This is a genomic window from Dolomitihabitans soli, from assembly GCF_022213955.1.
Classification (GTDB): Bacteria; Actinomycetota; Actinomycetes; order Streptosporangiales; family Streptosporangiaceae; genus Streptosporangium_A; species Streptosporangium_A soli.
Genome location: NZ_JAKNTW010000015.1, coordinates 1 through 54,825 on the forward strand (window position 1 = coordinate 1; position 54,825 = coordinate 54,825).

54 protein-coding genes and 1 tRNA gene (1 of these 55 only partly in view) are annotated in these 54,825 nt (G+C 68.6%); 32 read left to right on the forward strand and 23 right to left on the reverse strand.

Features of this window, described 5'->3' with window-relative positions:
• Nucleotides 1–88: 88 nt before the first annotated feature.
• Nucleotides 89–3,037, reverse strand: a complete 2,949-nt coding sequence (locus MBA17_RS27305; RefSeq protein WP_238499456.1) for a glycoside hydrolase family 48 protein — start codon at nucleotides 3,035–3,037, stop codon at nucleotides 89–91.
• A gap of 894 nt (nucleotides 3,038–3,931) precedes the next feature.
• Entirely contained in the window at nucleotides 3,932–4,384 is a 453-nt protein-coding gene (locus MBA17_RS27310) for an ATP-binding protein (RefSeq protein WP_238499457.1), read from the reverse strand.
• Between the two features lie 193 nt (nucleotides 4,385–4,577).
• On the opposite strand from MBA17_RS27310, the gene MBA17_RS27315 reads away from it, so the two are divergent.
• From MBA17_RS27315 to MBA17_RS27335, 5 genes are all read left to right on the forward strand, one after another.
• Nucleotides 4,578–5,396 carry a helix-turn-helix domain-containing protein gene (locus tag MBA17_RS27315; RefSeq protein WP_238499458.1) on the forward strand — a complete coding sequence of 273 codons (819 nt, stop codon included), beginning with the start codon at nucleotides 4,578–4,580 and terminating at the stop codon, nucleotides 5,394–5,396.
• On the forward strand, nucleotides 5,387–5,584 hold the full coding sequence (locus MBA17_RS27320) for a DUF397 domain-containing protein (protein ID WP_238499459.1): 198 nt from the start codon (nucleotides 5,387–5,389) through the stop codon (nucleotides 5,582–5,584). The genes MBA17_RS27315 and MBA17_RS27320 overlap by 10 nt, the downstream gene beginning before the upstream one ends.
• Nucleotides 5,585–5,733: 149 nt before the next feature.
• Nucleotides 5,734–5,931: a DUF397 domain-containing protein gene (locus tag MBA17_RS27325; RefSeq protein ID WP_238499460.1), complete on the forward strand. Its 198-nt coding sequence runs from the start codon at nucleotides 5,734–5,736 to the stop codon at nucleotides 5,929–5,931.
• 488 nt (nucleotides 5,932–6,419) lie between these two features.
• A complete protein-coding gene (locus tag MBA17_RS27330) occupies nucleotides 6,420–7,370 on the forward strand; it encodes a hypothetical protein (RefSeq protein ID WP_238499461.1) in 951 nt (316 codons plus the stop codon).
• Between the two features lie 642 nt (nucleotides 7,371–8,012).
• Nucleotides 8,013–8,372 carry a hypothetical protein gene (locus MBA17_RS27335; protein WP_238499462.1) on the forward strand — a complete coding sequence of 120 codons (360 nt, stop codon included), beginning with the start codon at nucleotides 8,013–8,015 and terminating at the stop codon, nucleotides 8,370–8,372.
• Between the two features lie 229 nt (nucleotides 8,373–8,601).
• Here MBA17_RS27335 and MBA17_RS27340 read toward each other — a convergent pair whose 3' ends face one another.
• The 5 genes from MBA17_RS27340 to MBA17_RS27360 form a co-directional block, all read right to left on the reverse strand.
• Entirely contained in the window at nucleotides 8,602–10,179 is a 1,578-nt protein-coding gene (locus MBA17_RS27340; protein ID WP_238499463.1) for a cellulase family glycosylhydrolase, read from the reverse strand.
• Nucleotides 10,180–10,472: 293 nt separating this feature from the next.
• Nucleotides 10,473–11,954 carry a serine/threonine-protein kinase gene (locus tag MBA17_RS27345; RefSeq protein WP_238499464.1) on the reverse strand — a complete coding sequence of 494 codons (1,482 nt, stop codon included), beginning with the start codon at nucleotides 11,952–11,954 and terminating at the stop codon, nucleotides 10,473–10,475.
• A gap of 25 nt (nucleotides 11,955–11,979) precedes the next feature.
• The gene (locus MBA17_RS27350; protein WP_238499465.1) at nucleotides 11,980–12,984 is read right to left on the reverse strand and encodes a LacI family DNA-binding transcriptional regulator; all 1,005 of its coding nucleotides are present in this window, start codon (nucleotides 12,982–12,984) and stop codon (nucleotides 11,980–11,982) included.
• A 150-nt stretch (nucleotides 12,985–13,134) separates the two neighbouring features.
• A complete protein-coding gene (locus MBA17_RS27355; RefSeq protein WP_238499466.1) occupies nucleotides 13,135–13,461 on the reverse strand; it encodes a DUF2516 family protein in 327 nt (108 codons plus the stop codon).
• An 82-nt stretch (nucleotides 13,462–13,543) separates the two neighbouring features.
• On the reverse strand, nucleotides 13,544–13,954 hold the full coding sequence (locus MBA17_RS27360) for a winged helix-turn-helix transcriptional regulator (RefSeq protein WP_238499467.1): 411 nt from the start codon (nucleotides 13,952–13,954) through the stop codon (nucleotides 13,544–13,546).
• 72 nt (nucleotides 13,955–14,026) lie between these two features.
• Between MBA17_RS27360 and MBA17_RS27365 the strand changes: the two genes are divergently transcribed.
• Nucleotides 14,027–14,854: an NAD(P)H-binding protein gene (locus MBA17_RS27365; RefSeq protein WP_238499468.1), complete on the forward strand. Its 828-nt coding sequence runs from the start codon at nucleotides 14,027–14,029 to the stop codon at nucleotides 14,852–14,854.
• A gap of 101 nt (nucleotides 14,855–14,955) precedes the next feature.
• Here the strand turns inward: MBA17_RS27365 and MBA17_RS27370 are convergent, their stop codons facing one another.
• The 6 genes from MBA17_RS27370 to MBA17_RS27395 all read right to left on the reverse strand — a co-directional run bounded on the left by MBA17_RS27370 (nucleotide 14,956) and on the right by MBA17_RS27395 (nucleotide 18,995).
• Nucleotides 14,956–15,405, reverse strand: a complete 450-nt coding sequence (locus MBA17_RS27370) for a hypothetical protein (protein ID WP_238499469.1) — start codon at nucleotides 15,403–15,405, stop codon at nucleotides 14,956–14,958.
• A gap of 3 nt (nucleotides 15,406–15,408) precedes the next feature.
• Nucleotides 15,409–15,924, reverse strand: coding sequence for a helix-turn-helix domain-containing protein (locus tag MBA17_RS27375; RefSeq protein WP_274386073.1), 516 nt, complete (start codon nucleotides 15,922–15,924; stop codon nucleotides 15,409–15,411).
• Nucleotides 15,925–15,992: 68 nt separating this feature from the next.
• Nucleotides 15,993–16,913 carry a M56 family metallopeptidase gene (locus MBA17_RS27380; protein WP_238499470.1) on the reverse strand — a complete coding sequence of 307 codons (921 nt, stop codon included), beginning with the start codon at nucleotides 16,911–16,913 and terminating at the stop codon, nucleotides 15,993–15,995.
• Complete coding sequence (locus MBA17_RS27385; RefSeq protein ID WP_455432868.1) at nucleotides 16,910–17,266, reverse strand: BlaI/MecI/CopY family transcriptional regulator; 357 nt, start codon at nucleotides 17,264–17,266, stop codon at nucleotides 16,910–16,912. The genes MBA17_RS27380 and MBA17_RS27385 overlap by 4 nt, the downstream gene beginning before the upstream one ends.
• A 124-nt stretch (nucleotides 17,267–17,390) precedes the next feature.
• Complete coding sequence (locus MBA17_RS27390) at nucleotides 17,391–18,209, reverse strand: class I SAM-dependent methyltransferase (RefSeq protein ID WP_238499471.1); 819 nt, start codon at nucleotides 18,207–18,209, stop codon at nucleotides 17,391–17,393.
• A gap of 33 nt (nucleotides 18,210–18,242) precedes the next feature.
• A complete protein-coding gene (locus tag MBA17_RS27395; protein ID WP_238499472.1) occupies nucleotides 18,243–18,995 on the reverse strand; it encodes an SDR family NAD(P)-dependent oxidoreductase in 753 nt (250 codons plus the stop codon).
• A 114-nt stretch (nucleotides 18,996–19,109) separates the two neighbouring features.
• Between MBA17_RS27395 and mshA the strand changes: the two genes are divergently transcribed.
• Genes mshA through MBA17_RS27410 form a run of 3 tightly spaced genes read left to right on the forward strand, consistent with a single transcriptional unit; the run spans nucleotide 19,110 to nucleotide 21,640 of the window.
• On the forward strand, nucleotides 19,110–20,387 hold the full coding sequence (gene mshA / locus MBA17_RS27400; RefSeq protein ID WP_455432869.1) for a D-inositol-3-phosphate glycosyltransferase: 1,278 nt from the start codon (nucleotides 19,110–19,112) through the stop codon (nucleotides 20,385–20,387).
• Between the two features lie 10 nt (nucleotides 20,388–20,397).
• Nucleotides 20,398–20,886 (forward strand): type III secretion system chaperone family protein, encoded by a 489-nt coding sequence (locus MBA17_RS27405; RefSeq protein ID WP_238499473.1) that lies wholly within the window; start codon nucleotides 20,398–20,400, stop codon nucleotides 20,884–20,886.
• A 10-nt stretch (nucleotides 20,887–20,896) separates the two neighbouring features.
• Nucleotides 20,897–21,640: a phosphoglyceromutase gene (locus tag MBA17_RS27410; protein WP_238499474.1), complete on the forward strand. Its 744-nt coding sequence runs from the start codon at nucleotides 20,897–20,899 to the stop codon at nucleotides 21,638–21,640.
• Nucleotides 21,641–21,906: 266 nt separating this feature from the next.
• On the opposite strand, the gene MBA17_RS27415 is transcribed toward MBA17_RS27410, so the two are convergent.
• Both MBA17_RS27415 and MBA17_RS27420 read right to left on the reverse strand, forming a co-directional pair.
• Nucleotides 21,907–23,046 (reverse strand): sensor histidine kinase, encoded by a 1,140-nt coding sequence (locus MBA17_RS27415; protein WP_238499475.1) that lies wholly within the window; start codon nucleotides 23,044–23,046, stop codon nucleotides 21,907–21,909.
• Nucleotides 23,043–23,699 (reverse strand): response regulator transcription factor, encoded by a 657-nt coding sequence (locus MBA17_RS27420; RefSeq protein ID WP_238499476.1) that lies wholly within the window; start codon nucleotides 23,697–23,699, stop codon nucleotides 23,043–23,045. The genes MBA17_RS27415 and MBA17_RS27420 overlap by 4 nt, the downstream gene beginning before the upstream one ends.
• A gap of 206 nt (nucleotides 23,700–23,905) precedes the next feature.
• On the opposite strand from MBA17_RS27420, the gene MBA17_RS27425 reads away from it, so the two are divergent.
• Together MBA17_RS27425 and MBA17_RS27430 are read left to right on the forward strand one after the other, a co-directional pair.
• Complete coding sequence (locus MBA17_RS27425) at nucleotides 23,906–25,345, forward strand: MBOAT family O-acyltransferase (protein WP_238499477.1); 1,440 nt, start codon at nucleotides 23,906–23,908, stop codon at nucleotides 25,343–25,345.
• 92 nt (nucleotides 25,346–25,437) lie between these two features.
• On the forward strand, nucleotides 25,438–26,598 hold the full coding sequence (locus tag MBA17_RS27430) for an alginate O-acetyltransferase AlgX-related protein (protein WP_238499478.1): 1,161 nt from the start codon (nucleotides 25,438–25,440) through the stop codon (nucleotides 26,596–26,598).
• On the opposite strand, the gene phoU is transcribed toward MBA17_RS27430, so the two are convergent.
• Entirely contained in the window at nucleotides 26,570–27,220 is a 651-nt protein-coding gene (gene phoU, locus MBA17_RS27435) for a phosphate signaling complex protein PhoU (protein ID WP_238499479.1), read from the reverse strand. The two genes, MBA17_RS27430 and phoU, sit on opposite strands and share 29 nt — an antisense overlap.
• Before the next feature lie 124 nt (nucleotides 27,221–27,344).
• On the opposite strand from phoU, the gene MBA17_RS27440 reads away from it, so the two are divergent.
• Complete coding sequence (locus MBA17_RS27440; protein ID WP_238499480.1) at nucleotides 27,345–28,532, forward strand: sensor histidine kinase; 1,188 nt, start codon at nucleotides 27,345–27,347, stop codon at nucleotides 28,530–28,532.
• Nucleotides 28,529–29,218: a response regulator gene (locus MBA17_RS27445; RefSeq protein ID WP_238499481.1), complete on the forward strand. Its 690-nt coding sequence runs from the start codon at nucleotides 28,529–28,531 to the stop codon at nucleotides 29,216–29,218. Before MBA17_RS27440 ends, MBA17_RS27445 begins: the two co-directional genes overlap by 4 nt.
• Before the next feature lie 138 nt (nucleotides 29,219–29,356).
• On the opposite strand, the gene MBA17_RS27450 is transcribed toward MBA17_RS27445, so the two are convergent.
• Entirely contained in the window at nucleotides 29,357–29,923 is a 567-nt protein-coding gene (locus MBA17_RS27450) for a copper chaperone PCu(A)C (protein WP_238499482.1), read from the reverse strand.
• A gap of 327 nt (nucleotides 29,924–30,250) precedes the next feature.
• On the opposite strand from MBA17_RS27450, the gene MBA17_RS27455 reads away from it, so the two are divergent.
• The 4 genes from MBA17_RS27455 to MBA17_RS27470 all read left to right on the forward strand — a co-directional run bounded on the left by MBA17_RS27455 (nucleotide 30,251) and on the right by MBA17_RS27470 (nucleotide 32,095).
• A complete protein-coding gene (locus MBA17_RS27455) occupies nucleotides 30,251–30,733 on the forward strand; it encodes a CarD family transcriptional regulator (protein ID WP_238499483.1) in 483 nt (160 codons plus the stop codon).
• Between the two features lie 17 nt (nucleotides 30,734–30,750).
• A complete protein-coding gene (gene ispF / locus MBA17_RS27460) occupies nucleotides 30,751–31,215 on the forward strand; it encodes a 2-C-methyl-D-erythritol 2,4-cyclodiphosphate synthase (protein WP_238499484.1) in 465 nt (154 codons plus the stop codon).
• A 242-nt stretch (nucleotides 31,216–31,457) separates the two neighbouring features.
• A complete protein-coding gene (locus MBA17_RS27465; RefSeq protein WP_238499485.1) occupies nucleotides 31,458–31,727 on the forward strand; it encodes a GlsB/YeaQ/YmgE family stress response membrane protein in 270 nt (89 codons plus the stop codon).
• Nucleotides 31,728–31,828: 101 nt separating this feature from the next.
• The gene (locus tag MBA17_RS27470; RefSeq protein WP_238499486.1) at nucleotides 31,829–32,095 is read left to right on the forward strand and encodes a GlsB/YeaQ/YmgE family stress response membrane protein; all 267 of its coding nucleotides are present in this window, start codon (nucleotides 31,829–31,831) and stop codon (nucleotides 32,093–32,095) included.
• A 449-nt stretch (nucleotides 32,096–32,544) separates the two neighbouring features.
• Here MBA17_RS27470 and MBA17_RS27475 read toward each other — a convergent pair whose 3' ends face one another.
• A complete protein-coding gene (locus tag MBA17_RS27475) occupies nucleotides 32,545–33,996 on the reverse strand; it encodes a DUF2637 domain-containing protein (RefSeq protein ID WP_238499487.1) in 1,452 nt (483 codons plus the stop codon).
• A 63-nt stretch (nucleotides 33,997–34,059) separates the two neighbouring features.
• Between MBA17_RS27475 and MBA17_RS27480 the strand changes: the two genes are divergently transcribed.
• From MBA17_RS27480 to MBA17_RS27495, 4 genes are all read left to right on the forward strand, one after another.
• On the forward strand, nucleotides 34,060–34,449 hold the full coding sequence (locus MBA17_RS27480; RefSeq protein ID WP_238499488.1) for a PPOX class F420-dependent oxidoreductase: 390 nt from the start codon (nucleotides 34,060–34,062) through the stop codon (nucleotides 34,447–34,449).
• Between the two features lie 57 nt (nucleotides 34,450–34,506).
• A complete protein-coding gene (cysS, locus tag MBA17_RS27485) occupies nucleotides 34,507–35,904 on the forward strand; it encodes a cysteine--tRNA ligase (protein ID WP_238499489.1) in 1,398 nt (465 codons plus the stop codon).
• 19 nt (nucleotides 35,905–35,923) lie between these two features.
• Nucleotides 35,924–36,865 (forward strand): 23S rRNA (guanosine(2251)-2'-O)-methyltransferase RlmB, encoded by a 942-nt coding sequence (rlmB, locus tag MBA17_RS27490; protein ID WP_238499490.1) that lies wholly within the window; start codon nucleotides 35,924–35,926, stop codon nucleotides 36,863–36,865.
• Nucleotides 36,866–36,918: 53 nt separating this feature from the next.
• A tRNA-Thr gene (locus MBA17_RS27495) sits at nucleotides 36,919–36,991 on the forward strand.
• Between the two features lie 74 nt (nucleotides 36,992–37,065).
• On the opposite strand, the gene MBA17_RS27500 is transcribed toward MBA17_RS27495, so the two are convergent.
• Nucleotides 37,066–37,422 (reverse strand): tyrosine-type recombinase/integrase, encoded by a 357-nt coding sequence (locus MBA17_RS27500; RefSeq protein WP_238499491.1) that lies wholly within the window; start codon nucleotides 37,420–37,422, stop codon nucleotides 37,066–37,068.
• A 90-nt stretch (nucleotides 37,423–37,512) separates the two neighbouring features.
• Between MBA17_RS27500 and MBA17_RS27505 the strand changes: the two genes are divergently transcribed.
• Nucleotides 37,513–38,013 carry a hypothetical protein gene (locus MBA17_RS27505; protein ID WP_238499492.1) on the forward strand — a complete coding sequence of 167 codons (501 nt, stop codon included), beginning with the start codon at nucleotides 37,513–37,515 and terminating at the stop codon, nucleotides 38,011–38,013.
• Nucleotides 38,014–38,983: 970 nt separating this feature from the next.
• Here the strand turns inward: MBA17_RS27505 and MBA17_RS27510 are convergent.
• On the reverse strand, nucleotides 38,984–39,427 hold the full coding sequence (locus MBA17_RS27510; protein WP_238499493.1) for a hypothetical protein: 444 nt from the start codon (nucleotides 39,425–39,427) through the stop codon (nucleotides 38,984–38,986).
• Between the two features lie 279 nt (nucleotides 39,428–39,706).
• Between MBA17_RS27510 and MBA17_RS27515 the strand changes: the two genes are divergently transcribed.
• The 4 genes from MBA17_RS27515 to MBA17_RS27530 all read left to right on the forward strand — a co-directional run bounded on the left by MBA17_RS27515 (nucleotide 39,707) and on the right by MBA17_RS27530 (nucleotide 44,142).
• On the forward strand, nucleotides 39,707–40,675 hold the full coding sequence (locus MBA17_RS27515; protein WP_238499494.1) for an AraC-like ligand-binding domain-containing protein: 969 nt from the start codon (nucleotides 39,707–39,709) through the stop codon (nucleotides 40,673–40,675).
• Nucleotides 40,676–41,463: 788 nt separating this feature from the next.
• The gene (locus tag MBA17_RS27520) at nucleotides 41,464–42,033 is read left to right on the forward strand and encodes a hypothetical protein (protein ID WP_238499495.1); all 570 of its coding nucleotides are present in this window, start codon (nucleotides 41,464–41,466) and stop codon (nucleotides 42,031–42,033) included.
• Between the two features lie 85 nt (nucleotides 42,034–42,118).
• Nucleotides 42,119–43,543, forward strand: coding sequence for a sensor histidine kinase (locus tag MBA17_RS27525; protein WP_238499496.1), 1,425 nt, complete (start codon nucleotides 42,119–42,121; stop codon nucleotides 43,541–43,543).
• Complete coding sequence (locus MBA17_RS27530; RefSeq protein WP_238499497.1) at nucleotides 43,540–44,142, forward strand: response regulator transcription factor; 603 nt, start codon at nucleotides 43,540–43,542, stop codon at nucleotides 44,140–44,142. The genes MBA17_RS27525 and MBA17_RS27530 overlap by 4 nt, the downstream gene beginning before the upstream one ends.
• A 273-nt stretch (nucleotides 44,143–44,415) precedes the next feature.
• On the opposite strand, the gene MBA17_RS27535 is transcribed toward MBA17_RS27530, so the two are convergent.
• The gene (locus MBA17_RS27535; RefSeq protein ID WP_238499498.1) at nucleotides 44,416–45,009 is read right to left on the reverse strand and encodes a MarR family winged helix-turn-helix transcriptional regulator; all 594 of its coding nucleotides are present in this window, start codon (nucleotides 45,007–45,009) and stop codon (nucleotides 44,416–44,418) included.
• A gap of 18 nt (nucleotides 45,010–45,027) precedes the next feature.
• Here MBA17_RS27535 and MBA17_RS27540 point away from each other — a divergent pair, with 18 nt between their 5' ends.
• The 3 genes from MBA17_RS27540 to MBA17_RS27550 all read left to right on the forward strand — a co-directional run bounded on the left by MBA17_RS27540 (nucleotide 45,028) and on the right by MBA17_RS27550 (nucleotide 48,084).
• The gene (locus MBA17_RS27540) at nucleotides 45,028–46,482 is read left to right on the forward strand and encodes an MFS transporter (protein WP_238499499.1); all 1,455 of its coding nucleotides are present in this window, start codon (nucleotides 45,028–45,030) and stop codon (nucleotides 46,480–46,482) included.
• Between the two features lie 151 nt (nucleotides 46,483–46,633).
• Nucleotides 46,634–47,851, forward strand: coding sequence for a cytochrome P450 (locus MBA17_RS27545; protein ID WP_238499500.1), 1,218 nt, complete (start codon nucleotides 46,634–46,636; stop codon nucleotides 47,849–47,851).
• 32 nt (nucleotides 47,852–47,883) lie between these two features.
• A complete protein-coding gene (locus tag MBA17_RS27550) occupies nucleotides 47,884–48,084 on the forward strand; it encodes a ferredoxin (protein ID WP_238499501.1) in 201 nt (66 codons plus the stop codon).
• Nucleotides 48,085–48,443: 359 nt separating this feature from the next.
• On the opposite strand, the gene MBA17_RS27555 is transcribed toward MBA17_RS27550, so the two are convergent.
• On the reverse strand, nucleotides 48,444–49,706 hold the full coding sequence (locus MBA17_RS27555) for a serine hydrolase domain-containing protein (RefSeq protein ID WP_238499502.1): 1,263 nt from the start codon (nucleotides 49,704–49,706) through the stop codon (nucleotides 48,444–48,446).
• A gap of 197 nt (nucleotides 49,707–49,903) precedes the next feature.
• Here MBA17_RS27555 and MBA17_RS27560 point away from each other — a divergent pair, with 197 nt between their 5' ends.
• The 3 genes from MBA17_RS27560 to MBA17_RS27570 all read left to right on the forward strand — a co-directional run bounded on the left by MBA17_RS27560 (nucleotide 49,904) and on the right by MBA17_RS27570 (nucleotide 54,138).
• Complete coding sequence (locus tag MBA17_RS27560) at nucleotides 49,904–50,563, forward strand: MarR family transcriptional regulator (protein ID WP_238499503.1); 660 nt, start codon at nucleotides 49,904–49,906, stop codon at nucleotides 50,561–50,563.
• 367 nt (nucleotides 50,564–50,930) lie between these two features.
• Nucleotides 50,931–52,019, forward strand: a complete 1,089-nt coding sequence (locus MBA17_RS27565; RefSeq protein ID WP_238499504.1) for a serine hydrolase domain-containing protein — start codon at nucleotides 50,931–50,933, stop codon at nucleotides 52,017–52,019.
• A gap of 679 nt (nucleotides 52,020–52,698) precedes the next feature.
• Nucleotides 52,699–54,138: a hypothetical protein gene (locus MBA17_RS27570; RefSeq protein ID WP_238499505.1), complete on the forward strand. Its 1,440-nt coding sequence runs from the start codon at nucleotides 52,699–52,701 to the stop codon at nucleotides 54,136–54,138.
• A 173-nt stretch (nucleotides 54,139–54,311) separates the two neighbouring features.
• On the opposite strand, the gene MBA17_RS27575 is transcribed toward MBA17_RS27570, so the two are convergent.
• On the reverse strand, nucleotides 54,312–54,825 hold the 3' portion of the coding sequence (locus MBA17_RS27575; RefSeq protein WP_238499506.1) for a TetR family transcriptional regulator. The gene runs 71 nt beyond the window's last position; the window shows 514 of its 585 coding nt (coding positions 72–585); its start codon lies beyond the right edge, outside the window — the gene reads right to left on this strand; it ends in the stop codon at nucleotides 54,312–54,314.

A 54,825-nucleotide genomic window follows, 5' to 3' on the forward strand; every position in this document is an offset into this window, starting at 1 on the left:
CGTGGGCCCGGGGGGGGGCGTGGGGGGGGGGGGGGCGGGGGCGGGGGGGGGGGGGGGCGGCCCCCCCCCCCCCCCGCCCCGGGGTCATTCAGGGGGTGGGGAAGAGCCGGCCGTACTCGGCCAGGGCGACGGCGACGTCGACCTGGGCCCAGAACCGGTGGTAGTTGAAGGTCGGCGCCGGGCCGGTGCCGTCCAGGTAGTTCTGGACCTTCGGCCAGTCAGGGTCGTTCTTGTAGAAGGACCTGATGGACAGGAAGGTCGAGTTGGAGTTGATCGCGTCGCCGTTCGGCATCTCGCCGGTCCAGCCGGCCGGGATGTAGATCGGGTCGTCGAGGCGGTTGTAGTCGCCCTTCGTCTCCGGGACCGAGACGCCCTTGGCGTCCTGGTTGTTCGCCCACATGCCGTCGAGCAGGCCCTTGGCCACGGCCTTGGCGTTGGCGTCGCCGGACTTGGCCGCGTAGTACATCAGGACCTTGGCGTACGAACCCGCCACGCCGACGTCGGTGGTGTAGTCCTTGATCGAGACGTGCAGGCCGGAGTTGCTGCCGGGGTTGGCGGCGTTCCAGGTGTCGGGCTGCCCGGTCCACACCAGCGTCGAGGGGATCTGGTACGTCCCGTTGGCGTTGATGGTGGTGTTGTCGGTGGCCCACTTGACCCACTTGTCCAGCACGGTCTTGGCGGCGGCGTTGCCGGTGGCGTAGTACAGCTCCGCCACCCGCTCCATCGACCACGCCTGGAACCCGAACCACTGGTTCGACGGCGGGTCGTGGTAGACCGGCTGCCAGTCGTAGGTCATGCCGTAGAACTTCGGCAGGTTCGACGGCGGGCTGGCGTAGTGCCCCTGCCAGCTGTTGGTCGCGCCGCCGGCGATCGCGCCCTCGGACGACTGCAGCCAGCGGTAGAACTCAAGCTGCCGGGTGAGGCTGGTGCTCCAGTCCTGTACGGCGGTCGCGCCCTTGGGCTTGAGCACGTCGACGTTCGACAGCGCCCAGGCGGCCATCGGGTTCTGGTAGCCGGAGTGGTTGTGGCTGGAGCCGATCCGCCAGGCCCAGCCCGCGGAGGTGTCGTTGGCGCCGCCCCACGCGTAGTACCAGCTCATCAGGTAGGCGGAGCTGTCCTTGCCGGTGCCCGCCGCACACGTGGTGCTGGTGCAGCCCTGCTTCTTGAAGTACTTGTCGTACATCGAGTAGCGCAGGTAGTCGCCCATCTTGGCGGCCTTGCCGACGGTCGCCGAGATCTGGCCCTCCTTGCCCTGCTCCTTGGCCCAGGTGTGCGCCCAGTAGGCGACCTGGACGGCGCGGGCGTCGGCGTCGGGGGCGTTGGTGTACTTCCACTGCTTGGCGTACGAGGCGTCCTTGGTGAAAAGGTCGAGGAAGCCGTTCGTGCCGCCGTGCGCGAAGGTGTCGCAGGACGGCTGCGGAACGGTCTCGAAGACCGACTCCTCGGGGCCGCGCTGGTAGGTGTTGATGTAGGCGGGCTTGGTCGTGCCGTCGCCGCAGCGGCCGAAGCCGTAGGTGTTGTCCACGTCGAGCAGCCAGTGCATGCCGTACACGTCGCTGGTGCCGTAGGCGGTCTTCAGCTCGTTCGCGATCGGGTCGGTGCCGACGCTGATGCCGGTGTCGAGGGTGGACGGGTACTGCTTGATGTCGTCCCACTCGCCGGCGTAGGTGGCGGGCTTGGCCGGGTTGTAGAAGGAGTTGGTCGGCTGGTCGGCGGTGGCCGGGATGATGTATTTCTCCATCGAGGCCCAGGCGTTGTTGAACCTGGTCCAGTCGCCGGTCGCCTTGCCGTACGCGGCCTCCAGCCACAGGTAGTAGCTGTACGCCTCGGAGGTGGTCTCGTGGCCGTGGTCAGGCGCCTCGACCAGCAGGGTCTCGACCGAGTGGTACGGCACGCCTTCGGGCGAGAAGTACCCGTTGGCCGGGTCCTTGAGCTTGTTGTACATCGTGAGGAAGCGCGCGGTGTACTCGTTGTCGCCGCCGCCGATGTCGTTGTCGCCCTCGGTGAGGGTGATCGTGGCCGGTGTGTGCCCCGTCGCGCTGAGGGTGATCGTGGCGGTGCCCGCGGTCTGGTCGGTGTCCTCCGCCGCGGTGACCGTCACGTTCTGCGCGGTGTTCCAGTTGGCGGTGGTGAAGGTCATGGTGGCGGAGCCGCCGGGCACGAGGTCGGCGTCACCCGTCTTCGTCCTGGTCACCGTGACGCTGCCGCTCGGCTGCCGGGAGAGCCGCACGCCGAAGCTGGCGGAGGAGCCCTCCGGGACGGTGAGGCTGGTGGGCGTGGCGACCACGGCGGCCTGCGTGGTGCCCGTGACCGTGATCCCGACGGGGGCGGAGGTCGTCGTCGCGCCCTTGTCGTCGGTGGCCCTGGCCGCGACGGAGTAGCTGCCCGCGGCCACGCCGGTCCAGCTGTAGGTGTAGGGGGCGCTGGTGTCGGTGCCCACCACGGTCGTGCCGTTGAGGAAGTCGACCTTGGCGACGGTGCCGTCGCTGTCGGTCGCGTTGGCGGCCATCGCCACCGTGGCCGGCGCGGTGAAGGTGGCGCCCGCGGTCGGCGCGGTGAGCTGCGCGGTCGGCGGCTGGTTGACGGGCCCGCCGCCGTTGCAGGCGGTCCCGTTGATGGTGAACGCCGTCGGCTTGGCGTTCGTCCCGGTGTAGGTGCCGTTGAAGCCGATGCTGGTCGACTGCCCGGTGGGGAGGTTGCCGTTCCAGGCCAAGCTGGCGGCGGTCACATTCGCGCCCGACTGGGACCAGGTGGCGCTCCAGCCCTGGGTGACCTTCTGGTTCCCGGGGAAGGTGAAACCGAGCGTCCAGCTGCTGATGGGGTCGCCGGTGTTGGTGATCTTCACATTGCCGGTGAAGCCGCTGCCCCAGTCGTTCGTCTGGTAGTCGACCGTGCAGGCCACTGCGGCCTGGGCCGCCGTGGGGGCCAGCGCGGTCATCGTGCCCGCTGCCAACGCGGCGATCGCCGCCAGGGCGACTCGCCGCCGTCTCGGGCGTGAGCGTGGGAGCGCTCCCGCTTTCAGAGATGCTCTGAACATGTGGAAGATCCTCCATGGGGGGGTTTCGACATAAAAGGGGGATATGTCGGTTAAGTGGGGGAGTAGGAAGTTATGGGAGCGCTCCCATCGAGAGTCGGGTCGCCGTTGCCGTCATGTCAATGGACGGTTACGCCCAGATGTCGATGGCTGCGGCTTTGCCCCCACGGCCCTGAAACTTTCAGCCGACTCCCCTGGGGGAGTTCCTGGGCGTGCTCTCGCACAGCGGCGCTCGGGGCCCTGCCGAGCCCCATGCCGAGCCTCATGTCGAGCCCTATACCGAGCCTCGTGCCGAGTCCTATGCCGAGTCCTATGCCGAGTCCTATGCCGAGCCCCATGCCGAGCCCCATGCCGAGCCTTGTGGCGAGCCTTGGACCGCATCCCGTACGGCTAGCCCCGTGGGCGCCGGCCGCCGTGGGTGGTCGCGGTCCGTGGGGCGGCGGTGCTCCAGCGCTCCGGCCGGGCGCCCCGACGCTTCGAAGGTCGGCGGAGTTCTCCGGTTTCACAGTTCTCCGGTTTCACGCCCGCCGGGTGGCGGGATGGGTTCGAAAACGAAGATGATCGTCAAGCAGCATGACGAATGCGGACGAAGCCCCTGGCGGAGTCGGGGGGACTCCGCCAGGGGCGGCCACCGCCACCTGGGGGAAGGTGGCAGAGGCGGCGCTCCACGACGTAAGCCGTGGGGCGGGCCTCCGGGCCGGCGCGGGGGACGCCGCCCAGAGGGATCGGACTCCTGGTGACTGACGGTTCCGCCTGTTCGTCAGCCGTCAGAAGGGCTCAGGTCGTCAGCTGTCAGGAGGGCTCAGGTCGTCGGTCGTCAGGAGGGGCTGAGGTCGTCGGTCGGAGGACCGGATTCGCTTTCGTGATCTGTTCTGACCGCTTCAATGGGTGCCGAAGTCACTGGGGTTTCCGCTCCACGAGTTCGAACCACACCGTTCGGCCGAGAGGCGCGGCCCCGAGGGGATATCGGCCCCACTGGTCGGCGAGTCGGTCGATCAAGCGGATCCCACGGCCGCTCAAGTCCCAAATCTCTCCCGGCATGGACAGCAGCGCTTCCATGTCTGGCCAAGAGGGGGAGCCGTCGTCGGTCACCTCGCATCGGACGCCTCCGTGCCCCGCGCTCACCCGCAACGTTATTATGCCGCCTTTTCTGGAATTGGAGTGCTTTATTCCGTTGGTTACTACCTCGGAGAGCAGCAGGAGTGCGTCATTCAGGCAGGGGTGATCGCTACCGATGATTCGCCTGGCGAAGTCTCGTGCCCTAGGAACAGATTCCGATATGCCCAGGAGGTCCATGCTGGCGGTTCTGGGCATTGTTCCGTGTTTTACGGTTTGCCGCTTCGTGGTCATAGGATTCGCCTTGCTCGCCGCGAGAAGGGGCCGTCCCTTCTCACTGTGCCGAGGGCGAGCCGATGAGTGGTGGAAGATGGGTCGCCAGTCCCGATACAGAACACCAATTTCCTTGTGCTGACTTGTGAAATGGTGTGTCATGGTCGAGTCGATCAGATGCAATACTCAAGGTGTTGATCAAAGGTGTTGATCAATGGCAGAGACCACTGGACGGGCAAGGACTCCCATCGAGCGCTTCGGTGCCGAGCTATTGAAATACCGCAAAGATGCGGGTTTGTCGCAAACGCGACTGGGTGATCGCCTGCTTCGTTCGGCGAGTCTCGTTTCGGGAATCGAGCGCGGCATCCGCACACCGCAACCCGACTTCGCCGAGGCGGTCGACCAGACCTTCGGACTGACCGATCGGCACTTCGCACGATTGGCCGAACGCATCCACCAGTCTCCGGGCGGTCCACGCTGGTATGCGCGCTGGGTCGAAGAAATCGAGCCCGCGGCCACCGTGCTGCGCTCATGGGACCCACTGCTCGTCCCCGGCCTACTCCAGACCGAGGCATACGCCCGCGCGGTCTTCAGCCAGGCACCACGAATCACTCCTCAGGGGGTAGAGGAGCGTGTGCAGGCTCGTCTGCTGAGACAGCACATCCTGGAGAGGCGTGATCCGCCCTGCTTCATGGTTCTGATCGACGCCGGAGTGCTGCGGCGCAAAGTCGGTGGCGCTGAGGTGATGCGCGACCAACTCGACTACCTCATCAACGTCGCATCCAGGCCGGCCATGTCACTGCAAGTGGTCGATCCGGAGTGTCTGACCGGGCTCATGGGCCCATTCATGATCGCTGAGCTGCCTGACGCGCCCGACACCGTCCACATCGAATCATCAGCGGAAGGGCGCATCTCGACGGACAGCGACACTGTGTCCTCCCTTTGGAGGCGGTATGACGCCATACGGTCCTGGGCCTATCCTGACCGTGCATCGCTTGAAATGATTAAGGAAGTGAGGCAGGAATGGACTTGAGTGGCGCTGTATGGCGCAAGTCGTCGCGTTCCGGGGACAGTGGCGGGCAGTGTGTTGAGGTCGCGTCTAATCTTCCTGGTCTGGTTGCTGTGCGTGACAGTAAGAATCCTCAGGGTCCTGCGTTGGTCTTCGGTCCGGGTGAATGGCAGGCGTTCGTCGACGGCATCAAGGACGGTCAATTCGATTAGCCGGCGGTCAGCCATGTCGAAGGGTGCGGCCCGTCACCGGTGAGGGCGTTGTGTCATGTGGGCTTGATCGGTATGGACGTGGGCGCCGCACGGTACTGGGCCGATCCTGGTCGCATATCGCTTAAGATGATCAAGGAAGCGAGGCAGGAATGGACCTGAGCGGCGCTGTATGGCGCAAGTCGTCGCGCTCCGGCGACAACGGCGGGCAGTGTGTCGAGGTCGCGTCTAATCTTCCTGGTCTGGTCGCTGTCCGTGACAGTAAGAATCCTCAGGGTCCTGCGTTGGTCTTCGGTCCGGGTGAATGGCGGGCGTTCGTCGACGGCATCAAAGACGGTCAATTCGATTAGCCGGCGGTCCGCCGGGTCGAAGGGTACGGTCCGTCACGGCTGAGGGCGTCGTGTCACGCCGGGGTGTGAAACCGAAGGGGATCGTGCACGGGCGGTGTGACGGCGACCCGCCCCGCGCGCTGGAGTGCCATGGGTCCACGGACCGTGAGCACCTGCGGCGGGTGGCGTGAACTGGGCTTGCCGTATTGGGGCACCTGCTAGCCCGTGACGACCAGGGGCTTCATCTGGACGTTGATGCGTCATGGCCTGGTATTGGTTCCCCGACAACACGGTGCTGTGCAACTTCGCATCTGTGTCCAGGCGGACCAGTCCTGCGCCACTCCGACAACTGCACGCTCTGTCACCGAGATCATCGCGGGTGCGTTGAGAGTCACCGTCTGTGACAGCGAAGGAGTCGTCTCCCCTTGACGGGGGAGGATTGTGGCTCCTCAGGGGGAGGTGGGGACTCGGTCCGCGCCGGAACACTCGTGATCATTATGCGAATCCAGATGCCTGTCCATCCACGGTGGAGCGCGGTTAGGAAAGTCGCGGGGTACGGCGCCGCCTCGACCTTGTCCCTGTACCTCATCGTCAAGGTCGCCTTGGTCGCTGCCGCCCTACTCGGTATCGTGCCCGCGCAAAGCGGCATGGATACCACGGAGTGGGTGACGCTCAACGCGATCACTGTGGTGATGTCGTTGGTCGGAGTGGCACTGGGACTGGCTCTAGCTCAGCGGTGGGGTCGGCTGATCCCTGGCCCGCCGCTGCTCTTCTTCGCATGGGTGGGCGCGGGATTCCTGGTTCCGATGATCCCGTACGGGATCGTGAGCGTCTTGCTCGGCGCGGGCGGCGCCCAGGCCGGCGATGACGCGGCGATGCCGGGATGGGAGACGATCGGCATCGGCGTTGGATTCACGGGGATGGCGGTGGGCCTGGCCGTCGCTCTGCCGATCTATCTGCGAGAACGCTGGCCGCAAGCCTTCCTGGGGAGACTGGGCGAGCTCCCCGGCACCAGTCGGCGGGCACGGTTGTTCCTCCTGATCGGGCTGATGATGAGCGCCGGGCTGGGGCTGCTCTGGGGGTATTGGGCACTCGGCGGGAGGCTGGGACTGGACCCCACGCACATCGGCCGCGAGACTCTGGACAGCCTGCTGATGCGCGGCAACTGGGGGGCGTGGGCGCTCCTCGGCGCCGGGTGCGGCTGGTCTCTCATCGCAGCCCGGCCTTCCCGGTTGCCACTGCGGGTCCCGATGGCGCTGGTGTTCCTCGCGTCGGGTTCGCTGTTCGCCTGGGGGGGCTGGAAGCTTCTCTGGGCCGTCGTCCGGCCCGGCGACTTCGCGACGTCGGAGTATCCGGTCGTCGCCGTGGTGGAGCATGCCCTGAGCGTCTGCGCCGGCCTCGTGCTTATGGCCGTCGTCCTGCGAACATATCGCGCCCAGACCGCGGACTCGGCTGAGTAGGGCACCAGGACCGGCGGACCGAGACCACCCAGCTGTACTTCGCCGGAGGGTCTTGATCTCGGCGTGGAGTTGGAGGGCGTTGGTGCACCCCTCGTTCCACCTGCGGGTGAGCCCACACGCCGTGCACGAAGCCTCGGCCACCACGTCGGGGTCATGAGCCGGTGCCTCGCCACGGGTGACGGCGTCGTGTCACGTCGGGGTGTGAAACCGAAGGGGATCGTGCACGGGCGGTGTGACGGCGACCCGCCCCGCGCGCTGGAGTGCCATGGGTCCACGGACCGTGAGCACCTGCGGCGGGTGGCGTGAACTGGGCTTGCCGTACGTCTTGGGCTAGGCGGCCGAGATCCCGTTGTTAGCTACCCTGGCCAGCTCAGCGGGTCCTGTGCCCGATTCCACGACTTCCGGCGCCGCTCTCTGCCGCGCCTTCCTGTCCGGGCGTTGCCCCTGGTGTTTCAGCCGATGCGCGAAGCGCGGATGGGGCGCGGGAAGCACAACATACCCGAGACATACCGCCGTCTACTAGAACAGTAGTGGAACCGACTCTGGAGTAACTCGATACCCGTTTCAGCGGCGGGGCCAGCTTCGCGGTCGTCCGAAGCACAACAACACTCATCTTTGCACCACAAAAACTGGAGGCTTCCTATGCGTTTTCTGAGCATGGCTTTCGTGTGCGCCGCCCTGGTGACCGGATTCGCCGTCCCGGCCCAGGCTGCCGGCACCGCCCAGGCTGCCGGTACCGCCAAGGCCGCCGGTACCGCCCCGTCCTGCGTCGACCGCTACGTGTCCAGCCAGTACACGGGCAAGCGGAACAGCCTCGGCGAGGTGATGAAAAAGACCACCGTCAAGCTCACCAACAACTGCGGGAAGTCCGTGAAGGTCAAGGTGGCGTGGTCGTGGGCCTCTGACTCGGACTGCCGCAAGATCTCCAAGGGAAACAAGGCCTACGAGTCCATCGTGACGACCCAGGACCGGAAGCCCTACCAGAAGACCAAGAGCTGCTGAGCGCTCAACCAGCGTAGTTGGCTCGACGTCGCGTCTGGGTGCCCGATGTTGGCGAACAGGGTCGGTTCTCTCTTCGGCTCAAGTGGTGGGTACAGAAGCCTCCGGCCAATGGAGTCGGGGGCTTGTTTGTGTTCGTTTAAGTTCTTCGGCGGCTAGATCTGGTACGGCGGGGCAGCACCGAGCCAACCAGCACGGCCCGCGTCGCTTTGGGGCGCAGGCCGTACGGGTGTCAGGAGCAGGAGACGCCGGTGGGTTGGGTGGTGGACGGGCCGTTGGCGGTGAAGCCGATGGTCGCCGACTGGCCGGCGGTGAGGTTCTTCGCGTGGTCGGGGCCCTTGGCGGTCCAGGTGGTGCCGCTGGCCGTGACGGTGCCGCCCCATGCGTTGGTCAGGCTCACGCCGGACGCCATCGTCCAGGCCGCGGTCCAGTTGTTCCAGGTCGAGGTGCCGGTGTTCTTGATCGTCGCTTCGCCCTGGAAGCCGCCCTGCCACGAGCTGACGACGCGGTAGGACAGGTCGCAACTGACCGGGCCGACCGTCGGCGTCGGCGTCGGTGTGCCCGGTCCGCCGCCGTCACCCCCGGCCGGGGGGATCAGGTAGGGCTGCAGGATGCTCTGCTTGGCCTGGTCGACCGTGATCCAGTCGTCCTTGAGGATGCCGCCGGTGTCACCCGAGTTGGGGTTCCACGACCAGTAGGTGAAGGACATCCCGTTGACGCCGGTACCGAGGTATTTCATGAGTTCCTGCAGCCACACCTTGTCCACGTTGGCCGCCAGTGTGGTGCCGAACTCGCCGACCATGATCGGGGCGATGTTCTGCCGGTGCAGGTAGCCCCAGTACTTGTCCCAGATGGCGGGCAGGTTCGCCGGGTAGTTCGGTGCGTCGAACCAGCTCTGGTGGTAGACCGAGGTCGCATAGTCGTGGGGGGAGTAGACGAGCCGGTTGGCCACGCTCAGCCGTACCGGGAACGCTCCGGCCTTGGAGAGGTTGCCGCCCCACCAGCCGCAGTCCTCGTCGTTGCTGGGATCGCCGTCCCAGACGTTGGACAGACCGCCGCTCGGGCAGCTCACACCCTCGACGAAGATCAGCCAGTTGGGGTTGACGGACAGGACCGCGTTGCCGGCCCGCTCCGCCGCGAGCCGCCAGTCGCGCGCCGTGTCGCCGCAGCCCCAGCACGCGCCGGTCGCGTTCGGGTTGGTGCCCTCCGCGTGCGGCTCGTTGTGCAGGTCGGCCCCGATGACCGTGGTGTTGCCCGCGTAGCGCTGGGCGAGCGCCTTCCAGTCGTTGATCCAGGTGCTCTCCGGGGTGGCCGCCACCTGCCAGAGCGCCGACTGCCCGGCGGAGGTCGGCCGGTGCCGGTCGAGGATGACGCGCATCCCCTTGTCCCCGGCGTACCCGATGACCCTGTCGAGGATCTGCAGCGGGCTCAGCCCGATCAGGTCGGGGTTGACGAAGTCGTTGATCCCGGTCGCCTGCGCGCCTGACTTGAGGGCGTCGTTGGAGTAGGGGATCCGGATCGTGTTGTATCCGAGCCGGGCCATCAGATCGAGCTGGCCGCGCCACGGGTTGGTCGACCACAGGCCGTGGAAGGTCTTGTTGTCGGTCTCCATGCCGAACCAGTTGATCCCGGTCAGGCGGACCGTCGCGCCGGTGCTGTCTACGATCTTGTTGCCGGCGGTGTGGAGGTAGCCGACGCCGGTGCCGGCCGCCGCTCCGGCCGGCGCGGAGGCCATGACCACCGCGACCACCGTGGTGGCCGCGGCGGTCGCGACCGCGGTCAGCGCGGCCTGCCACCTCCGGCTGCGCATCAGGACTGTCATTTGTGCCCTTTCGCGAGGGATGTCGTGGGCATGGTTCGGCCCTCGCCTCGCGGGCGTCAACGGCGGTCAGTACGGCCGGCCGCCTGACCTGCCGATTCAACTGAAACTTTCAGGGAGGCGCGTGCCGATGTGAACCGAAGGAGATGGTCAAGGGTGGCCGTGACGGCGCGCGGCCACGCGCGCTGGAGTGCCATGGGTCCACGGACGGTGACCAACGGCGGTGAGGGGCGCTGATGGGGCGGGCCGTATGAAATGAATATGCGCTTCGGGTTGGGCGGGGTTCAGGCTTGGCCGGTCGGGCGGATGAGGGCGCTGTCGATGCCGCTCAGCCGTACGTCGAGGGACTGGAGGAGGGGCTGGGGGAGCAGACCCTCGCGGTAGCGGTCCAGGACCTTGGTGCGGAGGCCGGCCAGGGCGCGGCCGGGGTCGGCGTCGTTGAGCAGGTTGCGGGCGACCTGATTGAGGTCCAGTGCGACGTGCTGCACGATCAGTTCGTCCTCCTCGGCCAGGGAGACGGTCATGGTGAACGCCTCGACCGCGTCGGGCAGCGAGGGCGCGGGCCGGCGCGACACGTCGAGCGTCTTGGTCCGGTCGGGGGCCGGTGTCGTCCTAACGCCTGGCTTGTTCGAGCGGTACGGCTTGGCCGTCATGTCCGGCGAGGCGGCCGCCGACGGCCCCACCACCGACACCCCGGACGGCCCGATTCCGGACGGCTCAAGCTCGGCCGACCCGTTCTGGGAAGACCCGTTCTGGGAAGGCCCGGTGTCGGACAGCCTGGTGGAGGGATCGGTGGGGGGTTTCGTGATGGAGGGTGTCGTGGGCGGCCGGGTGCTGGTCGCCGGAGCCGCGAACGACTCGGGCGCGCCGGTGCCCTCGGTCCACGCGGCCACCCCCAGGGAGGCGGCCAGCGTCACCGCCACGGAGACGGCGGCCACCAGCCCCCGGGAGCGGACCGGCGCCGGCGAGACGAGCACCCGGCCGAGCCGCTCCGCGACGTGCTGCGCCTGCGGGCGAAGCTCGGGATCGGGATCCAGGCACCACTGGCACAGCGCCGCCACCTCGTTCGGCAGCCCCGGCACCTCGGGTACGGGCGGACGCCGGTCCCGCCGCGCCAGCTCGATCTCCTCCCAGGTCGTCTCCGGGTACGGCGTGCGCCCGGTGAGCATCTCGAAGAGCAGCACGCCGAGGGAGTAGACGTCGACGGCCGGATCGATCGCCGCGCCCTCCAGGCGTTCCGGCGCGACGTACGGCGGCGTGCCGTACTCGGCCAGGCTCTCGTCGATCTGCTCGCCGACGAAGGCCGCGATGCCGAAGTCGAGCAGTTTGGCCCCGTCGCAGGTCAGCAGCACGTTCTCGGCCGTGACGTCGCGGTGCACGATGCCGCGCTCGTGGGCCGCCGCGAGCACGGTGGCCATCCGCACCGCGATCGGCACGGCTTCGCGCCAGGGCAGCGGGCCCTCGGTGATCCGCTCGGACAGCGGTCTGCCGTCGAGGAGGCGCATCACCACGTATGCGGCCATTCTGCCGCCCGAGGTGATCGTCTCACCGTAGTCGTAGACCTCGATCGCGTCGGGGTGGATCAGGCGTGCGGTGGCCCTGGCCTCGCGGCGGATGAGGTCGCGCTCGCCGTGGTCGGCTCCGAGTGGGCCGTCGAGCACCTTGACGGCCACCATTCGGTGCAACGACTGGTCGAACGCCCGCCAGATCGCGCTCATCCCCCCGGAGGCGATGCGTTCGAGCAGGCGGTACCGCCTCGTTAACACGTCCCCCTCGTGTAATCCGCCCAGTTCATGCTGATTCACGAATCACCAGTTCTGTGGGAAGGATCGGATTGCTCGGTGGAGTCTCACCCGTGGCGGTGGCCATCAGGAGCAGACGGACGGCGATGGCGGTCAGGTCCTCGACGGGCTGCCGCACGGTGGTCAGGGTCGGGCTGGTGTGTCTGGCGATGGGAGCGTCGTCGTAGCCGATCAGGGCGACGTCGTCGGGTATCCGGCGGCCCGCCCGCCGCAGGGCCTGGATCGCGCCGGCCGCCATCGAGTCGGAGGCCGCGAAGACCGCGTCGAGCTGCGGCATCCTGCTGAGCAGCCACTGCATGGCGTGCGCGCCCGAGGCGTGGGTGAAGTCGCCGTAGGCGACCGGCACGTTGGCCACCCCGGCCCGTTCGAGCGTCTGCAGGAAGCCGCCGAGCCGGTCGGCCGCGCCGGGCAGGCCGGGTGGCCCGCCGATCGCGGCGATCGCCCGCCGCCCGCTGAGCAGCAGGTGCTCGGCGGCCTGCCGCCCGCCGTCACGGTTGTCCATGTCGACGTACGGCAGGTCGAGGCCGTCGGGAGGCCGGCCGATGCTGCGGATGGGCACTCCGGAGGCGGCGAGTGTGACCATCAGGGGATGCCGGTCGCGGGCGCCGATGAGCAGGATCCCGTCGACCGCGCCCGCGACGAGCGGCGGTGCCGTGATCGTCGACGTGCTGGCGGTCGCGGTCATCATCATCATCGGCACGCCGTGCCCGGTGAGCGTGTCGTCGGCGGCGGCGAGCACCCGGGCGTAGAAGGGTTCGGTGAACAGGCGTTGCGGGGGTTCGCAGACCACCGCCGCGATGAGCTGGTCGCACCGGCGCGAGGAAACTCCGCGCGGGGCACGCCGCCGGACGTAGCCCAGCCGGGACATCGCGTCGTGGACCTGGCGTCGGGTCGAGGTGCTCACCCGCACCGAGCCTGTCAGTACACGTGACGCCGTTGCTGGGGAAACGCCGGCTGCGGCGGCGACCTGAGCGAGCGTGGGCAGATCGTCCATAGTCTCCTCCGCACCGATCAAACGCGCAGGTGGGAGCGCTCCCAGAAACGTATCATTGTTTCTTAAGTGTCAACAGATGTTTCCGCAAAATCACCACGAAGCTCGTCAAATCGGCCGATGCGAAACTGTTTCTGCAGGTGACAGCCGTTATTACCAGGGACCGTAGGGGCCGGAGTTGCCGCCCTTACCGATCTCCTTGACAGCGGGTCGTACGTCTGCGAGATAAACACCCGCGGCGATGACCGAGGCGATCGTGAAGATGCTGAGCGCCAGAAGGTACTGCACGGCGGCCGCGAAGGAGAAGAGCGTCGCGAAGCCCAGGATGATCAACCAGAGCTTCTTCGACTGCTTGCCGGTGACCGCGAAGGCGCGCGCGGGCGTGCGGACGGCGTGCACGAGCGCGAAGACCGACATGGCGAAAGCCGCGACGCCGAGGACCCAGAAGATCAGGTCGAGCACGCTGTGAATCTCGGGCATTAACCTCTCCCCGCCTAGTCTCGGGCCATCGGACATCCCTACCCTAGTGCGCTTCGCGCCGTCTGTGCTCTACCGATCTTCCCTACTTGTCCGCGGCGGCGTGTTCGGCGTCGAAAGCGCGGCGGCTGGCGGCCACCGAGTCGCGGTGCGCGGCCGACCAGTCGGCGACGGTCTTGACCAACGAGGCCAGATCGCGGCCCATTCCGGTCAGGTCGTACTCGACCTGGGCCGGCACGGTCGGATAGACGGTCCGGCGGACCATCCCGTCACGTTCGAGGCGGCGCACGGTCAGGGTCAGCATCCGCTGGGAGATACCGGGGACGGCCCGCTGCAACTCCCGGAACCTGCGCGTTCCCTGCGACAACTCCACGACGACCAGGACGGACCACTTGTCGCCGATCCGATCGAGCACGTCACGAATGCCGCAGTCTTCATGGCCGTACTCCCCGGAGCGTGCGCAGGGGGTGGTTACCTCCGTGTTCGCGACCGACATGAAAGTGCCTCCTTATGCAGTAACTCAGCCGTTCATCATGATTGTCCCCGTTGACCAGGGGAGCTGAATTCAATGATTCTCATCACCGGCGCCGCCGGCGGGCTGGGCCGTCTCGTCGTCGATCGTCTCACCACCCGAGGCGACGCCTTCGTGGCGGGCAGCCGGACACCCGGCGAGCACGTCCGGAAGATCGACTTCGACGACCCGGCGGGACTCGCCGAGGGCTTCGCGGGAGCGGAGACCGTCCTGCTGATCTCGGCGGGCTACGGCGAGGACGACGTGGTCATCGCCAGGCACGGGGCGGCGATCGACGCGGCGGAGAAGGCCGGGGTGAGACACATCGTCTACACCAGCCTCATGGGGGCCGGCGACCACCTGACCTTCGCGCTGCCCCACCGCTGGACCGAACGCCGTCTCATCGAGGGCACGGCCGACTGGACCATCCTGCGCAACGGGCTCTACGCCGAACTCCTCGTCCAGGATGCCGCCACGGCCGTCGCCTCGGGCACGCTCACCGCGCCGATCGGCACGTACGGCCTGGCCGCGGTGGCCCGCGAGGATCTCGCCGACGCGGCGGTCCGGGTGCTCGCCGATCCCGCCGCGCACCGGCACCAGATCTACGAGCTGGTGGGCGACCGCCCGATCGGCGGTGACCACCTCGCCGCCGCCCTCTCCACTCCCGACCGGCCCGTCGCCTACCGTCCGGGGACGCTGGCGGAGGTCCGCGAGGTGCTGACCGCGTTCGGCGCGGCGTCGTTCCAGGTGCCGATGCTCGTGTCGATCTACTCCGCCATCGCGGGCGGTTTCCTGGCGGACACCGGCGGCGACCTGCCCCACCTGCTGGGTACGGCGCCGCGCCCCGCGCTCGACGTGATCCTCGCCGGCGCATCCGGGTCGTGAAGGCGCATCCGGGTCGTGACCGGGTCGGCGCCCGGCCGTGACTCCCGCGGGCGCGGAGAACGGGGCCCGCCGTGGCACGGCGGGCCCCGTCTCAGCTGTGGCTAGCCGCCGGCCTTGGGCGTGCGGTTGGCGGTCTTCTTGGCGGCCGGCTTGGCGGCGGGCTTCACCACCGGCTCGGCGACGGCGGGCTCGGCCGACTCGGAGAGCTCCTCCAGCTCCAGGGCGGCCTCGCCGCTGACCCGGCTGACGGCCTGGCGGCCACGGGAGGCGAACTCCTCGTAGATCTCGGTGGCCCGGCTGCCGACGACGCCGGCGTAGCCCTTGGCCCGCTCGGGCAGGTCCTTGGCGTAGACCTCGGCCTTGGACGCGTAGTCGCGGGCCATGACCGGCAGGTCCTTGGCGCTCAGGCGCAGCTCGCCGCGGCGCGCCTGGAGCTTCTCCAGCTGTACGGGCAGCTCGCGCAGCTTCTCGATGGCGTAGTCGCCCACGCCGGCGGCGGCGTAGAACGGCTTCGACTCGGTGAGCTTCTTGACCTCGGTGGCAAGCGTCATGGGTTAACCTTCCTTGGTTTCCTGTGTGGCGTCGCCGTTGCCATTCGGAGAGTGCCTGATCGCGAAGGGCTCAAGCGCGGTCAGCAGCTCTTCGGGCAGCGACTCCTCGTCACGCCCGTGGGGCTCCGGCCGGGGATGCGCGTTCTGGGAGGTCTGCGCGTCCTCGTCCGGGGCTCCGGCGTGGTTCTCCTTGCGGAACGACTCATAGATGTCGATCAACACCTGGCGTTGCCGCACGGTGATGAACTTGTCGGCCCTGATGGCGGTCAGCACGTCGCTGTCGGGCTCGCGCTCCTCGATGAGCCCGGCCTGTACGTAGAGCGCCTGGGCGGAGATGTGCAGCCCCTTGGCGATCTGGTTCAGGATCTCCGCGCTGGGCTTGCGCAGCCCACGCTCGATCTGGCTGAGATAGGGGTTGGAGACCCCCGCCGTGGCGGCGAGCTGGCGAAGTGAGATCTTCGCCTGCGTGCGCTGGTCACGGATGTATTCGCCGATCGAGCCGACCTTCGGTAGTGCCATGCCTTCAGTATGCCCCGCGGTGCTTGCTATTGCAAACGCGTTGGCTAACACCAGCAAGCACTGGGCGGTTAGAGCGGGACGAGCCAGAGGAAGGGGGCGGACACGGTCAGGGTGGCCGCGAGGACGACACCGGCGGCACGCAGCGTCTGCGGTACGGCGGGGCCGGGAGTGATCAGGCGCTCGACGCGCAGCATCACGCCGTTGTGGGCGCCCATGCCCAGGGCTCCCTGCGGAGTGGGCACCGACGCGGCGGTGCCGAACCTGAGCAGCGCGGTGGCGAGCCGCCGGGGCGAGCAGAAACGCCTGGCACGGTCGTCGGCGGCCATCTCGATGAGCAGCTCGACCGTCTCCTGGGCGTCCCGCACCACCTGCGACCAGGGCAGCGCTCTGCGCAGCGCGGCGAACGGCAGCAGCACCAGATCGTGCCGCTCCCGGACGTGCGCGGACTCGTGAGCGAGCACGGCGGCCAGCTCGGCGGGCGAGAGCAGCTGCAGGGTGCCGGCGCTGACCACCACCTGGGAACGGAGACCGGGCAGGCAGTAGGCGGCGGCGCCCGGGTGGTCGACCACCCGCACACCGGGCATGCCCGGGTCGTCCCTGGCGATCAGCGCGAGCAGGGCCCGGTGCCGGCGACGGGCGCTCAGCACGTTCACCCCCGCCGCGATCAGCACGCTGACCAGCACGGAGAGCAGGCTGAGCCCGGTGACCAGGGCGAGTGTGTGGGGCAGGTCGAACGCGCTCGGCGGGCCGTACCCGCCGCTGGCGGCGGAGGCGGCGAAGGCGCCGAGACCGCCGAGCACGCCCCGGCCGTACGGCTGGAGGGCGTAGGAGAGCAGCGCCCCGGTGCTGGCCAGGCCCCAGGTCAGGCCCAGCGCCTGCCACAGGAGTATCGCGACGCGCGGCGCGCGGTAGGTCCACCGTGCGGCGGTGAACCTCCAGGCCGCGACTCCGCAGACCAGCGCGAGCGCCCCGAGGGCCGCCGCGGTCACTCGTCCTCCAGCTCCGTGAGAGCCTGCCGCAGGATGTCGGCCTCCGAGCCGGAGACGGCCTGCGCGAATCGGGTGAGCGCGGCCGAGCGGTCACCCGTCATGTCGAGGGCGTCCAGCATCAGCTCGGCGACGTAGGCGTCGCGGGTCGCCTCGGGCTGGTAGCGCCACGCCCTGCCGTCGCGGGTGCGAAGCAGGAAACCCTTGCGGGTGAGCCGGTCGAGGACGGTCATGACGGTGGTGGGCGCGAGGTCCCTGTCCGCGATGTGCTTGCCCACCTCGCGGGCGGTCAGCGGGGTGTTCTGCGCCCAGAGGATGTCCATGATGCTGCGTTCGAGCTCGCCGAGACCCTTCACGCCATTCAGACTAGCGCGGCCATTACGACCCGTAGTACTACGGGTCGTCGAGTTGGCCGTATCGGCCTCCAGAAGCGCGCTCATCTCCCTGTCCCCCCGATCGGCGTCTTCTTGGGCACACAGCCTACGCGCACTTCGAGGGGGCCACCGGCGCCCACGGCAGGGTCAGCTCCCCGAGCCGCCAGCGGGACCGGCCGCCCAGCGGCGGGCGGGCGCAGACGGGCCACGACCCCGCGAGCGTCTCCACCGTGGCGAGCCACCGCTGCCGCCTCCCGAACGACGCGTACGGCGAGCAGATCGCCCAGGCGCGGTCGAGCTCGGTGAGCAGGGCGTGCACGGGCTCGCCGGGCACGTTCCGGTGGATCAGCGTCTTCGGCAGCCGCTCGGCCAGGTCGGAGGGCCGCTCGAACCCGGTGAACCGGGCGGAGAGGGTCAGCGTGCGCGGCCCCTCCCCGCCGATCGCCGCCCAGGCCGCCCGGTGCCCGACCTCCGAGCACGTGCCCTCCACGATCACCCCGGCCGGGTCGATCCGCGAACGCATCAGCTCCCACGCCTCCCACGCCTCCGCCTCGCCGTACTGGCGGAGCACGTTGAAGGCGCGGACGAGCAGCGGCGGGCGGGTGACGGGCAACTCGAAGCCGCCGAGCGCGAAGGTCAGGCCGGGCCGTTCGTACGGCAGCGCGGCGGCGACCCGGCCCGGGTCGATCTCGATGCCGGTGACCTCGACGCCGGGGCAGATCCGGCGGAGCCGCAGGAAGAGCTCGACGGTGGTGGCGGGCGACGCGCCGTACCCGAGATCGACGACCAGCGGGCGGGACGCCGAGCGGAGGAGCCCGCCGTACACGGCGGCGATCCAGCGGTCGGCGCGGCGCAGCCGGTTGTGGCCGGTGGTGCCGCGGGTGACCGCCCCGACCAGGCCGGCCGGGCGGTGCCGCGCGCTCACCCGCGCCGGCCGGTCACGGGGAGTTCACAAGGGTCACGAAGGGGTCGCCGTCACGCGGTGGACCTTGTGCTGGGCGGCCTGGGCGCGGGGCTTGATGACCAGGCGGTCGACGTTGACGTGGGCGGGGCGGGTGACGCACCAGGCGATCGCGTCGGCCACGTCGTCGGCGGTGAGGGGATCGGGCACGCCCGCGTAGACGCGGGCGGCGGCGGCGGCGTCGCCGCGGAACCGGTTCACCGCGAACTCGTCGGTGCGCACCATGCCGGGTGCGATCTCCACGATCCGGACCGGCTCGCCGACCAGCTCCAGCCGCAGGGTCTCGGTCATCGCGGTCTGCGCGTGCTTGGCGGCGCAGTAACCGCCGCCGCCCTCGTAGGAGATCAGCCCGGCCGTCGAGGTGAGCATCAGCAGCACGCCGTCGCCCGACTCGACCAGTTTGGGGAGCAACGCCTTGGTCACCCGCAACGTGCCGAGCACGTTCGTGTCGTACATCCGCTGCCAGTCGGCGGGGTCGGCCGCGGCGACGGTATCCAGGCCGAACGCGCCGCCGGCGTTGTTGACCAGCACGTCGCACCGGTCGAGCCCGGCGAGCAGCGCGTCGACCGACTCCTGCGAGGTGACGTCGAGCGTCACCGGCGTCACCCCGGGCACCTCGGCGGCCAGCTCGTCGAGCCGGTCACGCCGCCGCGCCGCGGCGACGACCCGGTAGCCCTCGGCCGCCAGCCGCCGCGCGGTCGCCGCCCCGATGCCGCTGCTCGCCCCGGTCACCACAGCCGTCTTCGTCATGGCTCCTCATCCTGCCAGCACCCCGCCGCGCGGCGGACCCGGCCCTGTTTAGTCGCATGCCGGGGAATCACGGATGGTTCGGGGTGGTTGATACCCCTCTGGAGGTGGTGTCAGGTGAGGCGACGACGGGTCAACCGGGTCGCGACGATCAGCATGCACACGTCCCCGCTGGACCAGCCGGGCACCGGCGACGCGGGCGGCATGAACGTGTACATCGTGGAGGCGGCCAAACGCCTCGCGGAGCTGAACGTCGAGGTAGAGATCTTCACCCGGCAGACCGCGCGCGGCCTGCCGCCGTCGGTCGAACTGGTTCCCGGCGTGACCGTGCGCCACGTCACCGCCGGCCCCTACGAGGAACTGGACAAGGGCGATCTGCCCGGCCAGCTCTGCGCCTTCCTCTCGGGCGTGCTGCGCACCGAGGCGACGTACGACCCGGGCCGCTACGACGTCATCCACTCCCACTACTGGCTGTCCGGCCAGGTCGGCTGGCTGGCCAAGGAACGCTGGGGCGTGCCGCTCGTGCACACCATGCACACCATGGCGAAGGTCAAGAACCTGCTGCTCGCCGACGACGACCGGCCCGAGCCAACCGCCCGCGTGCTCGGCGAGGAACAGGTCGTCGAGATCGCCGACCGCCTCGTCGCCAACACCGCCGCCGAGGCCCAGGAGCTCATCGACCTGTACGGCGCGCCGCCCGGAAAGGTGGCGGTGGTCAACCCCGGCGTCAACCTCTCGGTCTTCCAGCCCGCCTCCCAGGGCGCGGCGCGGCACCGGCTCGACCTGCCGCAGGACGCGCACGTGCTGCTGTTCGTCGGCCGCATCCAGCCGCTCAAGGCCCCCGACGTGCTGCTCCGCGCCGCCGCCAGGATGCTGATCGAGGACCCCGCCCTTCGTTCCCGCCTGATCCTCGCCTTCGTCGGCGGCCCGAGCGGCAACGGCCTGTCCCGCCCGTCCCTGCTGGCCGACCTGGCGGAGTCGCTGGGCATCAGCGACGTCGTACGGCTGGTGCCGCCCGCCCCGCAGGACGAACTCGCCGACTGGTACCGCGCGGCCGACGTGACCGTGGTCCCCTCGCACAGCGAGTCCTTCGGCCTGGTCGCCCTGGAGTCGCAGGCGTGCGGCACGCCGGTGGTGGCCGCCGCCGTGGGCGGGCTGCGCACCGCCGTACGGGGCGGGGTCTCCGGGGTGCTCGTCGACGGGCACGATCCGGACGACTGGGCGCGGGTGCTGACCAGGTTCGTGCGCAGTCCCGACTGGGTGGCGACCCTGTCCGCCGGCGCCGTCGGGCACGCGGCGGCCTTCGGCTGGTCGGCGACCGCGTCCCGGCTGGCCGAGGTCTACGCGGGAGCCATGGCGCACCTGCACCACATGCCCGTGGCGGTCAACTCGTAAGGTGGCCCGCATGAGCGTTGCGAGTGTGGTGGAGTCGGCGCTGCAGGCCGCCGAGGCGTCGTACGAGCAGCCCCGGCCCGGCGCGTTCCTGGTCAAACTGCCGGGCCAGCACAAACTGGCCACGATGGCCTGGCTCATCGTCGGCGACCAGGTGCTGCACGTGGAGGCGTTCTTCTGCCGGCAGCCCGACGAGAACCACGCCCAGTTCTACCGCTGGCTGCTGTCCAAGAACGGCTCCATGTACGGCGTGCACTTCTCGCTCGACGAGGTGGGCGACGTCTACCTGGTCGGCAGGCTGCCGCTGGGCGCGGTCTCCGACGAGGAGGTCGACCGGCTGCTCGGCTGCGTGCTGACCTACTCCGACGAGTCCTTCGACCGGGCCCTGGAGATCGGGTTCGCCTCCTCGATCAGGCGGGAGTGGGAGTGGCGGGCCAAACGCGGCGAGTCGCTCGCCAACCTGCGGGCGTTCGCGAGGTTCGCGGATCCCGAGCGTCGATAAGCTGGTGCCCATGGCGACTTTGGTGCTGTTGCGGCATGGCGAAAGTGACTGGAACGCGAAGGGGCTGTTCACCGGTTGGGTGGATGTCAGCCTCTCGGCCACCGGCGAGACCGAGGCGAGGCGGGGCGGGCAATTGCTGCTCGACGCGGGCGTCCGGCCCGATGTGGTGCACACGAGCCTGCTGACGCGGGCGATTCAGACCGCCGACCTCGCGCTCGGCGCCGCAGACCTGTTGTGGCTGCCGGTGCGGCGGTCCTGGCGGCTCAACGAGCGGCACTACGGCGCGCTGCAGGGCAAGGACAAGGCGCAGACCCGCGCGGAGTTCGGCGACGAGCAGTTCATGCTCTGGCGCAGGTCCTACGACACCCCGCCGCCGCCGATCGCCGACGACGACGAGTACAGCCAGGCCGGCGACGCCCGCTACGCGCTGCTGCCGCCGGAGCTGATGCCCCGCACGGAGTGCCTCAAGGACGTCGTGGACCGCATGCTGCCGTACTGGTACGACGAGATCGTGCCCGACCTCGCGGCCGGCCGCACGGTGCTCGTGGCCGCGCACGGCAACTCGCTGCGGGCGCTGGTCAAGCACCTCGACGGGGTCAGCGACGAGAAGATCGCGGGGCTCAACATCCCGACCGGCATCCCGCTGAGCTACGAGCTCGACGAGAGCTTCAAGCCGGTCGCCCCCGGCGGCAGATATCTCGACCCGGAGGCCGCCAAGGCCGCCATCGAGGCCGTCGCCAACCAGGGCAGGTAGCCCCAGGACGAGCACGTCCTGAGTCCGGTCGGCGGTCGGTCTCGGAGTCGCCTTGGCGGCCTCGGGGTGAGCGACTCGGTTTCGGCGCTCGGCCCGTTCGTGGTGGATGCCCGAGCCAGTCATCGATCGTCACGTTCTGTGTGAGGCGAAGGGTGTCGAGGTCTGTCTTCACCGACCGATCCTCGGCACCCTTCGCTGTGCCCGCGGACCCTCCTGGCCGACCTTTCGCTTCTCGGCATGCGCTGATCTCCTGGTGGTGGGCAGGTTCACCACGCCTCGTACGGCAGCCGCACGGTGACCGTGAGACCACCCTGGTCGCGCGGCCGCGCGGCGACCGTGCCCCCGTGCGCGACGGCGATGGCCCGGACGATCGACAGACCGAGCCCGCTGCCGCGCTCCGAGTCCAGCCGGTCGCCGTGCAGCCGCCGGAACGGCTGGAAGATCGCCTCGATCTCGTACGGCGGCACGGCGGGCCCGGTGTTCGCGACCACCAGCTCCACCATGTCGCCGCACCGCTGACTGGTCACCCACGCCTCGCCGTCCGGCAGGTTGTGCCTGATCGCGTTCTCCACGAGGTTCTGCACCAGCCGCTCGACCAGTGCGGGGTCACCCGTGGTCGGGGCGCATTCCGGCACGCTGTGCACGGTGACCCCGCGTTCCCCGGCCTCCGTCGCCGCCTGGCCCGCGACATGCTCCACCACGTCGGCCAGGTCGAACGGGCTTCGGTCGAGGATCGCCTGCTCGCCCTCGGCCAGCGCGAGCAAGCCGTCGATCAGCCGCTGGTGTCTGGCGTTGACCAGCAGCAGCGACTCGCCGAGCCGCCTGACCTCCGTGGCCGCGCCAGGCCCGCGGATCGCCACCTCCACCAGGGTGCGGTTGACGGCGAGCGGGGTGCGCAACTCGTGCGAGGCGTTGGCGATGAACCGCCGCTGCCCGTCCAGGACGCGGGCCAGCCGTCCGAGCATGAGATCGAAGATGTCGGCCACCTCCTTGATCTCATCGTCCGGCCCGTCGTAGCCGATGCGCTCGGTCAGGTCGTGGCTCTGCGCCACCCGCCGGGCGGCAGACGTCACCTTCCGGGCCGGGCGAAGCGCCCAACCGGCCGCCCACCAACCGGCCCCACTGGCGATCACGGTGGTTCCGAGCAGGGCGAGGGCTCCCCAGTCGCGTGCGTTGCGCATGGTGTCGCGCAGGTAGCCCACCACGCGCGCCCCTTCGTGTTGCACGAGGCGGCGGTCCATCGGCACATACCTCCCGTCGTCGGTCAGCAGCACCGCAGGGCCCAAATCCGGGGCTTGGAGCCCCTGCCGGACAACGAGGAGGACGACGGCCAGCAGCAGGGCGCCGATCAGGAGGGACATGACGCCGAACAGCAGGGCGAACCTCAACCGGACCGTCGTTCTCATGGAATCCGGTACCCGACCCCTGGGACGGTCTCGATGACCTGGGGCTCGCCCAGCTTGCGGCGCAGTTTCATCATCGTGGTCCGCACCGTGTTGGTGAACGGGTCGATGCGCTCGTCCCACACCTTCTCCAGCAGCTCCTCGGCCGATACCACGGCGCCGCGCGCCCGCAGCAGCCGGGCGAGCACGCCGAACTCCTTGCGGGCCAGCGGGACGTAACGGCCGGCGCGGAAGACCTGCAGGTGAGCCGGGTCGAGGCTGATGCCCGCGTGTTCCAGGATCGGCGGATCGGCGGCGTTGGCGCGGCGGCTCAGCGCGCGCACCCGGGCCAGCAGTTCCTCGAAGGCGAACGGCTTGGGCAGGTAGTCGTCGGCGCCCAGGGACAGGCCCGCCACGCGGCTCCGCACGTCGCCGGCGGCGGTGAGCATGAGGATCCGGACCCGCCCGCCCGCCTCGACCGCCTTCCGGCAGACGTCGTCGCCGTGCACCCGCGGCAAGTCCCGGTCCAGGATGAGCACGTCGTAGTCATGGACGGCGAGCCGTTCCAGGGCCGCCTCGCCGTTGTAGGCGACGTCCACGGCCAGCGACTCTCCACGAAGGCCGGCCGCGACCGAGTCGGCGAGCATCCGCTCGTCCTCGGCGACCAAGATCCGCATCGTTTCCTCCCCGCGCCTTTCGGTGCACCCATACTTCTTCTTCGGGTTTTCTTCGGGTTTCATTGGGCGCCACGTGCCCACCGTCGTTCAAGCCTGGCAGCGGCGAAATAACGCGGGCATAACCAAATCCGGTTATGCCCGCATGATCGGCCGTCTGTTTACCTGCGTCGTGTCCTCCCCGTCTTTTGAAAGTCTCTGGGACACCGATGTCGTTCGCCTCCCCCTTGTTCCTGTGGTTCTTCATGCCGGCCACGCTGCTGGCCTACTGGGTACTCCCGCCGCGCCACCGCAACATGGTCGTCGCCGCGGCCAGCCTGCTCTTCTACACCTGGGGTGCCGGGCCGTACACCCTGCTGCTGCTGTCGGCCATCGCCGTCAACTACGGGGCCGGCCTCGCGCTCGATTCGGCGCGGCTGCGGGAACGGCCCCGGGCGCGCCGCAATGTGTTGCTGGGGACCGCCGGGTGGAATCTGGCGATGCTCGCGGTGTGGAAGTACGCCGGTTTCGCCAGCTTGCAGATCGACGCCCTGGCGGGCGCGCTGGGGCTGGGCCACAGCCCGATCGTGACCCTGGCCCTGCCGATCGGGATATCGTTCTTCACCTTCCACCACCTGTCGTATGTGGTGGACGTCTACCGCGGGAGCACGCCCGCCCAGCGAAGCCCTGTCCGGTTCATCACCTACATCGGGATGTTCCCCCAGCTCATCGCCGGGCCGATCGTCCGGTACCACGAGATCGCCGGGCAGCTCGGCGACACCCCCCGGGACCGCCTCGGCGACCTCGCCGCGGGCTTTCCCCGCTTCGCCCTGGGCCTGGCCAAGAAGGTGATCGTCGCCGACTCGCTGGCCGCCATCGCGGACGCCGCGTTCGCGCACGCCGGCGGCCCGATCAACACTCCGACGGCGTGGCTGGGGGCGTCGGCCTTTGCCCTGCAGATCTACTTCGACTTCTCCGGCTACTCGGACATGGCCGTCGGCCTCGGCATGATGTTCGGGTTCCGGCTTCCGGAGAACTTCGACCGGCCGTACTCGGCGTACTCCGTCACCGACTTCTGGCGGCGCTGGCATATGTCGCTGTCCCGCTGGTTCCGTGACTACGTCTACATCCCGCTGGGCGGCAACCGTGGCGGGGCGCCGAAGACCTACCGCAACCTACTGATCATCTTCGTGCTGTGCGGTTTCTGGCACGGCGCCGGCTGGACCTTCCTGGTGTGGGGCCTGTACCACGGCGTCCTGCTGGTGGCCGAACGGCTGCTCGGCTGGGATCGTCCGCCCGGCGCCGCCTGGGCCCTGGTGCTGCGCCGCGGCATGACCCTGCTGCTGGTCGTGGTCGGCTGGGTGTTCTTCCGGGCGGAGAGCATGGCCGAGGCCGGGGGCATGCTGCGGGCGATGTTCACCTGGCGGCCGGGCGAGCTCGACGAGTTCGTCGCGTTCGCCGCCAACCACCAGCGGATGGCCGTCTTCGCGCTGGCGCTGGTCGTGGTGGCACTGCCGACCTCGTCGGCAGTCGGCCCGCTGATCCATCCGGACGGGGGCCCGGTGGCGGTGCGGCTGGCCCGTGCCGCGGTGACGTGGGTGGCGGCCCCCTACGCGGCGATGCTCGTCGCCGCCGGCACCTTCAGCCCTTTCCTCTACTACCAGTTCTGACGAGTTTCCGAGTGAGGGCACCGATGACCGCTGAACGGACCGAACCGGCCCCATCCCCAGCCCGGGGCCGCCGCCCATCGGCGCGGCGACCGATGACGTTGCTGGCCGCGGCGCTGTTCTTCGCCGGTCCCGCGCTGGCCTTCGCTGCGGGCGATCGGGCGGTGGAGCTCGAGAACCGGAGGTTGCCGGAGTTCCCGGCGTTGTCGCGCGGCTGGGAGGTCATCCCGGACATGGAGGCCTGGGCGACGGCTCACCTGCCGCTGCGCCGGCACGCGGTCCGTGGCAACGCCGCCTTGTCGGAATTCCTGTTCAAGGAGGCGCCGTCGTACGGCACGGCGGGCGCCCCGGGCTATCCGCGGGTGATCGAGGGGCGTGACGGCTGGCTCTACTTCGGCGACGACGTGACCGAGGCGTGCCGGCCACGCTGGTCCATCGCCGAGACCCTGAAACGCCTGCGCCGCCTGGCCGAGATCGTGCGAAGATCCGGCAGGCGGTTCCTTTTCACGGTGGCCCCCGATAAGACCACGATTTACCCGGACCGGCTGCCGGAACGCTTCCCCGGCCAGGCCTGCCTGGGGAAACGCAAGCAGGAGTTCTGGGCAGCGCTGCGGGCGGCCCACCTGCCCGGTCACATAGATCTCCGGGACCCGCTGGAGCGGGCGCAGCGGGAGTCCGGCACGCCGGCGTACTGGCGGACCGACAGCCACTGGAACGAGCGCTCCGCCGGTCTGTACGGCAGGGAACTGGCCCGGGCGCTCCAACCCGGCCTGTCCCGAGAAACCCGGCTGGTGAAAGCCGGGCAGGCGTCGCGAAGCGGCGACCTGGGCGGGCTGCTCGGCATACCCCTCGAGGAGACCATCGACCGGTGGAGACTCGTCCGGGACGGCGTGCGGCGGTTCCGGCAGGACGATCGAGAACTGCCCGTGTCGTTCAGCACCGCCAACGCCTCGGACCGGGCGCCGCTGTACCAACCCCGGACCCTGCTCATCGGCGACTCGTTCACCCGCAACTCGCTGCCGTGGGTGCTGCCGTACTTCGCCGACGTCACCTACCTGCGTAGTGACGCGCCCGCCAAGGCAGGGCCGGACTACCTCGCGGAAAAGGTCGCTCGGAGTGAGACTGTGGTACTCGAGATCGTGGAGCGCCATCTCGTCGGCGGCCACGCCGAGATGCTGGACGACGCCACGTTCGCCGTCCTCGACCGGACGCTCCGCCGCGCGTCTGCTACAGCTCCTGCGGGCGGGAGCCGGTGACCAGGTAGACCACGTCACGGGCCACGCGTACGGCGTGGTCCGCGTACCTCTCGTAGTAGCGGCCGATCAGCGTGACGTCGATGGCCTGCTCCACGGCGTACTTCGAGTCCTTGGCCAGCAGCACCCGGAACAGTTTGCGGTGCAGCTTGTCCATGGCGTCGTCGTCCTGCTCCAGCTCCAGCGCCGACTCCACGTCCCGCGAGGCCACACAGCTGCCCGCCTTGGTGACCAGGCGCTCGGCGATCTGCCCCATCTCCAGGATCGTCGAGCGCAGCTCGGGCGGGATCGCGGAGTCGGGGTGGCGAAGCCGCGTGATCTTGGCGACGTGCTCGGCCAGATCGCCCATCCGCTCCAGGTCGGAGCCCATCCGCAGGGCCGTGATGACCATGCGCAGGTCGACCGCCACCGGCTGCTGCCTGGCCATCAACTCGAAGATCGTCGAGTCGATCTCGGCGTAGATCCGGTTGACCTCGTCATCCTGGGAGATCACGCTCTCCGCGAGCTGCAGGTCGGAGTCCAGGAGTGCGGTGGTCGCCCGGGAGATCGCCGAACGGACCAGCCGGGTCATCTCGACCAGCCGGTCGGTGAGGGAGTCGAGCTCTTCGTGGTAGGCGTCGCGCATGCCGCAACCGTACGCGCGCGATGATTAACGAACCTCGACCAGTACGTGAACTTTGCGGGAAACGCCGTGGTCATCCCCATGTCAGTAGCTCGTTACCCCGATTCTCCGGCCTACCATCGGAAGTGTGAGCGAGCTACTGGCGAGTTTGGCGGCGCTGGCCGGGTTCGTAGTGGGAGCGGTGGCCGTACTGGTCATACGCAACCACAACGAGAACCGGCGCGCGGCCGACGTCACCGACCAAACGGACCCGAGTGCCCTGCTGCCGCAGGGGGTCGCCTCGGTCCTCGCCGTGCTTCCCTCCTCCGCCGTGGTGCTCTCCCGCGCCGACCGGGTCCTGCGTGCCAGCTCGGCGGCCAGGGCGTTCGGCCTGGTGAAGGGCGACCACCTGATGGCCGTGGAGCTGCTGGCCATGGCCAGGCAGGTGCGCAGGGACGGCGAGATCAGGGAGAGCGAGATCGAGGTGGCCGGGCACAAGTTCGGCCAGGAGACGACCAGCTTCGCCGTACGGGTGGCCCCGCTGGGCTCGCACGGCCAGGTGCTCGTCCTCGCCGAGGACCAGACCGAGCGCCGCAGGGTGGAGGCCGTACGGCGCGACTTCGTGGCCAACGTCAGCCACGAGCTCAAGACGCCGGTGGGCGCGCTCAGCCTGCTGGCCGAGACCATCCAGGACGCGGCCGACGACCCCGAGGCGGTCACCCGCTTCGCCGGCCGTATGCAACACGAGGCCGCCCGCCTCACCTACCTGGTCCAGGACCTGATCACGTTGTCGAGGATCCAGGGCGGCGAACCCATCCCGACCCCCGGCCCCGTCTCCGTCGACGAGTCCGTGCACGAGGCCATCGACCGGTGCAACACCAAGGCGGCGGCCAAGGACATCACGCTCGTCGCCGGCGGCACCGAGGGCCTGCGTGTCTGGGGCGACGACGAACTGCTCGTCACCGCCCTCCGCAACCTCATCGACAACGCGGTCGCCTACAGCCCGGAGCACACCCGCGTCGTGGTCAGCGCGCGTCCCGCGGGAGACTCCGTGGAGCTGAGCGTGAGCGACCAGGGCATCGGCATCCCGGAATCAGCCCAGGAGCGGATCTTCGAGCGGTTCTTCCGCGTCGACGCCGCCCGCTCACGGGCCACCGGTGGCACCGGCCTCGGCCTGGCCATCGTCAAGCACGTCTCCGTCGCGCACGGCGGCGAGGTGACGGTCTGGAGCAAGGAAGGCTCCGGCTCCACCTTCACCCTTCGCCTGCCCGCCTTCGGCGGCATCGCGATTCCCGTACCAAGCACAACCACCGATCCCCTGGAGGCCGCGAAATGACCCGCGTACTCGTTGTCGAGGACGAGGAGTCGTTCTCCGACGCGCTGTCGTACATGTTGCGCAAGGAGGGGTTCGAGGTCGCGGTCGCGGCGACGGGTCCCGAGGCGCTCGACACCTTCGACCGCAACGGCGCCGACCTGGTGCTTCTCGACCTCATGCTCCCCGGCCTGCCCGGCACCGAGGTGTGCCGTTCGCTCCGCCAGCGGTCCAAGGTCCCCGTCATCATGCTGACGGCCAAGGACAGCGAGATCGACAAGGTGGTGGGCCTCGAACTCGGCGCCGACGACTACGTGACCAAGCCGTTCTCCTCGCGGGAGCTGGTGGCGCGGATCCGCGCCGTCCTGCGCCGCCAGGGGGACGTGGAGGAGCTGGAGTCGGCGATCCTGGCCGCCGGGCCGGTCCGGATGGACGTCGACCGGCACATCGTGGCGGTCCGCGGCCAGCAGGTGCAGCTGCCGCTGAAGGAGTTCGAGCTGCTGGAGGTGCTGCTGCGCAACGCCGGGCGGGTGCTGACCAGAGGCCAGCTCATCGACCGCGTCTGGGGCGCCGACTACGTGGGCGACACGAAGACCCTCGACGTGCACGTCAAGCGGCTGCGGGCCAAGGTGGAGGCCGACCCCTCCAGCCCGCGGTGCATCCTGACCGTGCGCGGGCTGGGCTACAAGTTCGACCCGGTGGAGGACTGACCTCCCCGAACCTGCGCGACCCCGGCCCGCCGTCTCTCGTACGGCGGGCCGGTCGTTCGTTCAACGCCTGGCGGGGTGCGTGCCGATGACCGCCGCACCGTCGCCGAGTCCTGTGCTCAGTGCCTGCTCAGCGGCTGCTCAGTGCCCGGTGGGGGCCGCCGGGGTGGCGGAGGGCGCCGGGGACGGGGGCGCGATGGCGCCGGGGACGGGCGGCAGGGTCGCGAACTCGCGGCTGCGGGCGATCACCGGCATCGTCACCGCCACAGTGCCCGTGTTGGCGAACTGGAGGTTCACGATGATGCTCTCGCCGCCGGTGAGGGTCTTCGTGAGGCCCTCGATGTTGAGCTTGGGGGTGGGGACGCCGCTGCTCACCCGCTTGTTGGTCCACAGCGTGATGGGCGTGTCGATCTTCACGGTGCCGTTGCCGTTGGTGGTGGCGCTGACGAGCGTGTCGGAGTTCTGGCCCGTGTTCACGACCGACAGGTAGATCGGCGCGGATCCGCCCTGGGGCAGCGAGCCGCCGGAGTCGGGGCCGAGAATGAACGCCTGGTCGACGACGATCTCCTTGACCTTGATCGACGTCGCCTCGGTGGGGGCGTAGTGCTTGCTGGTGTTGGCGTCGAATCCGGCGGCACAGCCGGCCAGAGCCGGGGCGGCTGCGAGGATCGCGGCGAAAACCACCCAGCGACGGCTGATGCTGGTCACGGTTCGGGGTCTCCTTCTCGGGGGACTTTTTCGGGGGTGCCTGCGAGGGCGTCTGCGAGGGTGTTTCGAGGGTGTTTTCGAGGTGTCTTCGAGGACGAAGAGTGTGATAGGGCAGGCCAACCCTATCCGGCGGGAAACCCGGTCCAGCACCTGAGGTAGGGGCATACCCATGCAGGTCATCCACTATGTCAGCCTTTGCGCTTCACATAGTCGACCGCTTGTCAAGCCCTAAAATGAGGCTTTGACCTGCAGTTATGGTGATTTCACTGTTTCGGGAGCCTGTGGATGCGTGGTACTCTGGAGTACAGCGGAAGGGGTATCTGTCACATGACTTTCCAGGTCGGCGACACGGTCGTCTACCCCCACCATGGGGCTGCTCGCATCGAAGCCATCACGACCCGAACCATCAAAGGTGCGGAAAGGACCTACCTGGTGCTCAAGGTCGACAAGGGCGACCTTACCGTCCAGGTGCCGGCTGAGAACGCTGAGCTGGTCGGCGTGCGTGACGTGGTCGGCCAGGAAGGCCTTGAACGCGTCTTCGACGTCCTCCGCATGCCGCACACCGAGGAACCTACCAACTGGTCCCGTCGTTACAAGGCCAACCTAGAGAAGCTGGCGTCCGGCGACGTCAACAAGGTGGCCGAGGTCGTTCGCGACCTTTGGCGGCGTGACAAGGAGCGCGGCCTGTCCGCAGGCGAGAAGCGCATGCTGGCCAAGGCGCGCCAGATACTCGTCAGCGAGCTCGCGCTGGCGGAGAAGACCAACGAGGACAAGGCTGAGGCCCTGCTCGACGAGGTTCTCAACTCCTGAGCGCACTGTTCCCGAGGGTGGGCGTCGGCGTCGACGTCCACCCGTTCGCATCCGGACGCCCGCTGCACCTCGCCGGCCTGTACTGGCCGGACGAGACCGGTCTGGCGGGCCACTCCGACGGCGACGCGGCCGCCCATGCAGCCTGCGACGCACTGCTCTCCGCCGCCGGGCTCGGCGACCTGGGGGCGCTGTTCGGCACCTCCGATCCTCGCTGGGCAGGTGCCTCGGGCGCCGTGCTGCTGGCCGAGACCGCCCGCCAGGTGCGTGCGGCGGGTTTCCAGATCGGCAACATCGCGATCCAGGTGATCGGCAACCGCCCCAAGCTGGCGCCTCGCCGAAGTGAGGCGGAGAAGGCGCTGGGCGAGGCGGCGGGTGCGCCGGTGAGCGTCAGCGCGACCACCACCGACGGACTCGGCCTCACCGGCCGTGGCGAGGGCGTGGCCGCCGTCGCGACCGCGATCATCCTTGACTCCGTTTCCTGACCGCCGTTTTCCGGCAATTGGCAGATCTTTCCTCATAACGGGGCCAACCTGGCGTCCAGGAAACGCGTCTAATCAACGGGATCCCTTATGGGTGTCCCGGCGGGCGGCGCGGATGCTCGCCGAATCATCAAGGGCGGCGGTCCGCATCTGGCGCGGTGCGGGCCGTCACCCGCTTCACCTGCGGATTAGTGGGTAGTTTCCCCTGTTAGTAGGGCATGTCAGCGATAACGGGGGAGCTCGACATGATCGGAACCATCATCTGGGCGGTAGTGATCGGCGCCATCATCGGCGCCCTCGCACGCCTTATCGTCCCGGGGCGCCAGAACATGAGCTGGGGCCTCACGATCATCGTCGGCATCGTCGCCGCGCTGATCGGCACTCTGATCGCGCAACTCTTCGGCGTGGCCACCACGTCCGGCGTCGACTGGATCGAGCTGGCGTTCCAGATCATTCTCGCGGTCGTCGGAGTGCTCATAGTCAGCCGGATGACGGCCGGCCGAGGTCGCGCTTGACCCATTTACCTGCGAGTTCGCGAAAATCGCGATTAGTGCGGCGATATAGGGTAAAGGGCTGCCCGTGAGAGTGAAGATGTCGCTCTCACGGGGAGGTTGATATGACCATCGAGTCCATTCTCGGCGCGATCGTCATCGGAGCCGTCGTCGGTGCGCTCGGCCGGCTACTGCTTCCCGGCAGGCAGCCGATCGGCTGGATCCTGACGATCGTCGTCGGAATCGTCGCCGCGCTCGTGGGCACGCTCATCGCCCAAGTCCTCCAGGTGCAGACGACGTCCGGCCCCGACTGGATCGAACTCGCCCTGCAGATCGTGCTCGCCGTCGTGGGCGTCGGCCTGGTCGCCGGCCTTCGCCGTACCAGTCGCTGACCACGCGTCACCCCATACCGCCCGCCCGCACCCGCTCGGCCTTCCACGGCCGGGCGGGTCGCTTGTGCGCACCCGTGTCGCACGCTGGTCCGTGGCTCACGGATGCCGGCGGCCGGCGCCTTCCGGCTGCCGGTGCCCTCCGGCGGTCAGTTCCCCGGCGGTCAGTTCCCCGGCAGTCAGTTCCCCGGCGGTCAGTCCTCCGGCGGCAGCCGGATGCCGCCCGGCGGTGGCCGGTCCTCGGGGGCAGCGAAGCGCCGTCCTGAGGTGACGGCGGTGGCCGGTCTCCGGGGGCAGTGGAATGCCGCCCGGTGACGGCGGTGGCCGGTCCTCGGGGGCAGCGGAATGCCGCCCTGAGGTGATGTCCTCAGAGGGCAGCGGAATGCCGCCCGGTGACGGCGGTGGTCGGTCCCCGGGGGCGGCGGAATGCCGCCCTGCGGCGACGGCGGACGTCAGTCCTCGGGGGGCAGCGGAGTGCTGCGCATGCGTCCTGACGGTGGAGCGGACGGTGTCTCTCCGGTGGAGGGGGCGTCCTGCTCCTGCTCCTCGCCGTCGGCCAGGTCGGCGCCGTGGATGGGATCCGTGTAGGTTACCGGGCCGATGTCCGGCTCGGTGTCCGGGCCGGTGTCGAGATCGTCGTCCACGGCTGCGGCCGGGTGTTCGACGTCCGGCTCGGTGTCCCGCGCGCCCGTGCGGGAACGTCCCCGGCCGAAGGCGCGCAGAGGCTGCGTGTCCGTGTCCTTGTCCGCCTCTCGTACGGCAGGCGGCGGGGTGTCGTTCTCGTCGGAGTCCTGAGGGCCGGCCGTCTCCCAGCTCTCGACCCGCTGTCCTACTGCGCCCTCCCCGGGTGTCTCGGGGGCCGGGCGAGGGTGGACGAGGATGTCCTGCGTCGGTTCGCGGGTGGAACTGCTCCGGATCAGGTCGCCCCAGCGGAGTGGGAGGTCGGGTGAGCGGGGCGGGAGGGAGCGTGACCTGGGGTTCGGGTTGGCCCCTGCCACGCGGACCGGCAACGGCGGGGGTGTGGCGCGCGAGGAGTCGGACGTTTCTCCTGCCCTGCTCGCGGCGGCGGGTGCGGGTTCCGCTGCGACCGGCTCCGCGATGACCGGTCCTGCGACCGGCTCTGATACCGGCTTCGTGACAGGCTTCGTGATGACCGGCTCCGCGATGGCCGGTCCTGCGACCGGGGCTGACACCGGCTCCGCGACCGGCTCTGCGATCGGGGCTGACACCGGCTCCGCGACCGGGGCTGCGGTCGATCGCCCGGCCGGTTCGGCGGGTGTGACCGCTCGGAAGGAGGGGACAGGGGAGGGTACGGGGTCCGGGGCGGGTGCGGGCTCGGGCGCCGAGGCCGCCGGTGGCTCGGGGACGGGCGCGCGGTGGAAGGGCACGATGTCCTGATCGCCGGTCGCCTGGCCGGCCGTACCGCGTCTGTCGTGCGCATGCTTGATCATCAACAGCCACAGCCAGAGGGCGATGACCAGCATGACCCAGGGGGTCACGGCCACGCCGACGGCTGCCTGCCGTACATCGATGGTGGTGCCCACGGCGGTGGTCACCTCGACCGTCGCGGCCGCCAGCACCAGCAGGACCAGCACCACGGCGGCCTGGAGGCGGACGTGCAGACGCGCGGAGCGCAACAGCAGGACGCTGATCAGCGCGACGGCCAGCAGGGCGTCGAATCCGGCTGGATACAGGTAGGCGAGGTCGGCGCGTGCCTGGCCCTTCTCGGCCAGCACGCGGAAGTCGTCGAACGACAGGACGCACGCGGTGGCGCCTAGCGCGGTGACTCCGAGACCGGTGAGAGCGATCCCGAGGCGGCGCAGGGTCAGCGTCATGCGGCCCGGCTCGGTGGCTGGGGACGGGCGGGAGGACTGGCCTGCCGCCGCGGGGGGAGATGCGTCCATGGCCCTTCGAGCCTACCGAGTGCGTCTGACATGATCGGAGCATCCACCGAGCGGGGAGAGCCCATGCCACCGTTGCCCGAGGACGTCAGGAAGCTGTACGACGGCCCCAACTTCGCCACCATCACCAGCTTGAACGTCGACGGAAGCGCACAGTCCACCGTCATCTGGGTGAAGACCGATGGAGACGACATTCTTTTCTCCACGGTCAAGGGTCGGCTAAAGCATCGCAATTTCGAGCGTGACCCCCGCGCCTCGCTGCTGGTAATCGATCCGGACGATCCGTACAACTACGCCACTGTGCGGGGAAGGGTCGCTTTCACCGACGACCCAGGTGGCACCCTCATCCAGGAGCTTTCCGGCAAGTATCTCGGCGTCCCGTGGACCAAGGACCAGCCTGACGTGCAACGAGTGATCGCGAGGGTCACCCCGGACCAGGCTCGGATGCGCCACTGAACCTCAACGTCGCACAACGCGGCTTGTGAGGCGGGGTGAGGCGTTAGCCTAGCCTTCGTGAGCCTGCGCATCTACGACACCAACACGCGAGCGGTCCGCGAGTTCGTTCCGGTCGAGCCCGGCCGGGCGTCGATCTACCTGTGCGGTGCCACCGTGCAGGCTCCGCCGCACATCGGACACATCCGCTCGGGCGTCAACTTCGACGTCCTCCGGCGCTGGATGACCCGTAGCGGTTACGACGTCACCTTCTGCCGCAACGTCACCGACATCGACGACAAGATCATCCGGGTCGCCGGAGTGGAAGACGTGCCCTGGTTCGTCGTCGCCGAGCGCAACCAGCGGGCCTTCACCTGGGCCTACCAGGTGCTCGGCTGCCTGCCGCCGACCGTCGAGCCGCGCGCGACCGGGCACGTGCCCGAGATGATCGAGCTGATGCTGCGCCTGATCGACGCCGGTCACGCCTACCCCGCCGGCGGCGACGTCTACTTCGACGTCGTGTCCTACGCGGACCGGTACGGCACGCTCTCCAACCAGAAGCTGGAGAACATCCGGGCCGCCTGCGACACCGACACCGACACCGCCAAGCGCGACCCGCGCGACTTCGCGCTCTGGAAGGGCGCCAAGCCCGGCGAGCCCACCTGGCCCACCCCCTGGGGCCCCGGCCGCCCCGGGTGGCACCTGGAGTGCTCGGCGATGGCGACCAAATATCTCGGGCCGACCTTCGACATCCACGGCGGCGGCGTCGACCTGATCTTCCCGCACCACGAGAACGAGCTGACCCAGTCACAGGCGGCAGGCGACGGCTTCGCCCGCTACTGGATGCACAACGGCCTGCTCACCATGGGCGGCGAGAAGATGAGCAAGTCGCTCGGCAACTCGCTCCTGATCCCCGAGATGCTCAAGAAGGTCAGGGCCGTCGAGCTTCGCTACTACCTCGTCGCGCCGCACTACCGCAGCGCGATCGACTACTCCGAGGAGGCCCTGCAGGAGGCCGCCGCCGGCTACCGGCGCATCGAGGGCTTCGTGACCAGGGCCGCCGAGGTGATCCACGACGTCGACGCGCACGCGCCGCTCCCGCAGACCTTCACCGACGCGCTCGACGACGACCTGGGAGTTCCCCAGGCGCTCGCCGTCGTGCACGAGGTGGTGCGCGAGGGCAACGTCGCGCTCGCCCAGGGCAACAAGGAGCAGGTCGCCAGGCTTCTCGCCGAGACGCAGAACATGCTCGACGTGCTCGGCCTCGACCCGCGCGCCGAGCAGTGGCGCTCCTCCAGCGACCACTCCGGGCTGCGCCAGACCGTCGACGCCCTGGTCATGGTGGCTCTGGAGCAGCGCCAGGCCGCCCGCGCCCGCCGCGACTACGCCGCCGCCGACGCCATCCGCGACCAACTCGCCGCCGCCGGAATCCTGGTGGAGGACACCCCCGCGGGTCCGCGGTGGGAAGTAGCCCGCTGAAGCCCTTAGGCTGATGCCCATGGCTGGTGGGGGTAAAGGGTCCGGCAGACCCGCGAAGAAGAAGAATCCGACCAAGGGCACCGGCGGCAACCGCCGCCGCGGGCTGGAGGGCAAGGGTGCGACGCCCCCTGCCCATATGCGGCACTGGTTCAAGGACAAGCCGCGCGCCGGCGGCTCCGGGGCCGAGCGTCCCACCGCCGCACGCCGTCCCCGCCGTGAGGACGCCCCCGAGTTCATGGGCGGCCGCAACCCGGTAGTCGAGGCCCTGCGCGCGGGCGTGCCCGCAAACACGCTCTACATCGGCCAGCGCGTCGAGAGCGACGACCGGGTTCGTGAGGCCATCAAACTCGCCTCCGAGCGCGGCATCGCCCTGCTGGAGGTCTCCCGCGACAAGCTCGACCGGCTGACCGAGGGCGCCGTCCACCAGGGCATCGCCCTCCAGCTCCCGCCGTACGAATACGCCCACCCCGACGACCTCGTCGTCCACGCGCAGGACGCCGCCGAGGTGCCGCTGATCGTCGCTCTCGACGGCGTCACCGACCCCCGCAACCTCGGCGCCATCGCCCGCTCCGCCACGGCCTTCGGCGCCCACGGCCTTCTCGTCCCCTCCCGCCGCTCCGCGGGCGTCACCGCCGGCGCCTGGAAGACCTCCGCCGGCACGCTCGCCAACCTCCCCGTCGCCCGCTCCGCCAACCTCACCGCCGCCCTCCGCGACTACCGCGAGGCCGGCCTCTTCGTGGTCGGCCTGGACGGCGAAGCCACCGTCGACCTCGCCGACGCCGACCTCCTCACCGAGCCCCTGGTCGTCGTCATCGGCTCCGAGGGCAAGGGCCTCTCCCGCCTGGTCCGCGAAACCTGCGACCTCGTCGTCCGCATCCCCATGCACACCGCCGCCGAGTCCCTCAACGCAGGCGTCGCCGCAGGCATCGCCCTCTACGAGGTGGCATCACGCCGCCGTTGATCGCGTTTGAATGGTGACGCTGAGCGTTCAGGACGGCTACACTGTTAGGCCGCGCCGACGTAGCTCAGCTGGCAGAGCAGCTGTCTTGTAAACAGCAGGTCAGGGGTTCGATTCCCCTCGTCGGCTCCCAGCTCAAAGGCCCCTTACGGTGATCGTAAGGGGCCTTTTGGATCTTGTACAGCTGCGAAATACAGCTACGGCTACGAATCGAGCTGGGCACCGAGGCGCTTGAGCGCTTTGCGGGTGTCTTCGTTGCTGACTTCGCTGTAGATGTTCATGGTGACCGCGATCTGGCCGTGCCGGAGGATCCGCATGGCTACGCGGGGGTCTACGTCGAGGGCGACGAGGAGGGACGCGCAGGTCTTCCGGGTCGCGTGGACGTTGACCATCCGGACTTTCGCTTTGCCGCAGGCCTTCTGGAAGCACCGGACGAGGTTCGACGGTTCGATGGCGCGTCCGCTGGCAGTGGTATGTCCCCTCCTTCTCCTCAGCGGGCTTCCTGCCGCCTTCCCCGGGCGGCGGCCATCACGGCCGGAAACAAAGCACCATGACCGCAAAGAAGGAGAAGCATCGGTTTACGAACGATGTCAGTATTCCAGCGCGCCTGAGCCTTTCACGCCTCCGAACATCCAGAAGTGGAGCGACTCATGTCCCGATCACTCATCTCCATAATCGGCCCGCGCAAGAGCATCGCCGTCCTTGCCTCGGCCGGCGTCCTGGCCACCGCGGGTACCCTCACGTTCGTCGGCCCCACCAACGCCAACGCCGCCGCGCCCAGCAAGTCGACGATCCAGTGCAGCAACGCCACGCTGAAGGGGCACTACATCTTCGGCGCCAACGGCACGTCGGTGTCCCCGAGCGGCGAGAGCATCCCGATCTCCACGGGCGGCCTCGACTACTTCGACGGCAAGGGCGGCGGCACCGGCATCGCCACCTTCGTGGTGAAGGACGCCCTGGTGAACGACCACACCCCGATCACGCTCTCCTACAACATCAAGAGCGACTGCAGCGGGAAGGCGTCGTTCCACCTGGGCGACAGCTCGGCGAACTTCAACGTGTACGCCGACCCCTCCGGGGCGACGTTCGTCCTGGTCGCCACCGACCCGGGCAACGTGCTGGCGGGCACCGAAACCCGAGTGAGCCGGTAACCTCCCCCGCCCTTTCGTCCCGCCCGCGGGGATCCGGCCGTCACGGCCGGTCCCCGCGGTTCTTTGTGCGCCGCTGCGTTGTGCGCGGCGCCGGGCGCCCGCGAGGAACTCCGCGACGTCGCCGCCGACGAAGCCGCTGCGTCGTCCTTCCGCCCGCCGCCGCGCAGAGCGAACCCGGCGACTAGTCCCGCAAACGCGTGAAGATCGCCACCTGGATCGCCGATTTCTACAACATTCGCCGCAGAAACAGCTCAGCTGACGGGCTGCCCCCGATCGACTACGAACACCGAATCATGACCGCCAGAGCGAGGCCCCGCGAGGCCATCGCCGCATAACGACGTCTCCACGATTTGAGGGGATTGCCAACCGTCGCCTTCCCGGAGGCCGTTGGACTACGGAATGGATCGCCAAATCCCTGTGCCGCCCCGGCCGGAACGCCTCCCGGGTACGAGCAGCTTGACCCAGCGCGAACGGCGAAAGCCCGCGACCCCGATCTGCCGACCGGCAACGCCCCCGAGGATATGCCGGACCTGGGCGGGTAGTGATCGTTTCGCTCGATGCTCGCTATGGGTAAACCGAGCGGTAGTTGCGGGACCGCCCGCCGTACTTCCCCTCGGGCCTCGGCCTGGCCATCGCCGCCGAACTGGCCGTCCGCTCCGGTGGCGCGCTGCGTCTGCTGCCCGCCACCTCGCGGCCTCGTTCAGTTCGCGCTCGGCCTGGCCGAGGTCCCGGTGCGCGTCCGCCACTGCCTCCCGCTCGTCCTGCTCGGTCACCCCCGGCTTGGTTCCCGGTTCCTTGTCGTAGCGCTCGGCGACCGTCAGCATGTCGGCTGCTCCGTCGGCAGCTCGCTCGTCTCTCCCGGCCAGGCGGCCGCGACGCGGCCCTGATCGGGTGGTCACGGGGCGCTTTGCGTATGCGCCCGAGGAAACACGTCCCCGTGCCGGTCAGTGTGGGACGGACGCGTCGGCGGTCAGTCGCAGAGATGGCCCCACGCCTGGTTGGGACGCCAGGTCTTCTCGCCGGAGGACGCACCCTTCCAACTGAAAGTCGCCACCACTGCGTAACTCTGCCGCGGAAATTTACACGGGTCGACGGTGGCGGTGGCGGCCGAGTCCTCGGTGCCATGCCAGCCGTCGTAATCCTTCGTGGAGCGCACCGTCACATAGTCACTGCCGCTGGTGCGCAGAAGCTTCACGTTGGTGACCTTGACCTGATAGCTGCCGCCACCGGCGACGTCGGTGATCTTCGCCCGCGCTCGGAAGGTGTCGGCGGTCTGGTCCCACCAGACGGTGGCGCAGCGTTTGACCTGGGTGCCGTAGCACTTCCAATCGCTTGCTGCGGACGCGGACGACGGGATGATGACGATCGACGCGCCAAGCGCCGCGGCGACCAACACGCCGGTAGTGCGGAACATCTGACTCCTCTTTCTCTGGCCTCGCCCATGGACCTTAGGGTCATCGTGGGCTTCGGACTTTGTCATTCATGCAGGGAAATTTGTCGGTAGTGCACCGCCACAAGTTGACTCCGCATCAGGCGAGGGCCCTGCGCGTGCCCGTCGAAGCCGTAGCGCAGCGAGAGAGAGTCCTGCCAAACTGATGTCAGGAACCGTCAGTGTCGAGGAGTGGCTTGTGGAGGAACGGGCCGAGGCATTGTCAGGCTGGCTTTATGACCGATGCAGACGAAGGTCTGCCTCATGAGCATGGTCCTGGACACCGCGTTCATGCCGCCGCGGGACCGGGAGGAAGTGGTCCGGCACGCGGTGTGGGAATCCATGGTGGCGGTCGACATCGATCACCGTCCCCCGGCTGAGGACATCGCCGTTCGCATAGGGCTCGGCGCCGTCGGGCCCCTCAGGATCTGCTCGGCGCGGGCGACCGCGACCACGATCCGTCGGACGGAGCAGTTGGCCCGGGAGGACAAGGAGCCGGCCGTCTTCCTCGGTCTTCAGGTGACGGGCACCAGCCTGGTGGTGCAGAACGGTCGCCAATGCCTGTTGAGGCCGGGAGACTTCGCCGTCTACGAATCGATCGCTCCCTACACACTTCTCTTCGACGAGGGAGTCGACCACCACTTCTTCCGTTTCCCCCGCGCGGCACTCGCGCTCCCCGAGCGGTTGCTGCGAGACATCGCCGCGGTCTCCCTGGGGTCCGACAACCCCATCGCGCGTCTCGCCTTCACCTACTTCTCCCAACTGGCCGTCAGCGACGACATGCGCCAGGGCGTGCACGCCGACGCCGTCGTGGAACCCAGCATCGAACTGCTCCGTGCCGTCTTGGCGTCCCAGCACGGTAACTCCAGCCTGATGAGAGCACCGTTGGAGGCGACACTCAGCCTGCGGATCACTCATTACGTCCGGGCGCACCTGGCTGATCCCGATCTGTCGGCGGCACGGATCGCCGCTGCACACGGCATCTCCGTGCGTCATCTCTACGCTGTGCTGTCCCGCTCGGGCATCAGCCTCGGAGACTGGATCCGCACACGCCGCTTGGCCGAATGCAGGCGAGAGTTGGCCGGCCCGAACGGATTGCTGCGGACAATCGCAGCAATAGGACGGAGTTGGGGCTTCGTGGACGCGACCCACTTCAGCAAGGTATTCAAACAGGTATACGGAATCTCGCCTCGGGCCTGGCGCGACCAGAACCACCCCCGCTCCTCCGCGTGATGGTCGCAAGCGGCACCTGCGGGTGTTCGACGTCGCCGGCGACGGTCTCACGGGTGGCCGGGTGCTCGCGGAGGCCTGGTTCCGCAAGAAGCGACCTCGTCCTTCTTCACGGGACCATCCCGCGAGCGCGGGGCCGACGTCACCATCGTCATCGGTGACCTGCCGCGCGTGGGACCATCCCCGCGCGGGGATGGTCTCGTCCGGTCGGGGTCTTGTGCTTCTCCAGGGCGTCGGCCCCGCACGCGCGGGGATGGATGGTCCCTCTTACGGCGGGGCGACCCCCCGCCAGGCCCTCGACGGCCCCTGCACGTGCGGGGATGCTCGTGCGTCGGCATGGTTTCTATCCCACCGGCCGAAGGCGAGTGAGACCACTAATACGTTGCGCGCCATGATCGTTAAGTCAGCTGGTTCACCAGACGGGCGATTATCGGGGTGTGCCCGAGGGGGTCGCTGAGGGAATTTCGGCACTTTCTTCTCTAGGCGCGCTATTGGAAGGGGTCGGTGTCTAGGGCCGCCGGGCCCTACCGGTCACGGGCCGAGGCGTGACTCTGCGAGGCCGGACGTGATCCAACCGAGCTCCAAGTCGTCATTTAGTTCGTCGTAGTGGAGATCCACAAGGGGCCTGATCATTTCACCGGCAGCGCAGGGGTTGCCACTCAATGACAGATGTCACGCCGTCTGATGACATCCTCACCTCTTCAGCTGCGGTTTCGGCACTACTGGCGCCCGATCTCCTCTTAGAGGCTGGACCCATGGATACCCCCACCCAGTACAAGAGGAGTTCTTCCATGGCCAGCCACACCCCCGAAGGCATGAGCTGGATTACCTGGTTGAAGAGGCGCTGGCCGACCGCGCTGGCGCTGGCGGTGACGGCCCTGGCCTTCGGCGGCAGCGAGTCAGCCGAGGGCGTGGCCGCGCTGGCCCACGCCCTACCGGTCCTGCCGTTGCTCTATCTCGCGATGGCCAAGCTGCGGCGGCGCGAGGCGACCTGGCCTGGGCTGGCGATCGGGATCGTCGCCGTCGTCGGCCTGCGGATGCTGGACCTGATCCCGCCAGCCGCCTTCTTCGCCGCAATCGCGCTCGCTCTCCTGGTCTGGGCCGGCATGGACGGGCAGCTCCGCCGGGACGGCTCGTTCCGGGTTCAGGCGCTGGGCATGCTCTTCTTCGGCGCGCTCGCCTTGGCAGGCCTGATCGTCGATCCGGAGCTGGGCCGCTATCTGGTGGCCGCCGGCTGGTTCCTCCACGGCGTCTGGGACTTCGTCCACCTGAAGCAGGACAAAGTAGTGGCTCGTTCCTTCGCGGAATGGTGCGGCGTCGTGGACATCGTGATCGCCGCCGAACTCGTCTTCATGCTGTAGCCACCCTGCGGACGCGTTCGCCACGCTGCTCGTCGCGGCCCTCGGGGAGCTGAGCGCCTGGTCCGTTGCCGTGAATCTGCTGGCCTTGAGCGCGATAGTGCTGTTCTTCGTGGCCGCGATCTGCGTGTACGTCTACCACGTCTGGCGGCGTGACACCGACAACCAGTTGCGAGATCGGGGATCCGGCACGGCAGTGTTCCTGGTCCTGCTCCTCGCCGCCGAGGTGGAGGCTTCCAGGTGCTCCTGGTGGAATTCATCCATGCCCAGTCCCTCTGATCCGCACCCAGACCTCATCAGCTGGGACAATGACCGCGTGCATGATCCCGGGACGGGGCTGACGGGCCTTCGCCGCTACACGTGGTGGAGCCTCATCGGCCTCACGGCGTTCCTGCTGGTCTACAGCGTCAGGAGCCGGATCATGGATCCGGCGATTCCGGTCCTGGTCCGGCTCGCCGCGGTCGCTGCCTTGGCGGTCACGGTGCTGGCCATGGGGGTGTCCATCAGCAGCCGCGTCTCGCGGGTCCCGCTCGAGGACAGGGGCGGACCACCGACGGTCTGGCTGGTGGCCGGGGGCGTGGGTGCGGCGCTGCTGGGCGGGATTCTGCTCGCTCGCCATGACTACGGACTCTGGTCATTCGCCCCGGCGAACATGGTCTCGATCATCGCGATGTTCCTGCCCGGCTGGCGCCGCTGGCTGCTGATCGCCGCCGCGGCGGTGGTCGCGGCGCTGTTCGGCGGGGTCGTGGCCGCGGCTTCGGAGCAGGAGATCGTATTCGCCGCGGCTTTCCCTGCCGGGCTGGTCGTCTTCACCGGCTGGGTCACGCTGGGGATGTTGTGGGCGTGGGACGTCGCGGAGCAACTGAACGCGGCCCGGCGGTTGTCGGCGGAACTGGCCGTCAAGGACGAGCGGCTGCGCTTCGCCGCCGATCTGCATGACATCCAGGGTCACCACCTGCAGGTGATCGCCCTCAAGAGCGAGCTGGCGGCCAGGCTGACGAGAGCCGACCCCGAGCGGGCGGTCATGGAGATGAACGAGGTACGGCTGCTGGCCGCGGACGCGCTCCGCGACACCCGCGCCGTCGTCCAGGGCTACCGTCGCGTCACGCTGGAGGAGGAGATCGCGAACGCGACCAGCGTCCTGGCAGCCGCCGGCATCGACGCTCGAATGGACCTCGCACCTTCCCCCGACCAGCTTCCCACCCAGAGTAGACACCTGCTGGGCCTGGTGATGCGGGAGGCGACCACCAACGTACTGCGCCACAGCCGTGCTCGCCACGCCGAGATCGACTACCGTGTCACCGGCGACCAAGCCCATCTCGAGGTGGGTAACGACGGCGCACTCAACCCGCCCGGCCCCGATCCCGGTACCGGCCTGTCCACCCTCGCCGAGCGGCTACGGAGCGCCGGTGGTGAGCTGACCTGGCAGCATGACGTCGACCGCTTCGTCGTAGCGGTCCGGCTGCCGATCGGCCGGCCCGCCGCGACGTCCACGGACGCGGAGGCACGATGATCCGGCTGCTGATCGCCGACGACGAGGACCTGATCAGAGGCGCCCTTACGGCGCTGCTGGAGATGGAGGACGACCTGACCGTCGCCGCCGAGGCCGCCACCTCGACCGATGCTGTACGGCTGGCCCTCGAGCGCCGTCCGGACATCGCCGTACTGGACCTGGAGATGCCCCCGGCCGACGGGCTGCAGGCCGCCCAGGAGATCCTCGCGGCGTCCGATATCAAGGTCATCCTGGTCACGCGGCACGCCCGCCCCGCCGTACTACGTCGCGCGCTGTCAGCGGGAGTAAGCGGGTTCGTCCCCAAAACCACACCTGCGGCCCGACTAGCGGAGATCATCCGCAATATCTCGATCGGACGGCGCTACGTCGACCCCGACATCGCCTCCTCGGCACTGACGGAGGGCGACTGCCCGCTCAGCGATCGGGAACTGGAGGTACTGCGGGCCTCACGGACGGGTGCCTCGATCAGGGAGATCGCCACCCAGGTCCATCTCGCGCCGGGCACCGTACGCAACTATCTGTCGGCGGCCATGGGCAAACTCGGCGTCAACTCCCGCCATGCGGCCGCTCACCGCGCTTGGGAAGAAGGCTGGATCTGAAAACCCGCTTTCGCAGGGGCATGTCGTGATCACGCTTGAGATCGTCGATCTACCAACCCGGACATCGTGACTCGGGCAAAGCAGCAGCGTTCGATGCGGTTCGGGCAACCCGCCGCCGTTCACCAGGCGGGGCGAGTGTGAATGACTGACGGCAGCCTACAGGTGACCGAGGTCCCTTCCACCGGGAAGCATGGTGAGCGCCGATCTTGCTAACGATGGTGCTAACGACAGCCATGCGCATACCTGGACGACTATGGGTCCGTTGTCGTGGTCCTACTCGCCGGTCGGCGACGGTGACCCGGTCGCGGTCAGGCGTGGCCAAGGTCGCCCGCTGTGACGTTCGATGTCCTCGTTGAACCGCTGGAAGTCGGCGATGAAGGTCTCCAGTCGCTCGGCCGGCCAGTCAGCGAGCACCTTGGTCAGCCCGTTGACAATCCTGTTGCGGTCGGCGGCCAGCCGTTGCCTGCCTTCGGGTGTGATGCGAAATTTGCGGGCCACGCTGCCGTTCGGGTCGAGGGTCCGCTCCACCAGTCCGTCCTTCAGCAGGGCGGCGGTCTGCCGGTTGAAGGTGGAGGCCGCGAGGCCGAATGCCTCGACGAAGTCCGCGATGGACATGGGTCCCTGCGCTTCGAGCCGGCTCAGCAGCACGTACGCGCTGCGCTCCAGGTGTTCGTCGCCGCGCCCGCCCTGCGGCGTGGTGAGCTCGCGGTGCCGCATGAGAATCAGCAGCTCTCGCTCAAGGTAGGCGCTCGCCTGCTCGGCATCCATGGGGACGACCTCCGATCGTGCACGTGTCACCTGCACGATACGCCAATGTGCATCATGCTTGAAAAAAGCATCGTGCACTTTTAATGCATGATGCTCCATACATGTATGGTGCACATCATGAAAGCTTCCGCGTCCGAAGGGCGCTCCGGGGCGATCGTGGCCACGCTGGCCGGAGCCGGCATCGTGGCGTCGGTGATGGGGACACTGCTCGTCCCGCTCATCGGCGAACTCCCTCAACTGCTTGACACCACATCCGCGAACGCGTCCTGGGTCATCACCGTTACCCTGCTCACCGGCGCGGTGGCCACCCCCGTCGTCGGCCGCCTGGGCGATCTGCACGGCAAACGCCGCCTGCTGCTGGGCTGCGTCGTCCTGCTCGTGGCGGGCTCGCTGATTTGCGCCCTGTCCGGCTCGCTGCTGCCCATGCTGATCGGTCGCGGCCTGCAGGGCATCGGCATGGCGATCGTCCCGCTCGGCATCAGCACCATGCGCGACGTCGTCCCGCCCGAACGCCTGGGCTCCTCGCTGGCCCTGATGAGCTCCTCCCTCGGCATCGGCGGCGCCCTCGGCCTCCCCGTGGCGGCGGCCGTCGCCGAGAACGCGGACTGGCACCTGCTCTTCTGGGGCTCAGCCGCGATCAGCGCCCTGATCGGGATCGCGGTCGCGGTATGGGTTCCCGGGGTTCCCTCCACGGCGCGGGGCCGCTTCGACATTCCCGGCGCGATCGGCCTGGCCACCGGTCTGGTCTGCCTGATGCTGGCCGTCTCCAAGGGCGGCGACTGGGGCTGGGGCAGCGCCACCACCCTGGGCCTGTTCGCCGCCGCCGTGGTGGTCCTGCTGCTGTGGGGCCGGTACCAGCTGCGCACCCGCGATCCGCTGGTGGACCTGCGTACCACCGCCCGCCGCCAGGTCCTGCTGACGAACCTCGCCTCGGTGGTGGTCGGGTTCTCGATGTACGCGCAGGCGCTGGCCGCACCCCAACTGCTGCAACTTCCCGAAGCGCTCGGCTACGGGCTCGGCCAGTCCATGCTCGCCGCCGGACTGTGGATGGCTCCGGCCGGACTGACGATGATGATCGTCTCCCCGCTCGGCGCCCGGGTGTCCAGCCGCTGGGGACCGCGTACCTCCCTGCTGGCCGGCGCCCTGATCGTCGCCGTCGGCTATGCCCTCGCCCTGGCGCTGATGGGCACCGCCATCGGCATCCTGATCTTCAGCTGCGTCATCAGCATCGGTGTGGCCTTCGCCTACGGCGCGATGCCCGCGCTCATCATGGGAGCCGTCCCACACTCGGAGACGGCCGCCGCCAACGGCTTCAACTCGCTGATGCGCTCGATCGGCATCACGGTGGCCAGCGCCATCACCGGCGTCGTCCTCGCTCAGATGAGCCAGAGTGTCGGCGGCCACGCCATCCCCACCGAGAGCGGTTTCCGGGTCACCTTCATCCTCGGCGGCGCCGTGGCACTGATCGCGGCTCTGGTGACGCTGGCCATCCCCCGGCGTACGGCGTCGATCCCGGCTCTGCGCGCCGACGAGAGCGAACGTGCCGGGACACGCGCTGGAGTCACCGCATGAACCACGCCCCCTGTCCAGGCCCGTGCTGCCTCATGAACCCACGACATCACCGACTGGAAGGGAGGAACGCAGCACGACCGCACCGGCCGCCCGTCCTCGCGGCGGCGCGTGCGATGTACCGACACCGATGGTTTATTCAGGGAGAACCCACATGAGCCACAACGACCAGGTTCTGTCCTACCCGTTGCACTACGACACGGCGCTGGAGCCGCCGAAGGAGTGGGAGCAACTGCGCGGCCAGTGCCCGGTGGCCACCATCGAACTGCCCAGCGGCGACCGCGCCACGCTGCTGACCCGCCACGAACACATCAAGACCCTGCTGGCCGACGCCCGCTTCGCCCGTCCCACCGCCGCCGACAACGCCGCCCGGGTGGCTCCGGCGGGATCGGGCGGCGTCGCCGCCACCGGCGACTCGTCTCTGGCGATCCCCGACAAGGGCGAGCCGCACCAGCGCTGGCGGCGTCTGGTGGGCAAGTACTTCACCGCCAAGCGCATGGCGGCCCTGCGACCGTCGATGACCGCGACCACCGAACGACTCATCGACGAGATGGTGCAGCAGGGCGCGCCCGCCGATCTCAAGGCCGGCGTGGGCTTCCCGCTGCCGGTGTACGTCATCTGCGACATGCTCGGCGTGCCCGCCGACGACCGCCATCGCTTCTCCCGCTGGTCCGACATGATGCTGAGCGTCACCCGCTACTCCCAAGAGGAGACCCACGCGTCGATGGGCGAGTTCGTCCAGTACATGTCCGGACATATCGCCACCAAGCGCGCCAATCAGGCCAGCGACCTGATCGGCATGCTGATCAAGGAGAGCGAAGGCGAAGGTGAGGGCATGTCCGACGCCGAGCTCCTCACCACAGCGATGGGTCTCCTGGTCGCCGGGCATGAGACCACCGCGAACATGATCGGCAAGATGGTCGCCATGCTGCTGGCCGACCGCGCCCGCTGGGAGCGGTTGCTGGCCGACCTGTCCCTGGTGCGCGCCGCGGTGGAGGAGTCCCTGCGCTTCGACGTCAACCACGGCTTCGGGCTGCGCCGCTTCCTGACCGAGGACGCCGAGGTCGGCGGACAGGTGCTGCCGGCCGGTACCACCGTGCTGTGTGGCATGTCGGCGGCCAACCGCGACGAGAGCGCCTTCGATCAGGCCGACCAGATGGACCTCGGCCGCGCCCCCAACGCGCACCTGGCCTTCGGCGCCGGCCCGCACTCCTGTCTCGGTCAGGCCCTGGCACGCACCGAAATGCAGGTGGTGCTGGAGACCTTGCTGCGCAAGCTGCCGACCCTGGAGCTGGCCGTACCGGCCGAAGATCTGCAGCGGATGGAGGGCCTGCTGGTCGGCGGCCTGCGCGAGGTCCCCGTCCGCTGGTAGCCCGTCGCACATCGATCAAGAAGAGGAATCACGTGAAGGTCACCGTGGACGAGGCCAAGTGCTGCGGCGCCGGCCAATGCGTGCTCATCGCCCCGGACGTGTTCGACCAGCGCGACGACGACGGCATCGTCATCCTGCTGGACGCCGAACCCGCATCCGACCAGCACACCGCGGTCCGAGAGGCCGCCGCCGTCTGCCCCTCCGCCGCCATCCGACTCGACAGCGACGACTGAGGCCGCCGCCAAGCGCCGTGACGGCCATTCCCCCCTGGCCGTCACGGTCGCTCGCCCTACAGCGACAGGACCGTCTTCCGTTTCGCGGAATCGCCGCGCCGTCAAGCAGGCATTGCCAGGTCCGCGCCCACCGACAGATCGTCGCGGACCTCGTCATAGCGGAAGTGATGGGATGCGTACTGAGACCACTCCATGTGCGAGTCCCCCAAATCCATCGGAGTAAGCGCCGTAGAGCGGGAGCAGTGTCCCGGGCACCACAGCCCCAAACTGTCGTGGTCCACAGAGGCACCCGCAGTCCGTTCGCGAAGCCACCGCGGGTGGCCGTGCACTGGATCGCGGGCCGGCAGATCGCCCGCTCCCTAGTTCGGTGAGGGCATATGGCTGCAGAACACCTGCTTGAGCAGGTTGTCCCGCGCCTTCGGGAACGCCTGGCCCAGGTCGGGTGCGGCGTCGCCGAAGGTGATCGAGGCGGTCAGGGTCTTCTTGCCGTCGGGCGTGCCGTACATCACCGACACATAGCCCCCCGCGGTGCTGCCGTTGTGATGGAGGACGGTGCCGCAGTTCGGGCCCATGTCCTGCACGTATGTCCCGAGGCCGTAGCTGCCGAAGGGGCCGGCGCTCTTCGGGTGCGTCTTGCGCATCTCGGCCAGCAGCTTGGCCGACAGGAGCTTGCCGCCGTTCAGAGCGGAGAAGAACCTGTGGAGATCCTGGGTGGTCGAGATCATGTCACCGGCGGCGGCCGTCATGGAGGGGTTCTGGCGGGTGACGTCGATCACCTTCCACTGGTCGGTGGCGTCTTGGTAGCGGAAGTAGCCGTGGGGGTGCGGCCGGGGGAGCTCCGGTGAGGCGCCCGGCAGCACCGTGCCTTGCAGCTTGAGCGGACCCAGGATCCGCAGCTTCATCTCCTCGGCGATCGAGTGGCCGGTGACCTTCTCGATCAGCAGCTGGGCCAGCGTGTAGTTGGTGTTGGAGTAGCTCCAGCTCTTCCCCGGCTCGAACCGCGCCGACCTGGACAACCCGAACCGCACCAGTTCCTCCGGCTGATAGGTCTTGAACCGGACGTCCGCCCACTCCTTGCCCGCTGCGGGGATCCCCGGCTCGACTGACCCGTCAGGGCGAAACTCGCCGGTGTAGTTGTACAGCCCGCTGGTGTGCTCCAGCAGCATCCGCACCGTGATCCGCCGGTCCAGCTTGAACTTGGGCAGGTAGTCGGCCACCGGGGCGTCCAGCTTGATCTCGCCGTCGTCCACCAGCTGCAGCACCAGGGTCGCGACGAAGGGCTTGGTGCTGCTGCCGATCCGGAACCGCCCGTTCGCCGGCGGCTTCGCGTTCGCACCTAGCTTGCGCTTCCCGGCGCTGCCGACCCACTCGCCCCGCTCATCGTTCACGCGCGCCTGCACGCCGAGGAAACCGGCATCGACGATCGCCTGGATGGCCTTCTGCAACTCCGGGCGGTCCTGTCCGGCAGCGGCCTTCGGCACAGCCTTGCCGTCCGCGGTGGCCGAAGCGGGTGCGGCCGCCCCGGCCAGCAGTGTGGCCGCCAGCGCCGTGACCGCCACGCGCCGGGTGACCCGCGGCGTCCGAGCCCTGTTGTTCTCGGCGGTGTGGAGGGGTTCACTCATGATCGGTCCTCATTTCGCGATAGTACGTGTTTTGGATAGCTCGAAAGCTATGTTGCATTCGAAATACTGTCAATCGCAAAAATGCATATGCCCAGGTGAATTGGTGAACATTGGAGCAATGACGCTGAGGTCGAATGCAATACGGTGTTGCAATGGCTGACGGCGAAGACAATACTGGCGGCATGCCAGGAGGACGATTGACCCAGCAGGACCGCGAGCGCATCGCGTCCGGACTCGCCGACAAGCTTTCCTACGGTGAGATCGCCAGGCGGCTCGACCGGCCGACCTCGACGATCACCCGGGAGATCGCACGCAACGGCGGCCCCGTCGGCTACCGGCCCCAGCAGGCACACCAGGCGACGATCCAGCGAGCGCGGCGCGGCACACCGGCACCCCCTCGCGCGGACACGCCGCCGGACGGCCTGATGGGAGAGGAACTCCTGGAGAGGGCGGTCAGAGCGGGGATGCCGAGGATAACCGCGCGCGTGCACCACGACCTGATGCTGTCCGAGGGCGGCAGGCGCACCGCGGCCGAGCTGACCCGCAGGCTGAAGGTCAGCGCGGCCTCCGTCTCCGTCGCCGTGAACTACCTGGTCCAACAGGGATTCGTCCGGCGCGAGCGCGATCCGCAACGGCGTCGCGACATCTACGTGATCGACGACGACGCCTGGTACAACGCGATCATGACCAGCGAGCGGCAGACACTCGAGACGGCGCGGGCCACGATGGCGGTGGCCGAGACGTACGGGCTCGACAGCCCCGTGGGACAACGGCTGGCCAAGACAGCGGCGTACCTGGAACGCGTCAGCCTGGACATCATGGAGTCGGCCGCCCGCTGGCGCACCCTCCTGACGTGACGGGGCTCAGCCGAACCACTGAGACGCTGCTGGCCGAGATCGTCAAGCTGAGGGGGTGAAGGCCACACAGCCACCGCTGGCCGTCATGAGGATGTCCGCCTCCTCCCTCGATCGGCGCAATGGTCCCCCCGGGCAAACGGTGATCCGGCTCGCAAGCATGGCCCGGGCGACACCTCATATCGTCTCCTGCCGCGAGAATTTACCGCGGTCCTCTGACCTGGCGTTTCTCGTCCTCACGGCCACCGAACCGAGAAGATGATCTCGGCAGGCCGCCGCTTGGCGATCACCTCGATGGTAGGGAAGACCCCACTCCAACAGGCAAGCAGGCGTGACTGATTCTGAGTGATCTTCCCGCGATATTGGAGGCATGAAGAAATTGCTCGCTAGTGCTGTCGCCGGTTTCCTGGTCCTCACCCCTGTCGCCTCTGTCGCCCCCGCCTTCGCCTCCGCCGCAACGCCCTCGCCGCAGTCCCGCCTTGATCTGCTCACCACCGAGGACGGCATGGCAGGCGCGTTGAGCCAGGTGCGGAGCCCGGGTGGCGCGACCGTGACCCGGCGCTCCGGCACCGCTGAGCGGGGCACCGGGAAGCCGATGATCGGCCCCCAGGGCCGGTTCAGGATCGCCAGCGGGAGCAAGCCGATCATTGCCGCCACCGTGCTGCGGCTGGTCGATCAGAAGAAGATCGACGTGGACGCCAAGGTGGAGCGTTACCTGCCCGGGGTGCTGCGCGGCACCGGCGACGGCGCCGGGATCGACGGTCGAAAGATCACCATCCGGATGCTGCTGCAGCAGACCAGCGGCCTGCCCGAGTACCTCAACGCGATCGAGTGGAAGGAACCCCTCCCCGACTTCCTGAAGGTGGCGCTGACGCTCAAGCCCACGCCCCGCGGCTCCTTCGCCTACGCCAACACCAACTACCTGGTCGCCGGCATGATCGTGACCGCGGTGACCGGCAAGGACTTCCGCCAGGCGAGCCGGGACCTGATCCTCAAGCCGTACGGGATGCGGGACACGTACTGGCCGGCCAAGGGCGACTACGGCATCCGCGGCCCGCACGCCCACACCTACGGGGCGCACCCCGGTCATCCGCAGGACGGCGAGGTGGACCTGACCGACCAGCTGCCCACCTACGAGTTCGGTCCCAGCGGCGGCCTGGTCTCCACTCCTGAGGACCTCAACCGGTTCTGGCGTAAGGCCCCGCTGAGCAAGATGATTACCCGGCCGGTGAAGGTCGAGCAGGAAGGCTGGCCGGCGGACGCCCGCTACGGCTACGGCGTGGTCCGGATGAAGTCGAGCTGTGGTTACGCCTACTTCGTCGCCGGCGACATGCCGGGGGCCGCGGTGTTCAGCGGCCGGGACCGGGCCGGGCGCGCAGCCACCGTCTACACCACTGGTGTGCCCGGCAATCGGCAGCACCTGATCGACGCCTTCGTCACCGCGATGTGCGACCGCTGAGTCCGGGTGGTCAGGCGGACCGCTTCAGGGGTCATGCCGACGAGCACACCGGTGGGGTGCGGTGTGCTCGTGGTGTGCTCGTATGTCATGAACCGATGTGATGAGCGCCGGCACTAGTCGGCATGCAAACCACGCATGCCTGTTAGTTGGCTGGGATGGACTGTCACGTGCAGTCGGGGGCACAGCGGTTCGCCAAGACGTGCCTCGTCGGCCCCGTGCCGCGCGGGCGACCTTGTCCACCGGCCGACGCGATAGCACCTACGTGAGGCGCTTCATTCGCGGAGCGGCCGGTAATGCATGGTCCGAAGGCTTGTCAAGGCGCTGAGGGTGTGGCCGGGGCGCCCCGTTATGGCCTCCTTGCATGCTCTTGTTGTGCTCTCGTCCTGGCGTTTGGATCTAGGGGGGCGCTCTTCTGCGGAACGTTACAAGCGGCGGGTTCCGGACGCGTCACCCGTGCCGCCGCCTGTTCTGCCCGGCCCGGTCCTCTCGTAGTACGCAGGCCATCGGCCTGCGTCGTTTGCCAGGAGAAGGAGTCGTGAGCATGACTGCGCTGACCTACACCGTCCTTACCGACCCGGCGTCCTTGGAGGCGTCAGTGGATGGGCGGTCTCCGTCCACGGGGACGGTGTATCTGATGGTCACCAACACCAGAGGGACGGTGCCCTGGTTGAGGATCGAAGTGAAGGTGCCTGTGGGTGACGGCGCCGGCCACCTCACCCGGGACATCAGCACGATCAAGCCGAAGGGCGAGTACACCGACACCCAGTCGGGCCCCCAGGCGGACACCCAGCCGGTGATCGTCCAGCCGCAGGGGGCCAACGTCTTCCAGGTCACCCCTCAGAGCGGTCGCATAGAGGGTTTCGAGCCCGGTGACTACATGGTGCTGACGCTGGAGAACGTCACCGTCGCTCCCAACGCCGGGGTGGCTGTGCTGATGGTGACCGAGACCACCAGAACCCCTAACGGGTGGCAGGTCAGCGATGCGGCGGTGCCGTTGGTGAAGGCCGCTCCGAAGGAGATTCCGCCGCCGCGGGACTTCCGTCCGGACAAGGCCATGGTGGACGCCGGAGACAGTCTCACGCTGAGCTGGGACGGGTCCAACGACTTCAGCTACGAGATCCGGTTCCCCGGCGGGCAGATGAACATCGCCCCGGGTACGCGTGCCTGGTCGCCGGCCGAAGCCCCGAAGCGGGCTACCACCTACATTCTCGTCGCCACCGACCCCATAACCCAGCAGCAGCACTTCCTCACCACGACCGTTCAGGTGCGTTATCCCGTTCTGGAGACGCTCACCGCCACCATCGGCATCGACACCCCCTGGGTCCAGGGGACGGCGAACAAGGGGCGTGTCACCTTCGCCGACACAGGGGTGGAGATCTTCAACGACTCCGGCGGGCAGGGGACCGTGACGGCCGACAAGGCCCTCCTCAATGGTGTGAACACCGAGTGGGTGCAGGGGAGGAGCGCCGATGACGGAAAGCTCACTTTCCCCAAGGACGGGATCGATGTCCGCCAGGGAAGTGGGGCGTGGGGGAACGTGCACGCCGACAAGGCCGACCTCAATGGTGTGAACACCGAATGGGTCCAGGGGAGGAGCGCCGATGACGGAAAGCTCACCTTCCCCAAGGACGGGATCGATGTCCGTCAGGGAAGTGGGGCGTGGGGGAACGTGCACGCCGACAAGGCCGACCTCAACGGTGTGAACACCAAATGGGTGCAGGGTAGAAGCGCCGACGACGGATGGATCAGCTTCCCCAAGGAAGGGCTGAACGTGTATCGGGCGGGCACCCATGAGTGGGGAACCGTGTTCGCCAAGCACGGCGGGATGGCCTCAGGAAAGAGCAGCCCTGGACAGGGCTGGAGGACCTACGCACCCAACTCCATCTGCATCGACGTCGATACCACCGCAGGTCAGTTCACCGGTAACCCCGTTTACCTCACCTCCATCGGAGGCGCCGGCGGCATGCAGTACGACCTGGTCGGCACCAGTGCCGTCTACGACATCACCGCCAACAAGTTCAGCGTCTACCTCAAGTGGCGCGACGACCGCGACCTGACGCCCGCCATGGCCCAGCAGTTCGGCTGGTACATCAACTGGATCGGCTACGACACCCCCTAGATGTACTGCCCAGGCAGGTTGGTTGAGATTGTGTGATGACACGGTCTGAATCTGCGTGATGACGAAGGGCCATGGACAGGATGGCGTCGGCGGTGACGTCGGCGCCTCCGATGGTCTTGGCGCATTTGCGGGCGGGTTCGTGGCCTTCCAGGGCGTACTCGCGTTCCATCCACTCACGGGGCGAGTTGTTGGAGAAGGGTGCGGGCGAAGGACGCCGCGGCCTCGTCGTCGTCACGGCTGGCGGGCAGCGACATGTGGCTCAGGAACGCGTACTGGAAGCAGGCGCCGAGGAGCAGTCCGGCAGCGGCGGTGACGTCGGCTTCCGGCCGCAGTCGTCCAAGGTCCTGTTCTGTGCGCAGGTACGCGGCGACGGCTTCGTTGGCCTTGTGCGGGCCCGCGCCTTGGTGCCGCAGTTCCTCCTTGTGAGCGGCGAGGGTGGCAGGGTCGGCGAACATGGAGGCGAGCATCGGAAAGCCCTCGCCGTAGAAGGCGATCGCGGCCCGCGCCACGGCGGTGAGATTGTCCACGAGCGTTCCTGTGCCTGCCCTGCCGTTCAGCGCCTGTGCCAGCAGCGTGAAGCCGGGTGAGCGTTCCCGCATCACCGCTACGAGCAGGTCGGCCTTATTGGTGAAGTGCTTGTAGAGGGCAGCCTCGGTGAACCCGGCGGCCTGCGCGATCTGGCGTGTG

What these genes read in the sequence shown, in the direction of transcription:
- MBA17_RS27305 (WP_238499456.1), bottom strand. Translation starts at nt 3,037, where the DNA reads ATGTTCAGAGCATCTCTGAAAGCGGGAGCGCTCCCACGCTCACGCCCG.
- MBA17_RS27310 (WP_238499457.1), bottom strand. Translation starts at nt 4,384, where the DNA reads ATGACCACGAAGCGGCAAACCGTAAAACACGGAACAATGCCCAGAACC.
- MBA17_RS27315 (WP_238499458.1), top strand. Translation starts at nt 4,578, where the DNA reads ATGGCAGAGACCACTGGACGGGCAAGGACTCCCATCGAGCGCTTCGGT.
- MBA17_RS27320 (WP_238499459.1), top strand. Translation starts at nt 5,387, where the DNA reads ATGGACTTGAGTGGCGCTGTATGGCGCAAGTCGTCGCGTTCCGGGGAC.
- MBA17_RS27325 (WP_238499460.1), top strand. Translation starts at nt 5,734, where the DNA reads ATGGACCTGAGCGGCGCTGTATGGCGCAAGTCGTCGCGCTCCGGCGAC.
- MBA17_RS27330 (WP_238499461.1), top strand. Translation starts at nt 6,420, where the DNA reads ATGCCTGTCCATCCACGGTGGAGCGCGGTTAGGAAAGTCGCGGGGTAC.
- MBA17_RS27335 (WP_238499462.1), top strand. Translation starts at nt 8,013, where the DNA reads ATGCGTTTTCTGAGCATGGCTTTCGTGTGCGCCGCCCTGGTGACCGGA.
- MBA17_RS27340 (WP_238499463.1), bottom strand. Translation starts at nt 10,179, where the DNA reads ATGCGCAGCCGGAGGTGGCAGGCCGCGCTGACCGCGGTCGCGACCGCC.
- MBA17_RS27350 (WP_238499465.1), bottom strand. Translation starts at nt 12,984, where the DNA reads ATGGACGATCTGCCCACGCTCGCTCAGGTCGCCGCCGCAGCCGGCGTT.
- MBA17_RS27355 (WP_238499466.1), bottom strand. Translation starts at nt 13,461, where the DNA reads ATGCCCGAGATTCACAGCGTGCTCGACCTGATCTTCTGGGTCCTCGGC.
- MBA17_RS27360 (WP_238499467.1), bottom strand. Translation starts at nt 13,954, where the DNA reads ATGTCGGTCGCGAACACGGAGGTAACCACCCCCTGCGCACGCTCCGGG.
- MBA17_RS27365 (WP_238499468.1), top strand. Translation starts at nt 14,027, where the DNA reads ATGATTCTCATCACCGGCGCCGCCGGCGGGCTGGGCCGTCTCGTCGTC.
- MBA17_RS27370 (WP_238499469.1), bottom strand. Translation starts at nt 15,405, where the DNA reads ATGACGCTTGCCACCGAGGTCAAGAAGCTCACCGAGTCGAAGCCGTTC.
- MBA17_RS27375 (WP_274386073.1), bottom strand. Translation starts at nt 15,924, where the DNA reads ATGGCACTACCGAAGGTCGGCTCGATCGGCGAATACATCCGTGACCAG.
- MBA17_RS27395 (WP_238499472.1), bottom strand. Translation starts at nt 18,995, where the DNA reads ATGACGAAGACGGCTGTGGTGACCGGGGCGAGCAGCGGCATCGGGGCG.
- MBA17_RS27405 (WP_238499473.1), top strand. Translation starts at nt 20,398, where the DNA reads ATGAGCGTTGCGAGTGTGGTGGAGTCGGCGCTGCAGGCCGCCGAGGCG.
- MBA17_RS27410 (WP_238499474.1), top strand. Translation starts at nt 20,897, where the DNA reads ATGGCGACTTTGGTGCTGTTGCGGCATGGCGAAAGTGACTGGAACGCG.
- MBA17_RS27415 (WP_238499475.1), bottom strand. Translation starts at nt 23,046, where the DNA reads ATGAGAACGACGGTCCGGTTGAGGTTCGCCCTGCTGTTCGGCGTCATG.
- MBA17_RS27420 (WP_238499476.1), bottom strand. Translation starts at nt 23,699, where the DNA reads ATGCGGATCTTGGTCGCCGAGGACGAGCGGATGCTCGCCGACTCGGTC.
- MBA17_RS27425 (WP_238499477.1), top strand. Translation starts at nt 23,906, where the DNA reads ATGTCGTTCGCCTCCCCCTTGTTCCTGTGGTTCTTCATGCCGGCCACG.
- MBA17_RS27430 (WP_238499478.1), top strand. Translation starts at nt 25,438, where the DNA reads ATGACGTTGCTGGCCGCGGCGCTGTTCTTCGCCGGTCCCGCGCTGGCC.
- phoU (WP_238499479.1), bottom strand. Translation starts at nt 27,220, where the DNA reads ATGCGCGACGCCTACCACGAAGAGCTCGACTCCCTCACCGACCGGCTG.
- MBA17_RS27445 (WP_238499481.1), top strand. Translation starts at nt 28,529, where the DNA reads ATGACCCGCGTACTCGTTGTCGAGGACGAGGAGTCGTTCTCCGACGCG.
- MBA17_RS27455 (WP_238499483.1), top strand. Translation starts at nt 30,251, where the DNA reads ATGACTTTCCAGGTCGGCGACACGGTCGTCTACCCCCACCATGGGGCT.
- MBA17_RS27465 (WP_238499485.1), top strand. Translation starts at nt 31,458, where the DNA reads ATGATCGGAACCATCATCTGGGCGGTAGTGATCGGCGCCATCATCGGC.
- MBA17_RS27470 (WP_238499486.1), top strand. Translation starts at nt 31,829, where the DNA reads ATGACCATCGAGTCCATTCTCGGCGCGATCGTCATCGGAGCCGTCGTC.
- MBA17_RS27475 (WP_238499487.1), bottom strand. Translation starts at nt 33,996, where the DNA reads ATGGACGCATCTCCCCCCGCGGCGGCAGGCCAGTCCTCCCGCCCGTCC.
- MBA17_RS27480 (WP_238499488.1), top strand. Translation starts at nt 34,060, where the DNA reads ATGCCACCGTTGCCCGAGGACGTCAGGAAGCTGTACGACGGCCCCAAC.
- rlmB (WP_238499490.1), top strand. Translation starts at nt 35,924, where the DNA reads ATGGCTGGTGGGGGTAAAGGGTCCGGCAGACCCGCGAAGAAGAAGAAT.
- MBA17_RS27505 (WP_238499492.1), top strand. Translation starts at nt 37,513, where the DNA reads ATGTCCCGATCACTCATCTCCATAATCGGCCCGCGCAAGAGCATCGCC.
- MBA17_RS27510 (WP_238499493.1), bottom strand. Translation starts at nt 39,427, where the DNA reads ATGTTCCGCACTACCGGCGTGTTGGTCGCCGCGGCGCTTGGCGCGTCG.
- MBA17_RS27515 (WP_238499494.1), top strand. Translation starts at nt 39,707, where the DNA reads ATGAGCATGGTCCTGGACACCGCGTTCATGCCGCCGCGGGACCGGGAG.
- MBA17_RS27520 (WP_238499495.1), top strand. Translation starts at nt 41,464, where the DNA reads ATGGCCAGCCACACCCCCGAAGGCATGAGCTGGATTACCTGGTTGAAG.
- MBA17_RS27530 (WP_238499497.1), top strand. Translation starts at nt 43,540, where the DNA reads ATGATCCGGCTGCTGATCGCCGACGACGAGGACCTGATCAGAGGCGCC.
- MBA17_RS27535 (WP_238499498.1), bottom strand. Translation starts at nt 45,009, where the DNA reads ATGGAGCATCATGCATTAAAAGTGCACGATGCTTTTTTCAAGCATGAT.
- MBA17_RS27540 (WP_238499499.1), top strand. Translation starts at nt 45,028, where the DNA reads ATGAAAGCTTCCGCGTCCGAAGGGCGCTCCGGGGCGATCGTGGCCACG.
- MBA17_RS27545 (WP_238499500.1), top strand. Translation starts at nt 46,634, where the DNA reads ATGAGCCACAACGACCAGGTTCTGTCCTACCCGTTGCACTACGACACG.
- MBA17_RS27555 (WP_238499502.1), bottom strand. Translation starts at nt 49,706, where the DNA reads ATGAGTGAACCCCTCCACACCGCCGAGAACAACAGGGCTCGGACGCCG.
- MBA17_RS27565 (WP_238499504.1), top strand. Translation starts at nt 50,931, where the DNA reads ATGAAGAAATTGCTCGCTAGTGCTGTCGCCGGTTTCCTGGTCCTCACC.